The 56,950-nt window shown below is 62.6% G+C and carries 48 protein-coding genes and 2 tRNA genes; 23 read left to right on the forward strand and 27 right to left on the reverse strand.

What is annotated here, in order from left to right; all coding sequences use genetic code 11:
- Positions 1-216: 216 nt before the first annotated feature.
- From NKI73_RS06030 to NKI73_RS06050, 5 genes are all read right to left on the reverse strand, one after another.
- Complete coding sequence (locus NKI73_RS06030; RefSeq protein WP_352627941.1) at positions 217-1,359, reverse strand: slipin family protein; 1,143 nt, start codon at positions 1,357-1,359, stop codon at positions 217-219.
- A gap of 365 nt (positions 1,360-1,724) precedes the next feature.
- Positions 1,725-1,793 (reverse strand) — tRNA-Leu (locus tag NKI73_RS06035).
- Positions 1,794-1,795: 2 nt separating this feature from the next.
- Positions 1,796-1,869: transfer RNA gene (locus NKI73_RS06040), tRNA-OTHER, on the reverse strand.
- A gap of 226 nt (positions 1,870-2,095) precedes the next feature.
- On the reverse strand, positions 2,096-2,644 hold the full coding sequence (locus NKI73_RS06045) for a histidine phosphatase family protein (RefSeq protein WP_352627942.1): 549 nt from the start codon (positions 2,642-2,644) through the stop codon (positions 2,096-2,098).
- 103 nt (positions 2,645-2,747) lie between these two features.
- Positions 2,748-5,768: a caspase family protein gene (locus tag NKI73_RS06050; RefSeq protein ID WP_352627943.1), complete on the reverse strand. Its 3,021-nt coding sequence runs from the start codon at positions 5,766-5,768 to the stop codon at positions 2,748-2,750.
- A 169-nt stretch (positions 5,769-5,937) separates the two neighbouring features.
- Here NKI73_RS06050 and NKI73_RS06055 point away from each other — a divergent pair, with 169 nt between their 5' ends.
- The 3 genes from NKI73_RS06055 (at position 5,938) to NKI73_RS06065 (ending at position 9,683) form a co-directional block, all read left to right on the forward strand.
- The gene (locus tag NKI73_RS06055) at positions 5,938-6,885 is read left to right on the forward strand and encodes an AEC family transporter (protein ID WP_352627944.1); all 948 of its coding nucleotides are present in this window, start codon (positions 5,938-5,940) and stop codon (positions 6,883-6,885) included.
- A 226-nt stretch (positions 6,886-7,111) separates the two neighbouring features.
- Positions 7,112-8,569 (forward strand): NAD-dependent succinate-semialdehyde dehydrogenase, encoded by a 1,458-nt coding sequence (locus NKI73_RS06060; protein ID WP_352627945.1) that lies wholly within the window; start codon positions 7,112-7,114, stop codon positions 8,567-8,569.
- A gap of 91 nt (positions 8,570-8,660) precedes the next feature.
- Positions 8,661-9,683 (forward strand): aldose epimerase family protein, encoded by a 1,023-nt coding sequence (locus NKI73_RS06065; protein WP_352627946.1) that lies wholly within the window; start codon positions 8,661-8,663, stop codon positions 9,681-9,683.
- 141 nt (positions 9,684-9,824) lie between these two features.
- Here NKI73_RS06065 and NKI73_RS06070 read toward each other — a convergent pair whose 3' ends face one another.
- The gene (locus NKI73_RS06070; RefSeq protein ID WP_352628138.1) at positions 9,825-10,745 is read right to left on the reverse strand and encodes a sugar kinase; all 921 of its coding nucleotides are present in this window, start codon (positions 10,743-10,745) and stop codon (positions 9,825-9,827) included.
- 150 nt (positions 10,746-10,895) lie between these two features.
- Here NKI73_RS06070 and NKI73_RS06075 point away from each other — a divergent pair, with 150 nt between their 5' ends.
- Both NKI73_RS06075 and NKI73_RS06080 read left to right on the forward strand, forming a co-directional pair.
- Positions 10,896-11,345: a FixH family protein gene (locus NKI73_RS06075; RefSeq protein WP_352627947.1), complete on the forward strand. Its 450-nt coding sequence runs from the start codon at positions 10,896-10,898 to the stop codon at positions 11,343-11,345.
- 7 nt (positions 11,346-11,352) lie between these two features.
- Positions 11,353-12,552: a cytochrome-c peroxidase gene (locus NKI73_RS06080; RefSeq protein WP_352627948.1), complete on the forward strand. Its 1,200-nt coding sequence runs from the start codon at positions 11,353-11,355 to the stop codon at positions 12,550-12,552.
- A 1-nt stretch (position 12,553) separates the two neighbouring features.
- Here NKI73_RS06080 and NKI73_RS06085 read toward each other — a convergent pair whose 3' ends face one another.
- Positions 12,554-13,006, reverse strand: coding sequence for an Lrp/AsnC family transcriptional regulator (locus tag NKI73_RS06085; protein ID WP_352627949.1), 453 nt, complete (start codon positions 13,004-13,006; stop codon positions 12,554-12,556).
- 163 nt (positions 13,007-13,169) lie between these two features.
- On the opposite strand from NKI73_RS06085, the gene putA reads away from it, so the two are divergent.
- Entirely contained in the window at positions 13,170-16,778 is a 3,609-nt protein-coding gene (gene putA, locus NKI73_RS06090) for a bifunctional proline dehydrogenase/L-glutamate gamma-semialdehyde dehydrogenase PutA (protein WP_352627950.1), read from the forward strand.
- Positions 16,779-16,790: 12 nt separating this feature from the next.
- On the opposite strand, the gene hmuQ is transcribed toward putA, so the two are convergent.
- From hmuQ to NKI73_RS06110, 4 genes are all read right to left on the reverse strand, one after another.
- Entirely contained in the window at positions 16,791-17,105 is a 315-nt protein-coding gene (gene hmuQ / locus NKI73_RS06095; protein WP_027039045.1) for a heme-degrading protein HmuQ, read from the reverse strand.
- Between the two features lie 64 nt (positions 17,106-17,169).
- Positions 17,170-18,180 carry an energy transducer TonB family protein gene (locus tag NKI73_RS06100; protein ID WP_352627951.1) on the reverse strand — a complete coding sequence of 337 codons (1,011 nt, stop codon included), beginning with the start codon at positions 18,178-18,180 and terminating at the stop codon, positions 17,170-17,172.
- Positions 18,181-18,271: 91 nt separating this feature from the next.
- On the reverse strand, positions 18,272-18,715 hold the full coding sequence (locus tag NKI73_RS06105; protein WP_352627952.1) for a hypothetical protein: 444 nt from the start codon (positions 18,713-18,715) through the stop codon (positions 18,272-18,274).
- A gap of 5 nt (positions 18,716-18,720) precedes the next feature.
- Positions 18,721-20,898: a TonB-dependent hemoglobin/transferrin/lactoferrin family receptor gene (locus NKI73_RS06110; protein WP_352627953.1), complete on the reverse strand. Its 2,178-nt coding sequence runs from the start codon at positions 20,896-20,898 to the stop codon at positions 18,721-18,723.
- A gap of 198 nt (positions 20,899-21,096) precedes the next feature.
- Here NKI73_RS06110 and hemP point away from each other — a divergent pair, with 198 nt between their 5' ends.
- From hemP to NKI73_RS06135, 5 genes are read left to right on the forward strand one after another with little or no spacing between them, the layout of a single operon-like run.
- On the forward strand, positions 21,097-21,303 hold the full coding sequence (hemP, locus tag NKI73_RS06115; protein WP_258594231.1) for a hemin uptake protein HemP: 207 nt from the start codon (positions 21,097-21,099) through the stop codon (positions 21,301-21,303).
- 22 nt (positions 21,304-21,325) lie between these two features.
- The gene (locus NKI73_RS06120; RefSeq protein ID WP_352627954.1) at positions 21,326-22,387 is read left to right on the forward strand and encodes a hemin-degrading factor; all 1,062 of its coding nucleotides are present in this window, start codon (positions 21,326-21,328) and stop codon (positions 22,385-22,387) included.
- A gap of 11 nt (positions 22,388-22,398) precedes the next feature.
- Positions 22,399-23,289 carry a heme/hemin ABC transporter substrate-binding protein gene (locus NKI73_RS06125; protein WP_352627955.1) on the forward strand — a complete coding sequence of 297 codons (891 nt, stop codon included), beginning with the start codon at positions 22,399-22,401 and terminating at the stop codon, positions 23,287-23,289.
- 11 nt (positions 23,290-23,300) lie between these two features.
- On the forward strand, positions 23,301-24,398 hold the full coding sequence (locus NKI73_RS06130; protein WP_352627956.1) for a FecCD family ABC transporter permease: 1,098 nt from the start codon (positions 23,301-23,303) through the stop codon (positions 24,396-24,398).
- A 23-nt stretch (positions 24,399-24,421) separates the two neighbouring features.
- Positions 24,422-25,213 carry a heme ABC transporter ATP-binding protein gene (locus tag NKI73_RS06135; protein ID WP_352627957.1) on the forward strand — a complete coding sequence of 264 codons (792 nt, stop codon included), beginning with the start codon at positions 24,422-24,424 and terminating at the stop codon, positions 25,211-25,213.
- A gap of 118 nt (positions 25,214-25,331) precedes the next feature.
- Here the strand turns inward: NKI73_RS06135 and rirA are convergent, their stop codons facing one another.
- The gene (rirA, locus tag NKI73_RS06140) at positions 25,332-25,796 is read right to left on the reverse strand and encodes an iron-responsive transcriptional regulator RirA (protein WP_352627958.1); all 465 of its coding nucleotides are present in this window, start codon (positions 25,794-25,796) and stop codon (positions 25,332-25,334) included.
- A 274-nt stretch (positions 25,797-26,070) separates the two neighbouring features.
- Between rirA and NKI73_RS06145 the strand changes: the two genes are divergently transcribed.
- The 3 genes from NKI73_RS06145 (at position 26,071) to NKI73_RS06155 (ending at position 28,596) form a co-directional block, all read left to right on the forward strand.
- Complete coding sequence (locus NKI73_RS06145; protein WP_352627959.1) at positions 26,071-27,366, forward strand: DUF445 domain-containing protein; 1,296 nt, start codon at positions 26,071-26,073, stop codon at positions 27,364-27,366.
- A gap of 111 nt (positions 27,367-27,477) precedes the next feature.
- The gene (locus tag NKI73_RS06150) at positions 27,478-27,906 is read left to right on the forward strand and encodes a phasin family protein (protein ID WP_352627960.1); all 429 of its coding nucleotides are present in this window, start codon (positions 27,478-27,480) and stop codon (positions 27,904-27,906) included.
- A 192-nt stretch (positions 27,907-28,098) separates the two neighbouring features.
- Positions 28,099-28,596 (forward strand): MaoC family dehydratase, encoded by a 498-nt coding sequence (locus tag NKI73_RS06155; RefSeq protein WP_352627961.1) that lies wholly within the window; start codon positions 28,099-28,101, stop codon positions 28,594-28,596.
- A 35-nt stretch (positions 28,597-28,631) separates the two neighbouring features.
- Here the strand turns inward: NKI73_RS06155 and NKI73_RS06160 are convergent, their stop codons facing one another.
- Positions 28,632-30,092, reverse strand: a complete 1,461-nt coding sequence (locus NKI73_RS06160) for an MFS transporter (RefSeq protein WP_352627962.1) — start codon at positions 30,090-30,092, stop codon at positions 28,632-28,634.
- Positions 30,093-30,223: 131 nt separating this feature from the next.
- On the opposite strand from NKI73_RS06160, the gene NKI73_RS06165 reads away from it, so the two are divergent.
- Positions 30,224-31,117: a LysR family transcriptional regulator gene (locus NKI73_RS06165; RefSeq protein ID WP_352627963.1), complete on the forward strand. Its 894-nt coding sequence runs from the start codon at positions 30,224-30,226 to the stop codon at positions 31,115-31,117.
- Between the two features lie 16 nt (positions 31,118-31,133).
- Here the strand turns inward: NKI73_RS06165 and NKI73_RS06170 are convergent, their stop codons facing one another.
- Complete coding sequence (locus tag NKI73_RS06170) at positions 31,134-32,534, reverse strand: aminotransferase-like domain-containing protein (RefSeq protein WP_352627964.1); 1,401 nt, start codon at positions 32,532-32,534, stop codon at positions 31,134-31,136.
- A gap of 104 nt (positions 32,535-32,638) precedes the next feature.
- Between NKI73_RS06170 and NKI73_RS06175 the strand changes: the two genes are divergently transcribed.
- Positions 32,639-33,529 carry a DMT family transporter gene (locus NKI73_RS06175; protein ID WP_352627965.1) on the forward strand — a complete coding sequence of 297 codons (891 nt, stop codon included), beginning with the start codon at positions 32,639-32,641 and terminating at the stop codon, positions 33,527-33,529.
- Between the two features lie 18 nt (positions 33,530-33,547).
- Here the strand turns inward: NKI73_RS06175 and NKI73_RS06180 are convergent, their stop codons facing one another.
- The 3 genes from NKI73_RS06180 to NKI73_RS06190 form a co-directional block, all read right to left on the reverse strand.
- Entirely contained in the window at positions 33,548-34,588 is a 1,041-nt protein-coding gene (locus NKI73_RS06180; protein WP_352627966.1) for a zinc-dependent alcohol dehydrogenase family protein, read from the reverse strand.
- 119 nt (positions 34,589-34,707) lie between these two features.
- On the reverse strand, positions 34,708-35,358 hold the full coding sequence (gene maiA, locus NKI73_RS06185; RefSeq protein ID WP_352627967.1) for a maleylacetoacetate isomerase: 651 nt from the start codon (positions 35,356-35,358) through the stop codon (positions 34,708-34,710).
- A 4-nt stretch (positions 35,359-35,362) separates the two neighbouring features.
- Complete coding sequence (locus tag NKI73_RS06190) at positions 35,363-36,058, reverse strand: fumarylacetoacetate hydrolase family protein (protein WP_352627968.1); 696 nt, start codon at positions 36,056-36,058, stop codon at positions 35,363-35,365.
- A gap of 173 nt (positions 36,059-36,231) precedes the next feature.
- Between NKI73_RS06190 and NKI73_RS06195 the strand changes: the two genes are divergently transcribed.
- Entirely contained in the window at positions 36,232-36,915 is a 684-nt protein-coding gene (locus tag NKI73_RS06195; protein WP_352627969.1) for a response regulator, read from the forward strand.
- 416 nt (positions 36,916-37,331) lie between these two features.
- On the opposite strand, the gene NKI73_RS06200 is transcribed toward NKI73_RS06195, so the two are convergent.
- The 6 genes from NKI73_RS06200 to NKI73_RS06225 all read right to left on the reverse strand — a co-directional run bounded on the left by NKI73_RS06200 (position 37,332) and on the right by NKI73_RS06225 (position 47,630).
- On the reverse strand, positions 37,332-37,832 hold the full coding sequence (locus NKI73_RS06200) for a transposase (RefSeq protein ID WP_352627970.1): 501 nt from the start codon (positions 37,830-37,832) through the stop codon (positions 37,332-37,334).
- A gap of 18 nt (positions 37,833-37,850) precedes the next feature.
- Positions 37,851-38,012 (reverse strand): hypothetical protein, encoded by a 162-nt coding sequence (locus tag NKI73_RS06205; RefSeq protein WP_352627971.1) that lies wholly within the window; start codon positions 38,010-38,012, stop codon positions 37,851-37,853.
- 223 nt (positions 38,013-38,235) lie between these two features.
- Positions 38,236-38,631 carry a DUF4279 domain-containing protein gene (locus tag NKI73_RS06210; RefSeq protein WP_352627972.1) on the reverse strand — a complete coding sequence of 132 codons (396 nt, stop codon included), beginning with the start codon at positions 38,629-38,631 and terminating at the stop codon, positions 38,236-38,238.
- Positions 38,628-44,885, reverse strand: a complete 6,258-nt coding sequence (locus NKI73_RS06215; RefSeq protein ID WP_352627973.1) for an RHS repeat-associated core domain-containing protein — start codon at positions 44,883-44,885, stop codon at positions 38,628-38,630. The genes NKI73_RS06210 and NKI73_RS06215 overlap by 4 nt, the downstream gene beginning before the upstream one ends.
- Before the next feature lie 205 nt (positions 44,886-45,090).
- The gene (locus NKI73_RS06220; RefSeq protein ID WP_352627974.1) at positions 45,091-46,431 is read right to left on the reverse strand and encodes a hybrid sensor histidine kinase/response regulator; all 1,341 of its coding nucleotides are present in this window, start codon (positions 46,429-46,431) and stop codon (positions 45,091-45,093) included.
- Between the two features lie 14 nt (positions 46,432-46,445).
- On the reverse strand, positions 46,446-47,630 hold the full coding sequence (locus tag NKI73_RS06225; RefSeq protein WP_352627975.1) for an FIST N-terminal domain-containing protein: 1,185 nt from the start codon (positions 47,628-47,630) through the stop codon (positions 46,446-46,448).
- A 260-nt stretch (positions 47,631-47,890) separates the two neighbouring features.
- On the opposite strand from NKI73_RS06225, the gene NKI73_RS06230 reads away from it, so the two are divergent.
- The 4 genes from NKI73_RS06230 to NKI73_RS06245 all read left to right on the forward strand — a co-directional run bounded on the left by NKI73_RS06230 (position 47,891) and on the right by NKI73_RS06245 (position 53,047).
- A complete protein-coding gene (locus NKI73_RS06230; protein WP_352627976.1) occupies positions 47,891-48,391 on the forward strand; it encodes a (2Fe-2S)-binding protein in 501 nt (166 codons plus the stop codon).
- Positions 48,392-48,493: 102 nt separating this feature from the next.
- The gene (locus tag NKI73_RS06235; protein WP_352627977.1) at positions 48,494-50,842 is read left to right on the forward strand and encodes a xanthine dehydrogenase family protein molybdopterin-binding subunit; all 2,349 of its coding nucleotides are present in this window, start codon (positions 48,494-48,496) and stop codon (positions 50,840-50,842) included.
- A 115-nt stretch (positions 50,843-50,957) separates the two neighbouring features.
- On the forward strand, positions 50,958-51,755 hold the full coding sequence (locus NKI73_RS06240) for an FAD binding domain-containing protein (protein ID WP_352627978.1): 798 nt from the start codon (positions 50,958-50,960) through the stop codon (positions 51,753-51,755).
- A 269-nt stretch (positions 51,756-52,024) separates the two neighbouring features.
- A complete protein-coding gene (locus NKI73_RS06245) occupies positions 52,025-53,047 on the forward strand; it encodes an acyltransferase family protein (RefSeq protein WP_352627979.1) in 1,023 nt (340 codons plus the stop codon).
- Between the two features lie 41 nt (positions 53,048-53,088).
- On the opposite strand, the gene NKI73_RS06250 is transcribed toward NKI73_RS06245, so the two are convergent.
- Both NKI73_RS06250 and NKI73_RS06255 read right to left on the reverse strand, forming a co-directional pair.
- Entirely contained in the window at positions 53,089-53,583 is a 495-nt protein-coding gene (locus NKI73_RS06250; protein WP_352627980.1) for a GNAT family N-acetyltransferase, read from the reverse strand.
- Positions 53,580-54,338 carry a copper homeostasis protein CutC gene (locus tag NKI73_RS06255; protein WP_352627981.1) on the reverse strand — a complete coding sequence of 253 codons (759 nt, stop codon included), beginning with the start codon at positions 54,336-54,338 and terminating at the stop codon, positions 53,580-53,582. Before NKI73_RS06255 ends, NKI73_RS06250 begins: the two co-directional genes overlap by 4 nt.
- 271 nt (positions 54,339-54,609) lie before the next feature.
- Here NKI73_RS06255 and NKI73_RS06260 point away from each other — a divergent pair, with 271 nt between their 5' ends.
- Positions 54,610-55,065 carry a carboxymuconolactone decarboxylase family protein gene (locus tag NKI73_RS06260; protein ID WP_352627982.1) on the forward strand — a complete coding sequence of 152 codons (456 nt, stop codon included), beginning with the start codon at positions 54,610-54,612 and terminating at the stop codon, positions 55,063-55,065.
- A 112-nt stretch (positions 55,066-55,177) separates the two neighbouring features.
- On the opposite strand, the gene NKI73_RS06265 is transcribed toward NKI73_RS06260, so the two are convergent.
- On the reverse strand, positions 55,178-55,609 hold the full coding sequence (locus NKI73_RS06265) for a cupin domain-containing protein (protein WP_352627983.1): 432 nt from the start codon (positions 55,607-55,609) through the stop codon (positions 55,178-55,180).
- A gap of 200 nt (positions 55,610-55,809) precedes the next feature.
- Here NKI73_RS06265 and NKI73_RS06270 point away from each other — a divergent pair, with 200 nt between their 5' ends.
- The gene (locus NKI73_RS06270; RefSeq protein ID WP_352627984.1) at positions 55,810-56,058 is read left to right on the forward strand and encodes a hypothetical protein; all 249 of its coding nucleotides are present in this window, start codon (positions 55,810-55,812) and stop codon (positions 56,056-56,058) included.
- 345 nt (positions 56,059-56,403) lie between these two features.
- Here NKI73_RS06270 and NKI73_RS06275 read toward each other — a convergent pair whose 3' ends face one another.
- Positions 56,404-56,652 carry a hypothetical protein gene (locus NKI73_RS06275; RefSeq protein ID WP_352627985.1) on the reverse strand — a complete coding sequence of 83 codons (249 nt, stop codon included), beginning with the start codon at positions 56,650-56,652 and terminating at the stop codon, positions 56,404-56,406.
- Between the last annotated feature and the right edge of the window lie 298 nt (positions 56,653-56,950).

Consider the following 56,950-nt stretch of genomic DNA (forward strand, 5'->3'; position numbering starts at 1 on the left):
GGCGGGCTCATCGGCGCCGCTTTTTGTTGGGGCGCTTTTTAATGTTTTTTTCCCGGCACTAATTGGCGTGCGCCGGGGGGCGCTTTGGGGTGGGGCGCCTCTAAACCTCACCACGGCCGGCGGGCCCCCCGGGCGCCCCTTCCGTTGACGTTACGTCAGCCTTTCTTTCGATGCATGTCGTTTCCCCAAAACCGCAACCATTTTGGGCGACATGCATCAGCTGTCGCGGAGCTTGACCAGGTCGTTGAGCAGTCCGCCCGTTCCGTTGTGGACGGTCAGCCGCTCGACCTTGCCGGCGATGGTTTCCAGAGCCTCAAGCTCCTTCAGCCGCAGCATCACCGGGTTTTCCGCCATCACCCTGGCCGTGTTGAGCAGCGAACGCGTGGCGTTCGTCTCCTCGCGGCGGCGGATGATGTTGGCCTCGGCCTGCTTTTCAGCCGACACCACCTGGTTGAGGATCTCGCGCATCTCGCCCGGCAGGATGACATCCTTGAGCGCGATATCGCTGACCTCCACTCCGATCTCAGCCATATCGGCGCGAACCTTGGCCGCCGCCTCCTCGTCGATCGTCACCTTCTTTTCAAGGATCTGGTCGAGCATGAGCGCGCCAAGCGTCTTGCGGAAGGCATACTGCAGGGCGCGGTAGAGGGCTTCGGAGAAGTCCTTCACCATGCTTACCGCCTTGACCGGATCAACAACCCGGTACTCGGCTGATATGTTGACGCGGATCGTCACGCGATCCTTGGTCAGCACTTCCTGCCCGGCAACGTCGAGCGACTGGCGCTTGAGGTCGACGACCTTGATCTGCACCATGCGTCCGACGTTCCAGAAGCCATGCACGCCCGCCGTCAGCGTCCTAACCAGGACACCGTCGATGAACAGCAGTCCGGCCTGACCGTCGACGACCGGATGGACGGACATCAATTCCGTCTTCCGGGCCTGGCCGAGCCGGCGCATGACCGCCGCATCGATCGCGAGATCGACCGATGTGTCGATCAGCGTCACCTTCCACGGACCGGCATCCGTCCACAGCACCAGCTTGCGATCGGGCGCCAGAACGGCGTGCAAATTGCCGTCACGCTCGATGACGGCGACATCCGTGCGCCCGGTACGAACGACGGTGAAATGACGCGCGGCCACATCCGGGAGCTTGTCGAACAACGCCTTCTCGTATGCCGAAACGAATTCCGGGTTCTTCAGATCGTGCCGGGACACTTCGAGGCTGCCGCGCCGGTTGGCGAGCCAATGTTCGCCCGGCATCAGGACAGCCTTGATCTCACCCTTGTGCAGGGTGAGGGCACGTTCGTTTTCCCTTACGAGGACGCGCTCGCGTCCAAGAACCTTGTCGAGAACAGTCATTGTCTTACTCCTGTCGGGCATGGCCCCATGCGAGGCGTCAAGTCATGCGTCGATCTTCCCTTCGTTTCTCGTTTCACATCGTCTTGCGTCATCGTCCGGGCACGAATGATCCGGGGACTGGTGGCATCAATCCGCGGCGGGCCTTCGGGAGCGGATCGCGGGGCAGCGAAGCGGGCGCCGGAAGCCTTGGCCTCCCTTGCCGGCGACACAGCGCCTTGATCGTCACCGCGGGCCTGGCCGCGAGCCGATGGCGAAGACTCTCGGGATGATCCGTGCCCGAGGGCCTGGGCCATCCGTCCAGTCTTTCGCGTTCCAGTCCCCGGACCGTTTTCAGATAACACCTGGTAGGGTGCTGGCTTATCAGGCCAATGGAGAAGGAATCGAACCTTCGACAGTCAGATTCTCGATCTGATGCTCTACCCAACTGAGCTATCCGTGGTGCAGATGAAGGGAATTGAACCCCCGACCTCCGGACCCAAATCCGGCGCTCTCCCGCTGAGCTACATCCGCGATCCCAATCCCCAAAGCGGCGCCGTATACAGGGCGGCAAAGCCGCCTGCACGGGCGGAGACGAAAGCTCCAACCGTTGTGCTCGCTTCGGTTCTCGTGACCGGGAGCGCGCCTATAGCCCCTGCGACGGGTTGTCGCAAGCGGCATTGTCGCGGCCAATTTGCGGCTTCTTTCAATGGTGGCATTTCGGCAACACCGATCCAATGCTGAAGGGAGCGTCGGAACTTCAGAAGGTGACGCGGCCGAGCACGCGCAGGCCATCGCCTTGCGGTTCGACGACCACGGCCTCGCCTTCGCGGGGCGAAACGCCGGTCAGAGCCACGATGTCCTCCAGATGGGTGACCATGACCAGATTGTCGGAGCCGGAATAGGCACGGATTTCCTTGATGATGACCGCGATCTGCGCCGCCTTCTGGGTCTCATCGCCTTTCAGGAGATCAAGCGGCGCGAAGAGCTCCGGCTCGGCCTCGAAAGCGGTGCGCGCGGTGTCCAGACAACGGCAGTAGCGGCTCGACAGCACGCGCTCGATGGGTGCCGCGCGTGCCGCAAACAAGGCGCCGATCTTGCTCGCCTGCTGCTTGCCGCGCGCCGACAGGTTCATCTGGGTAGCGCAGTTGTCGATGTCGAAATTGGCCGGATCGGTGGTGCCGGTGACCATGGCATGGCGCAGCAGCACGACATGGCCGCCATCGCGCAACAGCGCCCAGCCTGCATCGGTAGCGTGAGCCACGCGGGGAACAACCAGCAGGAATAACGCCAAGGCAAATCGAATCATCCGCTATCCTTCTCCGGTTCCCGGCAAAGGGTTCCGGTGACAGGACATATAGGGACGGCAAAGCCAGCCGAAAGACAAGGCTCGGCCGGCGGGAAGCGTGGCTCTACTTCTTCGCCAGCTGCTTCTTCACCAGATCGATCTTCTGGTCGGTCAACGGGATGGGAAGCGTGTAGCCGGCTTCGGTAAAACCCTGCTTGGCGTTTTCGAAAAATTCGATGGCTTTCAGATATTCCGGCTTACCAGCGCCATAGCTGGCGCGGTTCCAGTGGATGTCGCCGAGATTGTTCTGTTCGAAGGCCCATTGCATGGGCAGGCTTTCCCTAGTGAACACCCTCAGCGCCGCCGTGAAGGCAGCCTCAGCATCAGCGAGATATTTGTCGGTTCGTTCGAGATTGCCGAGGTTGAGCAGGCTCATGCCGATGCCGTTCTGCGCGTTGGCCCAGTCGACCGGTGCGGTATCGATGGTCAGCACTTCAAGTGCCGCCCTGCGGGCCGCGATCGACTCAAGCAAGGTCTTGGGGTCGGCATTGTTCATGCTCAACCAATGCAGCGTCGAGCCGAGGCCGGCCTGGGTCAACGCCCATTGCCGCGGGTTCGTCTCGCGCCTGTATTCGCGCAACGCATCGCGGTAAGCGTCGACCGCGTCGCTGTAATGCTCGGGCTTGTCGGTGACGCCGCCCAGAAGCTGCAGTGTGTTGCCGAGATTGTAGTGGCTCATTGCCCAGTCGAGAGGGAATTTCCGTCTGACATAGACCTGCCGGGCGGCCTGGAACGCCGCAGCTGACTGCTCCAGCTTGGCCGCGTCGCGGGTGCGCTGGCCAAGCGTCTGATAGATCGAACCGAGATTGTTCTGCGCCGACGCCCAGTCCATCGGGAAACGCTGCCGGGTAAACACCGTCAGCGCATCGTCATAGGCGGCCGCGGCCTCCTCGAGCGCGCCCGTGCCCATATCGAAGCGGGCGACACCGCTCAGCGCGTTGCCGAGGTTGAGCCGGCTGGTTGCCCAGGAGACCGGGAAGGTTTCACGGGTTCGGACCTCGAGCGCGGCACGGAACGCGTCGGCCGCCTCGTTGATCCTGGTCTTGTCGTTAAGCTGGATGCCGAGCGACACCAGCGTGTTGCCGAGATTGTTCTCGACCATCGCCCATTCCACCGGCGCTTTTTCGCGCGTGTATTCTTCGAGCGCCAGCCGGTAGGCGGCTTCGGCTTGCGTCAGATGCTCGCTGGCGGGTTCGCGTTCGGAAAGCGCATAGAGGGCCAGGCCGAGGTTGTTCTGCGAGGCGGCCCAGTCGAGCGGCACCTTGTCGCGCGGGCGCTTCTCGAGTGTGGCGCGCATCGCCACCACCGCTTCATTCAGGCGCTTCGGGTCGCTCTCGCGTTCGCCGATCTTCAACAACACATTGGCCAGATTGTTTTGCGCGGCAGCCCAGTTGAGGTCGTCCTTCTCGCGCTCGAACACGACAAGGGAATCGCGAAAGATCCGAGCCGCTTCTTCGAGGTGAGCCGTTTCGGTCTCGCGCTCGCCGATGGTCTGCAGCACCACCGCCATGTTGTTGCGGGTGATCGCCCAGTCGCGGTTTTGTTCGCCATTGGGGATGAAGTTCAGGATGGTGCGATAGGCCTCGATGGAGTGTTGCAGCGCATCCAGGTCACCAGTGGCGTAGCCGAAAGCATTCAGCGCCTCGGCTTCCTGGTTCTTGTAGTTCCAGCGCAGCTTGTCGTCCCATTTTTCGGCTAGCGAAAATGCCTTGGCGTAGTCGCCGGCGGCGGATCTGTAGTCGAAGACCAGCGCCGAGGCATCGGCCCGCCTGGCATAGATCGCGGCATCGGCAATGCGCTTCTGCTTGACGAGATCCTCGGCTTCATCGACCGCATCGTTGGTCTGCTCGACCCGGCCGACCGCATCGTCGAGGAATTTGCGCGCCGTCACGATGGCGCCCTGGCCGATCGCCTTGTCGGCGGAGGCGACCAGGCGTTTGATCTCCGGATCGTCGGTGCGCAGCGCGGCACGCTCGGACATCATCTTCTTCAGGCGCTCGGCCTGGGCATCGAGCACCTTTTGCAGGTCGCCCGGATCTTCGGGGATCTTTTCCGTGCCGAGCGCCTTCAGCACGCCATAGAGCGCGTCGAGCGGCACGCCTTCCTGCAGCGAGGCCAGTTCCACCTGCGCCCGTTTCGGGTCGGGCAGGTCGGAAATCGTCAGCAGCAGCTGGCGCCGTTCGCCGGTGATCAGCCCGTCGTCGCCGGTCGGTTCAGCTGGTGCGACACCAAAATAGAGCAGCCGGCGCAGGCTTTCATTGACCCAGGGGCGCTGCTTTGCCTTGGTGTCGAGATAGACTTCTTCGGTCACCATGCGCATGACCGAGCCAAACTCGGTGCCCTTCATCGCCGCGAGGTGGCGCAGCAGGGCGGACGCGTAAGGGCTGTTTTCGCCAGCGGCGCCATCGAGCGCCGGACGACCCGGTTCGGCGGCAAAGCCGACCACCGTACCCAGGTTCGCGTCGGCCGCCGGCGCATTGCCGAGCGCCTTGGCGCCGCGCACCGGCTCCAGACCACCGGCACCGATCGGCGAGGCGGAGGCGGTCGGCGCGCGCCGCACCATGGCATCCGCGGGGAACGGATTGGTGCGGCAGGCATCGAGCAGCACGATCGTCACCGGCACGGTCGCTTTCAACGCATCCATGATTGCGGATATCGGCACCAGCGCCTGGTCGGCATCTTTCAATGACGACACGTCGGCATCGACCGGAACCAGGTAGTTCTCGCCGCCGGCCTCGATGCCGTGACCGGAATAATAGATGAAGGCGACGTCGGCGCCTTCTGCATCCTCCGTAAAGCGCTCCAGGTCGCGCTTCAGCTTCGCGGCGTCGCGATCGGTGACGCTGCGGGCGTCGAAGCCGAGATCGGTCAGCATCTTGGCCATGTCGCGGGCGTCATTGGCCGGGTTGGGCAGGGCGGCTATGTGCTCGTATGTCGACTGGCCGATGATCAGCGCCACGCCCTTGAGGCCTTTCGTCTCGGCAACTGCAAGCGTCGTCGCGGCAAGGCAAAGCAATGCGGCGACGAAAGCCTTCAGCCACGCCTGCCGCAAAAGATTACGCTTCGAGGTTTCGACAAAGGTCATTTGTCGTTCGTGTCCGCCCTGATGATCCAAGCCCTCTATAATGCTGTCAGTCTACCATGATCAAATTCGGGCATGAAATTCGGGCATGAAATTCGGGCATGAAATTCGGGTGCGATTGCGCCGTGACCGTGGCTCGCCTATCACGGGAAACTCGCCTGTCACGGTAAAAATGTCTCCGCTCACCGAAACCGTCCTTTTCGTCTTCAGCCTTGTGGCGCTCGGCTACCTCGCCGGGTTGACCGGCTATTTGAAACCGGCGAGCGGCGAGGGGATAGCCGATTTCGCAGTCAGCGTGGCGATGCCACTGCTGTTGTTCCAGACCATGGTGAATGCCGATTTCCACGGCGTGGCACCTTGGTCGCTGTGGGGCGCCTATTTCGCGGCAGTGGCAATCACCTGGGCCGCCGGCCATCTGGTCACGACCCGGATCTTCGGCCGGGATGCCCGCGCCGGCGTCGTCGGCGGAGTTTCATCGGCCTTTTCCAATATCGTGCTGCTCGGTGCTCCCTTTATCCTCGGCATATTCGGAGCGGACGGTTTCGAGGTGCTGTCCTTGCTGGTGTCGGTGCATCTGCCGATCATGCTGATGGCCTCGATCGTGTTGTTCGAAGTCTTCGGCCGCGGCAGCGGCGAACCCGTGCATCCCTTGCGCGTTATCCGTAGCTTCCTCAGGCGGCTTTTCATGAATCCGTTGATCATCGGCATTCTGGCAGGGCTTGCATGGCGCATCACCGGCGCGCCGCTGCCTGATGTCGCCATGCGCCTGGTCGATGCGCTGGCCGGTACGGCGGGGCCGGTGGCGTTGTTCGCCATGGGGCTCAGCCTGCGTCGCTTCGGCATTTCGGGCAATGTCAGGCCGGCGCTGGTGCTTTCGGCGTTGAAGCTGTTCCTGATGCCGGCGCTGGTCCTGGTCTTCGTCTGGCTGCTCGGCCTGCCGCCCTTGACGGCCAAGGTGGCGGTGATGGTGGCCGCGATGCCATCCGGCGTCAATTCCTATCTGATCGCGGTGCAGTTCAACACCGGCCAGGCGTTGGCGTCGAACCAGATGACCATTGCCACCGCCTGCGCCGCCGTCACCACCGCTTTCTGGCTGACGGTGGTGCTCCACGTTTTCTGATAGGGTATGTCGATATTCAGATGATACCGGCCCGCGATCGGCATGTCATAGGTCGGCCTGCTCTCGCCTCGGGCTGGTCCAACCCCTATATGCCATCTTGCGATTGCTTGCGGACCTTGCCCTAGGTAAAGAGCAGTGGCTCCGGCGTGCCGGCCGCAGTCCATGGCCCACGCTCACCGAAGACTTCACAGACCGGCCCGTCAGCGCGCCGAACGGAGGATAGACCATGCTTCAGAAAACCAGCCATTTCATGCGGCAGGCCAATCTCATCAATGGCGAGTGGGTGCAGGCCGACAGCGGCCAGACGGTCGACGTCAACAACCCGGCCACCGGCCTCAAGATCGGCACCGTGCCGAAGTCCGGCAAGGCCGAGACCCGTCGCGCCATCGAAGCCGCCGCCGCCGCCTTCAAGTCGTGGCGCAAGACGACCGCGCTCGAGCGCTCGAAGCTGCTGCGCAAGCTGCACGACGCGATGATGGACAATCAGGACGTGCTGGCCGAATTGCTGACCATCGAGCAGGGCAAGTCGCTGTTCGAATCAAAAGGCGAGATCGGCTCGGCGGCGTCCTATATCCTATGGTTCGCCGAGGAGGGCCGCCGCACCTACGGCGACGTCGTGCCTTCGCCATGGGCGGACCGCCGCATCCTGGTGACCAAGGAGCCGGTCGGCGTCATCGCCGCCATCACGCCGTGGAATTTCCCGTCCTCGATGCTGGCCCGCAAGCTTGGCCCGGCGCTCGCCGCCGGCTGCACCGCGGTCGTGAAGCCTGCCTCGCAGACGCCTTATTCAGGTCTCGCCTGGGGAGCGCTCGCCGAGGAAGTTGGTTTCCCCAAGGGTGTCATCAACATCCTGACCGGTTCGGCCAGCGAGATCGGCGACGAGATCTGCGCAAATCCGCTGGTGTCGAAGATCACCTTCACCGGCTCGACGGAGGTCGGCAAGCTTCTCATTCAGAAGTCGTCCGTCACCGTCAAGAAGGTGTCGATGGAGCTCGGCGGCAACGCGCCGTTCATCGTCTTCGACGACGCCGATCTCGAACGCGCCGTCGCCGGTGCGATCACCGCCAAATATCGCAATTCCGGCCAGACTTGCGTTTGCACCAACCGCTTCCTGGTTCAGGCCGGTGTCTATGACAAGTTCGTCGAGAAGCTCGCCGCCGCCAGCAACGGGCTGAAGGTTGGTTCCGGCCTCGAGGACGGCGTGCAGCAGGGACCGCTGATCGACGAGAAGGCGGTCGAGAAGGTCGAGGAGCTGATCGCCGACGCGACTTCCAAGGGCGGCAAGATCGTTGCCGGCGGCAAGCGCCATGCGCTCGGCGGTTCGTTCTTCCAGCCGACTGTCATCGCCAACGCCACACCCAAGATGCGCTTCATGAAGGAAGAGATCTTTGGGCCGGTAGCACCCGTGTTCAAGTTCGAGACCGAACAGGAAGCCATCGCGCTTGCCAACGACACCGAATTCGGCCTCGCCTGCTATTTCTATACCGGCGATCTCGGCCGCGCCTTCCGGGTCATGGAAGGGTTGAAATACGGCATGGTCGGCGTCAATGAAGGCCTCATCACCACGCCGGAGGCACCGTTCGGCGGCGTCAAGGAATCGGGCCTCGGCAAGGAAGGCGGACATCAGGGCATCGAGGATTACCTCGACACCAAATATGTCTGCATCGGCGGCCTCGGTCTCTGATAGGCTACCTCTGAGATGGGGGGCCGATGGCCTGCCCATCTCTCATGGGAAAACCAGCCGAAATCCTCTGGATCAACTGACATTTACGGGCATGGCGATGAAGGACGGCGAGGTTTTCGGTACGACGCAGGCAGGCGAGGCGGTGCGTCGCTTCACGATCAGGGGCGGCGGTATCACCGCCAACATCATCGGTCTAGGCGCTATCATCCAGGATCTGCGCCTGACCGGGCACGATGCACCGCTGGTGCTCGGCTATGACAATCTGGGATCCTATGAGACCGACACGGCCTTCTTTGGCGCGGTCGTCGGCCGCTATGCCAACCGCATCCGCGACGGCCGTTTCACCATTGGCGGCAGCCGCTACCAGACCGAGCAAAATTTCCTCGACAAGCATACGCTGCATGGCGGTTCGCAAGGTTACTCCCATCGGCCGTGGACGGTTTCCTTGCATGGCAGGGATTTCGTCACGCTGACCCTGCACGATCCCGACGGCACGATGGGTTTTCCCGGCGCGCTTGACGTCACCTGCACCTACCGGCTGAAGATCCCCGGCACGCTCAGCGTCGAACTGTCCGCCACCTGCGAGGAACCGACGCTGTGCAATCTCACCCAGCATTCTTATTTCAACCTGGATGATGGCGGCGCCGGCGACATTCTCGACCACAGGATGATGCTGAATGCCGGCGCCTATCTGCCGGTCGATGGCGACATGATCCCGACCGGAGTGGTCAAGCCGGTTGACGGCACGCCGTTCGATTTCCGCCAGGCGCGGCCGCTGCGTATGGAGACCGAGGGTGAACAACTGCCCTACGACCAGAATTTTTGCCTTGCCGCGTCACGTGGACCACTCAAGCAGGCGGCATGGACGCAAGGCGCCAATTCCGGTGTCGAGATGGAAGTCTGGACCACCGAGCCCGGCGTTCAGCTCTATACCGGCCAATATGTGACGCCGCGCACCGGGCTGGAGGGGCGCAACTACAAGGCCTTTTGCGGTTTCTGTCTGGAGCCGCAGGTGTGGCCGGATGCGCCGAATCGGCCATATTTCCCACAGGCGACGCTGTGGCCGGGCGCGATCTACCATCATGTCACAGAATATCGTTTCCGCCTGCCTTAAGGTCTGCCGATATTCAGGTGAGGCCGGCCTGCAAACAGCAGTTTCCTGCGCTTCCGGTGCTTACGCACCCAAAAGTACGCTCCGCTCCGGTTCTCGGAACCTACTGTTTTCGGCTCGGCCTGACCTGAATCTCACCGGACCTTAGCCTTCGAAAGCGTTTCGCAACGTCTCGAAAGGTGCCAGCGCGCCGCGCACCTGCACCACGGCGGCGGCGACACGATGGGCACGGCGCGCGGCTTCCAGCGGGTCGTGGCCGGCGAGTCGGGCCGCAAGGTAGCCGCCGTTGAAGGAATCGCCTGCGCCGGTCGTATCGACGGGGTCGGTGACATGGATCGCCGGGACTTCGCACAGCGTTCCTCCTTGGGCAATCAGCGCCGGTGCTTCGCCATTCTTGACGACGATCTCGCCAACGAGTTGCCCGAGCCGCTCTGCGGTCGCCTGCGGTGTTGCATCGCCGAACAGCATCTGCTCGTCGGGGAAGGTCGGCAATGCGATGTCGGTGACGGCAAGCGCTTCGGCGATCGCGGCCTGCGCCTCCTCACGATTGCGCCAGAGCCGCGGCCGGTAATTGGGATCGAATGCGACACGTGAACCAGCCGAGCGCGCCTTGGCGACGGCCGCTAACAGGGTGGCGCGCGCAGCCTCGTCCAGAATTGCCAAAGTAATTCCGCTGAAGTAGGCAAGAGACTGATTTTCCAGGCTTTTCGATAATGCTGCAGGATCAGAGGCAAGCTGCCGCGCAGCGGCGTCGGAACGCCAGTAGGTGAAGGAACGCTCGGCGCCGGTGAGCGTGATGGCATAGAGACCAGGCCGTGCCCCGGCTATCACCGGGCTGGAGCCGATGCCAATGCCGTTCTCGGCGAAAAAGCCGATCTGGCCTTGCGAAAACGGATCGTCACCGAAGGCGGAGACATAGGTTGCCGGCCTCTCAGTGCTCAACGCGTGCAGCGCCCACAGCGTGTTGAACGTGTCGCCGGCAAAGCCCATGCGCCAGTTCGGTCCCGTCTGGCCCGACAGTTCGAGCATGCATTCGCCGATCGAGGCGACGCCGTTTCCCGCCATCTGCAATCCTCCAGTGATCTCGCTGCTGTAGCTTTTTGCCACCGGCAGCGCCATGCTTGGCAAGCAGGGTTTTTTCCGCCATGGCGTTTTCGCACAGCTGGCGGGATGCGATCCGTCCGGCAGAGCGTTGTCTGCAGAAGAGGAAACGGTTTGGCATCGATATGGCGCTATCTTCTGGCAGGTCTTGGTCTGGCTGCCTTGCTGGTCGGCATTCTCGCGGTCGTCTATCTGACGGCGCCGCGGTCGTCGCAGCCCGCCGGCCCGGATGTCTCCCGGACGAAGAAAACCGCCAACGGGCTGTTCGTGGCAAGTTTTTTGCCGGAGCGAGGCGTTGTGCGGCAAGGCCAACTGCAATCCTGGCTGCTGACGCTGAAGACAAAGGCTGGAGCGCCGGTGGAAGGGGCCGCGATCGCGATCTCCGGCGGCATGCCGCTGCACAGTCACGGCCTGCCGACCAGCCCGCAGGCGACCGACTATCTCGGCGACGGGCGCTATCGCATCGAAGGGGTGAAATTCACTATGAGCGGTTGGTGGCAGCTGCATTTCGCCATTTCGGCCACGGCCGGCTCCGACACCGTGGTCTTCAACGTGGTGCTGTGAGCAAGAAATGAGGCGGCTTTCACGTTTTCTGGCGCTGATGGTTACCGTTATTGTTGCCGGTTGCGGCAAGCCTGACTTTTCCGACGCCGAGAAGAAGACCATCGCCTCGCTGGCGCTGTCGGCACTGCCGCCGCTGAAACCCGACACCACCAATCGTTTTGCCGATGTGCCAGCCGCCGCCGCACTCGGCTCGACGCTGTTCTTCGATCAGGGCATGAGCCGTGACGGCACGGTATCCTGTTCGACCTGCCATAAGATCGACCGTCAATTCCAGGATGACCTGCCGCAAGCCGTCGGCGTCGGCCACACCAACCGGCGCACTATGCCGCTGGCCGGCGTGGCGCGCGATCCTTGGTTCTTCTGGGACGGCCGCCGCGACAGCCTGTGGGCGCAAGCGCTGACGCCGCTCGAAAATCCGCTGGAGCAGGCGGGAAACCGCACTGCCTACGCGCATTACATCAAGGCGCGCTTCGGCGAGCGCTATGAGCGCATTTTTGGTCCGCTGCCCGATCTTTCCGGCATGCCGTTGAATGCCAGCCCACAGGGAAATGATGCCGAGAAGGCTGCCTGGAACGCGATGAGCGGTGCGCAGCGTGACGCCATCAACGGCGTCTATGCCAATATCGGTAAGGCGATCGCCGCCTTCGAACGCTCGATCGAGCCGGTGCCGACGCGCTTCGACCGCTTTGCGCTGGATCTCGTCACCGGCGCCGAGCCGAAAGGGGACGCCGCCTTCTCGAAGGAGGAAATCCTTGGGCTGAAACTGTTTATCGGCAAGGCCAACTGCGTGACCTGCCACAACGGCCCGCGCTTCACCGACAACGGTTTTCACAACACCGGCGTGCCGCCCGTTGCCGATCTGCCGCCGGATCGCGGCCGTATCGATGCCGTGGCCCAAGTCGAGGCCGACCCGTTCAACTGCTTCGGCGCCTATCGCGATGGCGACGCCGGCGCCTGCGGCGAACTGCGCTTCATGGTCAAGGATGCGCCGCAACTCATCCGCGCTTACAAGACGCCGTCGCTGCGCGGGGCCGCGACCCGTCCGCCCTACATGCACGCCGGTCAGTTCTCGTCGCTCGACGAGGTGGTTGCGCATTACGCCAAGGCTGCGCCCAGCGTCGAGGGGACATCCGAAGTTCACCCCCTGGAGTTGTCGGATCGTGAGCGTGCGGCGCTGGTGGCTTTCCTGAAGACGCTTTCGGAGTGAGTTACCGATCCTTGACCGTCTCCATTGCCACGAATGTCGAGGTCTGGGCCACATGGGGCAGGGCCGAGATGCGCTCGCCCAAGACGCGGCGGTAAGCGGCGATATCCCGGGTGCGGACTTTCAGCAGATAGTCGAAGCTCGACGCCATCATGTGACACTGCTCGATCTCCGGCACGGCGTGTACGGACCGGTTGAAGGCGTCGAGCGCGGCGGATCGCGTATCGGACAATTTCACCTGGACGAACGCGACGTGGCCTTCGCCTATCCGCTCGCGGTCGATGATCGCCTGGTAGCCCCTGATGTAGCCGTCCTTCTCCAGCCGCTTCACACGTGCCTGCACCGGCGTCTTCGACAGGCCGACCTTTGCCGCCAGTTCCGACATCGAAAGCCGTCCCTCGCTTGCCAGCGCCGCCAGAATATTCCTGTCGATGCGGTCCAATTGGTCTTCTGTCATCGAAAGTGCAGTCCATATGATAATTCTAGGCCGCTAGGATAGATCGAATGAGCTGCAATGTCGATTTCTTTGGACCGACTGAAATTTCTCACTTGTGCTAGCTTGCGCCTTTCGGTCCGGTGACCGCCGGCCCGCTCCCTGATGCTCGCTCCGCAGGACCGCCATGCCGCTCGATACCATCCGCCAGCAGATTCGCGCCAACTACCTTCCCGATGAAGACGAGGCCGTGAAGCGGCTGGCCGAGGCGACGGGGCTCTCCGCGAAAGACCGCAAGGCGATCTCGGCCCGGGCCGCCGATCTGGTGCGGGCGGTGCGCGGCTCGTCCGACCCGCGGCTGATGGAGGTTTTTCTCTCCGCCTATGGTCTCTCCACCAAGGAAGGCGTGGCACTGATGTGCCTGGCCGAAGCGCTGCTGCGCGTGCCCGACACCGAAACCATGGACGACCTCATCGCCGACAAGATCGCACCGCATGACTGGTCCGCGCATTCGGGCGGTTCGAGTTCGATCTTCGTCAACGCCTCGACCTGGGCGCTGATGCTGACCGGTCGCGTCCTCGACGAGGGCGAAGGCGGCATCGAAGGCACGCTGCGCTCAATGGTGCGGCGGCTCGGCGAGCCGGTCATCCGCAAGGCAGTGGCCGCCGCCATGCGCGAAATGGGCGAGCAGTTCGTGCTCGGTCGCACCATCACTGAAGCCGTCAAGCGCGGCCGGCCGATGACGCAGAAGGGCTATCTCTATTCCTTCGACATGCTGGGCGAGGCGGCTCGCACCGAGGCCGACGCCTTGCGTTATCACAAGGCCTATGCCGACGCGATTTCGTCGCTCGATTCCGGCTCCAACGGCCCTGATATCAGGCAGAACCACGGCATTTCGGTCAAGCTTTCGGCGCTGCATCCGCGCTACGAAGTGGCGCAGAAGGATGAGATGCTGCCGGTCATGGCCGAGCGACTGCTGTCGCTGGCGCTTGCCGCGCGCCATTCGCGCATGGGCTTGAACATAGATGCTGAGGAAGCCGACCGCCTCGATCTGTCGCTCGACGTCATCGAACGGGTGCTGGCCGAGCCGGAACTCGCAGGCTGGAACGGTTTCGGCGTCGTCGTCCAGGCCTATGGTCCGCGCGCCGCCTTTGCCATCGACTGGCTTTACGCGCTGGCCAAGAAATACGACCGCAACATCATGGTGCGGCTGGTCAAGGGCGCCTATTGGGACACCGAGATCAAGCGGGCGCAGACGCTCGGATTGTCAGGCTATCCCGTCTTCACCCGCAAGGCCAACACCGACGTCTCCTACATCGCTTGCGCGAAAAAACTGCTTGGCATGACCGACCGCGTCTATCCGCAATTCGCCACCCACAATGCCCACACCGTTGCCGCCATCCTGTCGATGGCCGACAATCGCGATACCTTCGAGTTCCAGCGCCTGCACGGCATGGGCGAGGCGCTGCACGAGACAGTGCGCCGGGCCGAAGGCACGCGCTGCCGCATCTATGCACCGGTCGGTGCGCATTCCGATCTGCTTGCCTATCTGGTCCGCCGGCTGCTGGAGAACGGCGCGAATTCCTCCTTCGTGCACCAGCTGACCGACGAGGATGTCGAGCCGGAGGACATTGCGCGTGATCCGCTCGAAACGGTCGAAAGCCAAGGTCCGGCCGCCAATCCGGCGATTGCCCGGCCTTCCCAGATTTTTGGGGCCGGCCGCCGCAACTCGAAGGGTTTCGATATCACCGACACGGTGACGCTGGCGACAATCGACAAGGCCAGGGCGGCATTCGCTGGGCCGGACCGCTGGCATGCCAAACCGATCACCCGCGCCGCCGGCTACGGCAAGCAGCGCGCGATCGTCAACCCGGCAAAGCCTTCCGAAGCGGTCGGCACGGTCAGCGAAGCCGCTGCCAAGCAGGTGGCGACCGCCGTGCGCTTTGCAGTGGAAGCGCAACCGGCCTGGGCGAAGCGTCCCGTGGGCGAGCGCGCGGCCATCCTGAACCGCGCTGCCGATCTCTACGAGGCGAACGCCGTCGAATTCTTTGCGCTCGCCACAAGGGAGGCCGGCAAATCGCTGGCCGACGGCGTCGCCGAGGTGCGCGAGGCTGTCGACTTCCTGCGCTACTACGCCACTGAGGCGGCCGATGCGGAGGCGGGCACGCAAGCGCGCGGCGCCATCGTCTGCATTTCGCCGTGGAATTTCCCGCTCGCCATCTTCACCGGCCAGATCGCGGCAGCGCTTGTCACCGGCAATTCGGTCATCGCCAAGCCGGCCGAGCAGACGCCGCTGATCGCCTTCCGCGCTATCGAACTGCTGCGCGAGGCCGGTGTGCCGGAAGACGTCATCCAGTTGCTGCCTGGCGACGGCCCATCGGTCGGCGGGCCACTCACCGCCGATCCGCGCATTGCCGGCGTTTGCTTCACCGGCTCGACCGAGGTCGCCAAGCTGATCGAGAAACAACTGGCCGAGACGGCCGCGCCCGACGCCATGCTGATCGCCGAGACCGGCGGCCTTAACGCCATGATCGTCGATTCCACGGCGCTGCCCGAACAGGCAGTGCGCGACATCCTGGCCTCGGCCTTCCAGAGTGCCGGCCAGCGCTGCTCGGCGCTGCGCGTGCTCTACGTGCAGAAGGACGTCGAGAAGAAGATGCTGGAGATGCTGAAGGGCGCCATGGAAGCACTCAGCATCGGCGATCCCTGGCGGATTTCAACCGATGTCGGCCCGGTCATCGACGACGAAGCGCAAAGCTCGATCCGCGAGTACTGCACGAAAATGGGCCTGCAGGGTCGGCTGATCGCCAAGCTCGATGCACCCAAGGAGGGCCGCTTCGTCGCGCCGCATGTCTTCCGGGTCAAGGGCATCGAGGACATGGAGCGCGAGGTGTTCGGGCCGGTGCTGCATGTCGCGACCTTCGACGCCGACGAGATCGATGCGGTCATCGCCGCCATCAACCGCAAGGGCTATGGCCTGACCTTCGGCCTGCACACTCGCATCGAGGGGCGCGTACAGCATTTCGTCGACGGCATCCATGCCGGCAACATCTACGTCAACCGCAACCAGATCGGCGCCGTGGTCGGTTCGCAGCCGTTTGGCGGGGAGGGGCTGTCCGGCACCGGACCCAAGGCCGGCGGTCCGCACTATCTCAGGCGCTTCCGCAAGGGGCCGGAGGCCGGAACCCATGTGCAGGATGGCCATAAGGTCACGGCGACCGAACTTGCCGACAATCTGCCCGATCCCGCACTTGGCGGCTGGTCGACGCGCCCGGACCGGATCGCCATTCTGAGGAAACATCTGCGCGGCAAGGGTGCCGCGGCCATTGGTGCCGCCGCTGGCATCGACTTCGGCCAGGTCGATCTGCCCGGACCGACCGGCGAGGCCAATACGCTGTCGCTGTCGCCACGCGGGCGGGTGCTGTGCCTAGGCCCCGATGGCGACACGCTGTTGGCGCAGACGATCCAGGCGCTCGCCGCCGGCAACGCGGTGCTGGCGGTTGCGCCCGGCGCGCCGGCAGCCCTTTCCGCATTGACTGGCAAGGGCCTCCCCCTGGCCGCCATAGACGGTCGTCCCGATCCGGTCGAAGCGCGCTCGCTGCGCGTCGATGTCGTGGCTTTTTCCGGCACGCCCGAGGCCGCGCGCATCGTGCGCAAGGTCATTGCCGACCGCTCCGGCCCGATCGTGCCGCTGGTCAGCGAGGTGCTGAACCCGGCGGCCTATGCACATGAACGCGCCGTCTGCGTCGACACCACCGCCGCGGGCGGCAATGCGAGCCTGCTGGCCGGGGCTTGACCCGGCCAGTCGTTACGCACCTTCGACGACGGAAAAACCCTCAAACTGGGGGTGGCCGAGATAATGGACCTTTGTCGTGCCGACATTTCGGTGGGCGGCCCGAAAATTCTCCGATTTGGTCCAGGCGATAAAATCATCATGGCTCGCCCACACCGTGTGCGACGCAAACAGCGTGTAGCCTTCGGTCTCGTTGACGGGGCCACGCAGCAGATGGAATTCCCTAAAACCCTTCATCTCCGCGAGGCTGGAGTCGCGGTTCTTCCATACGGCTTCGAAATCGTTCTCCGAGCCGGTCTGCACCTTGAAGCGGTTCATGGCGATGTACATGGTGGTTCCTTTCAGAATTGATGGACGACGATTGACCGTTGGTTTGGAAACGGCGAACCGGGGCTCAAAACGGACCGATTGCGCCGGTGAAGACGAGACTGTCGCCGACCTTTGGCGGGATGGGTGGAAAGGGTGCTGCCTTGCGCACGATGCCGAGCACGACCTGATCGAAATCTGGCGATCCGGAGCTTTGCAGGATGCGCAGTTCATCGATGCCGCCACGGCTGCCAATGACGAATGTCACAACGGCGTTGTTGCGTGCGGTCAATTGCACCGAAGGTGGAACGCCGCGATTGACGCGGCTGAGCTTTCTGATGACGTCGCTGCGGTAGCTGTCTTCCACGGCGCTGCCTGCCTCTTTCTGCTTCTTGCCCTTGCTGGCGGCCTGCGCCAGCCGGTCCTGACCATCCGCCGTGCCGCGCTTCTCATCCGTCGCCTTTGAAGGGGCAGCAGCCGTAGTTGGCCTGGCGCTGGGAATCGGCGGCTGCTCCGGAACGGCCACGGTCGCATCGGCGCTCTCGGACTGAACGGTCGACCGTGCCGGCGTTTCGGTCTTGGGAGCCACGCTCTGGTCATCGGGGCGTGGGGCGCCGGCGACCAATATGTCTGGCGTAACTGGCGACTGTTTGACAGGTTCCGGCAAAGGCTTGAGCGGCGGCTTTGCCGCTTCCTCGGCTGGTTGAGAAGGCTCCGTTGGCGGCGGCTTGGGCGGCGTTGCCGGCTGTGGTTTGGCCGGTTGCGGGTTCGGTACCAGCGCAACATTTATGGCCGCCGGATCTTTATCCAGCGTGCTGCCGACCACGTTGCTGCCCGACTGATCACTGCCTTCCGGCTGCTCGGCATCCTTGGAATCGAATGTCCCCGAAGGCGAGATCAGAAAGGCCGCCGCCACAGCGGCATGGAGCAGACACGAGACGATGATCGCTGCCGTCCATTTGCTGTTCCAGGCCGATGGCCGCGGCAGCGCAAGCGGCTCGGTTGGCGTTATCGCCAGCTCGGCGCCAGCTTCGGGGAGGGGACTGATATCCTGCATGTCTCGCGTCGAGACCTGCAGCGACCCGAGCAGAATTGTCAAATCAAGATCGCTTGGTCCAGAGGACAGCGCGCGGAAGCCGGCCACAGGCCATGCCACTGTGTTTCGCGTGAATGCGGGATGCAGTCCCACCTCAGACGCCGAAAGCGATACCGGTCTTGGTGTCCGTCTTCAGCTTGCGCATGCAGGCATTCGGTTCGACGCCGGTGCCGGTGCATTCGGTCGCGCTGTTGATCAGCACTCGGCTGACTTTAGCGCATTCGGTGCCGGCCAGATCGAAACGCGTCACCTTGGTCTTGCCCGCCGGCAATTCCTTGAAGTCGAGCACTGTCAGCCGGTCGACCACGCCGGCTTCATTGAACAGTGCGATCTCGAACGCCGCCTTGGAGAGGTCGGCGCCGAGATTGTTGTTGACCACGAAGGTCAGGCGGCAACCCTTGTCGGAGGGTTGCGCAGCGTTGAGTTCGAGGCTGAGCGCGGGGACCGGCGCGGACTGTTGTGCCCACGCCGGAACCATCGCAAGCGACATCGCCAGCGTCGAGGTCAGCAGACGAAGGGATGTCGTCAAGCTCGTCATTGTCATCAGCCTCCAAACCGCATCGTTGCCGCCAGCTTCAGCGTTATGCCCGGCTCGTAGACCACGACTGTCGTGCTGCCGTTGAGCGGGTTGGCGTATTTGACATCGAACAGATTGTCGGCGCGGAAATCAACCTTCAGATTGTCCGTCGCCTGATAGCTGGCGAAGGCATTGACCAGCGTATAGTTCTTGGCCACCGCATTGCCCTTCGGCTTGCCATTGTACTGCACTTCGCCACCGACGGTCAGCTTGTCCTCGAGGAAGCGCAAGCCGAGCTGCGCCGTGACCTGGGAGGAGGGGATGGTGGCGAGATCTGCCCGGTCGCCTTCATATGAGATCGTGTGACCGTTGATGATGGAGGCCGAAAGTCCGGCATAGCCCCATGCCGCGTCGTAAACGCCTTCCATCTCGAAGCCGTTGATCTTGGCCTTGGCGAAATTCTGATACTGGAAGCAGATCGGTATGCCGGGGCCGAACGGGCAGCCACTGGTCGGGTCGAACGGCGACAGCGTCACGCCATCGATATAGTCGTCGACATCGTTGTTGAAATACGCCGCCTTGAGACGAAACGCGTCGCCAGCCTCGAGGATATCGTTCTGCTTGTAGTTGACGCCGAATTCGGTCGTCTTGCCGGTCTCAGGCCGCAGATTGGGATTGGGCAGGAACGGGAAACTGACGCCCGCCGGGTGATTGCCGCTGATCAAGGTCTCGGTGATCGATGGCGAGCGATAGCCCTCGGCGTAGGTGCCGTAAAACTGAAGGCCTGCAAGGCCTGCCGATTCGAACGGTGAGACACCGACAGTGATCCGGGGCGATACCCTGTCGCCAGATATATCGTGAGTGTCATCCTTCAAGCTGTAGCTGTCGTAGCGAAGACCGGCGATGACTTCGAGCCAATCCCAGGTGAGCTTGTCCTGGATGTAAGCGCCTGACACGTTCCGCTTACCGGAGGGCGTGTAGAAACTGTCGCCGCCGGCCGTGCCGCCAGTCTTGACATTATCGCCGGCCCAGTCGCCGCCATAGGTCAGTTCGTGCGCGATACCCGCGGTCTCGAATCTGGATGTGTTCCAGATATCGATGCCGGTCGTGCCGATATCGAACGTCGATGTCGAGCCAGCCGGCAACACCACGGGAAGGCCGGTGCTCGGATCAAACCGTTTGAGAGGAACGAGGCTGGTCAGGTCGAGGTTGGTCTTGTTGTAGGAGGTGTTGATGTGGAGATCGAGCCAGCTCTTGTCCTCATCCGTGATGTTGTAGCGGGCCGTGAAGGTGTTCGACTTCAGGTCGACGTCATTGACGGGCACGCCGCCGCTGATCTCGTTCCAGCCGTCGCTTGAGCCGACCCAGCCGAGCTTCAGTTCGCTGTTGTCGGTCGGCCGGATGGTGGTCTTGAGCAGGCCGCTGAGCACGTCGAAACCGGTGCCCTTGACGGTGTCGCCGCCGCCATCCTTGTAATCGTCGTAGTCGCGGTAGACTATGTTGCCGAGCGCATCCCAGTTCTCGTTGAGGCGGTAGGCGCCGGATGCGCTGGTGGTCCAGCCCTTGCCGTTGCTCTCATAGCGTCCCGTGACGGAACCGGCCCACGTCTCGTCCGGCTTGAGAAAGTCCGTGGCGTCCTTGGTGTCGAAGAAGACGACGCCGCCGATGGCGCCCGAGCCGTAGGTGTTGGCGACTGGACCACGGATCACATCGACGGATTTGACGAGTTCCGGGTCGATATAGAAGGTCGACTGCGTGCCGTGGTCGGAGCGCTGGAAATTCTGCCGTGCGCCGTCGACGATAACGGCGACGCGGCCGAAATCCTGCAAGCCGCGGATGTTGATGCTGGTGCTGACGCGCCTGGCGTCGGCCTGCGCCGCTACACCGGGCACGCCGAGCAGCATCTCGTTCGGCGTCGTCGCCATGCGGCGGTCGAGCTGTTCCTGGCCGACATGGCTGGCCGACGCCAGCGATTCGATCGCCGTCTCGCCGGTGCGGCTGATGACGAGGATCTTGTCGAGCAGCGTCGCTCCCGCCGGTGCCGCCTTTTCCTCGTCAGCCTTCTTCGTCTGATCCGCCGGCTGCGCCGCCTGCTGGGCGTTGGCCAGTTGCGCCGACAAGGCGATCGCCGCCACGCTTGCCAGCAAAGCCGCCGCGCCGTTCATTGCCGACCGGCCGCGCCATTTCCAAGTCACCAACCCCATGCCCCAACTCCAAAGTCCAGGTTTCATGCTGGCTGGCCCGGGGCTGGCTGGCATTTTTGATCTTATCCGGCGTCTTAAATCTTGACTCATTTAATCCGGTATTGCACTGACTAGTAAACATGATTATTCAAGTCAAGATATGAATCGGATTACGCAACGCCTAGCCAGACGCCCGGCACAGGAAAGGGATCGATCCAGATGAACACCCACAATCCCAACGATTTTCGCTATCGCGTCCGCCGTTCCGACGATGCCTCTACCCGTTTCGACCGGGTTCCGCTGGCGGTGCGAACCCTGTCCAGCAACACCCTGTTCCAGGGCGAACACGAGATCGGCATCGAGCATCATGGTGCGCTCTACCGGCTGAAGATCACCCGGCAGGGCAAGCTCATTCTCAACAAGTAAGGCAAGGCAGTAGGGACGAGACATGGACCAGCGCGTAAAACCCGCCCCGCATGAAATCCGGCGGGCACGGACAGACAATCCAAAGGCGCGCGAGCGTGATCTGGCTGCCCAACTCGGCATTTCGGAGGCCGAGCTGGTCGCCGCGCATTGCGGCGACGGCGTCGTCCGCATCGAGCCGCGCGTCAACGATCTGCTGACCGGCCTCGAGGCCGTCGGCGAGGTCATGGCGCTGACCCGCAATGAAAGCGCGGTGCACGAAAAGATCGGCGTCTATGACAAGGTCGTCACCGGCAACCACAATGCCATGGTGCTTGGCGAAAACATCGACCTGCGCATCTTCCCGAAGGTGTGGGTGCATGGCTTTGCCATGGAAAAGCGCGATGGCGACGAGATCCGCCGCAGCCTGCAGTTCTTCGACGCGGCAGGCGAGGCCGTGCACAAGGTGCATCTGCGGCCGGCCTCCAGCCTCTATGCGTATCAAAAATTGGTCGCCGCGCTCGAATCGTCCAATCAGGAGCCGACGGTCGACATTTCAGGGCCACTCCCCGATGACGAGATCCATGGCGACGAAACGACCGCCAATCTCGACGACCTGCGTGACCGCTGGAGCCGGCTGACCGACGTGCACCAGTTCTTCGGCATGCTGAAGACGTTGAAGCTCAGCCGCCGGCAGGCGGTGCGCATGGTCGGCCAGGACTATGCCTGGCTGCTCGACAATGACGCTGTCCGTGCCATGTTCCGTCACGCCGCGGAAGGCGAGATACCGATCATGTGCTTTGTCGGAAACCGCGGCTGCATCCAGATCCATTCCGGATCGATCAAATCCATCAAGCCGATGGGACCATGGATCAACGTGCTGGACGAAACCTTCCATCTGCACCTGCGAACCGACCACATCCACGAGGTCTGGGCCGTGCGCAAGCCGACCAAGGACGGTCATGTCACCTCGATCGAGGTCTATGACGCCGGGGGCAAGATGATCATCCAGTTCTTCGGCAAGCGTCATGAGGGCGAGAGCGAGCGTGACGATTGGCGGTTCCTGGCAGAGAACCTGCCGCGCATCCCAAGCCCGACTGCAGCCTGAGGAGAACGACAATGGGTTGCATTTCCAAGATCATCGCCGGGCCGGCGATCGGTCTGTCCCTTGCTTTCGTCGCACTGCAACCTGTCAATGCCACGGAAGGCACGGCCGTGTTTGCCGATCCCTCGAGGATTGCGGCCATTGGCGGCTCGATCACCGAGATCGTCTACGCGCTCGGCGAGGAGAAGCATCTGGTGGCGCGCGATTCCACCAGCCGGTATCCCAAGGCGGCGCTTGAGCTGCCTGATGTCGGCTACATGCGCGCTCTGTCGCCGGAAGGCGTCCTGTCGGTCAATCCCACCGGCATCCTGGCGCTGCATGGCAGCGGTCCCAAGGAAGCCGTCGATGTCTTGAAGAAGACGAGCGTCCCATTCATCGAAGTGCCTGAGCACTATAGCCACGAAGGCATCCTCGAGAAGGTCCGCATCGTCGGCAAGGCGCTTGGCGTCGATACCAAGGCCGAGGTGCTGGCCAAGGAGCTTGATGCCAAGCTCACGGCAGCCGAACAGCAGACGGCGTCGATCAAGGAGCGCAAACGCATCCTGTTCGTGCTGTCGATACAGGGCGGCAAGATCCTGGCGGCCGGCAGCGAGACCGCCGCCGACGGCATGGTCAGGCTGGCTGGCGGCGTCAACGCGGTCGAGGGCTTTTCCGGCTACAAGCAAATGTCCGACGAGGCTGTTGTCACCGCCAGGCCGGACGTGATCCTGATGATGAGCAATGCCGGACCGCCGGTATCGGACGACGAATTGTTCGGCAATCCGTCGATCGCCTCAACGCCGGCCGGAATAGCGCGCAAGCTGATCCGCATCGATGGCGGGTACCTGCTCGGCTTTGGGCCGCGTACGGCCGACGCCATCCACGACCTCGCTGTCTCGCTTTATGGCGGGCAGGTCACGGACTGAGCAGGCAGATCATGGTCGATCAATCGATCGCCGGTCCGGTGATGGCAAGCGCATCCGAAGGCGACCGGTCGGGCCGCGCCCGCATCGTCATCCTTCTGCTGTGCCTGGGGCTCGTGGCCGCCGTTTTTCTGTCGCTGACATCGGGGGCGTCGGACGCATCGGCCGTCAACGTCATCGGCGACTGGCTGTTCGGCGCCGTGCCCGGCGACGCCGCGCTGAGCGCCCGCGACAGCCTGATCGTCTACGACATCCGCCTGCCGCGTATTATCCTCGGCATGCTGGTTGGCGCGGCGCTCGCGGTCTCCGGCGCGGTCATGCAGGGGCTGTTCCGCAATCCGCTAGCCGACCCCGGCCTGATCGGCGTTTCGGCCGGCTCCAGCCTGGGCGCGGTTGCCGTCATCGTGCTCGGCGCCACAGTGTTGGCTCCGGTGACAGCCTTGCTCGGCACGCTTGCACTTCCGTTGGCGGCCTTCTCCGGCGGGCTCGCCACGACGCTGGTGCTCTATCAGGTTGCGACTCGGCGAGGGCAGACCTCGGTCGCCACCATGCTGCTCGCCGGCATCGCGCTGGCAGCACTCGCCATGGCGCTGACCGGCATCCTCATCTTCATGGCCGACGATCGCCAGTTGCGCGACCTGACCTTCTGGCAGCTCGGATCGCTCGGCGGCGCGACCTGGGCGAAGATTGCTTCCGTCGGGCCGATCATCGTGCTGGCGCTGGCGGCGATGCCATTCCTGGCACGCGGCCTCAACGCGCTGGCGCTGGGCGAGGCGACCGCCGGCCATCTCGGCATTCCGGTGCAGCGGCTGAAATACACGGCCATCGTCGGCGTCTCGGCGGCGGTCGGCGCATCCGTCGCCGTCAGCGGCGGCATTGGCTTTGTCGGCATCGTGGTGCCGCATCTGCTGCGCCTGCTGATTGGTCCGGACAATCGCTATCTGCTGCCGGCGTCGGCGCTGCTCGGCGCCTCGCTGCTGCTTCTGGCCGATGCGGTGGCGCGCACCATCGTGGCGCCGGCCGAATTGCCGATCGGCATCGTTACCGCGATCGCGGGCGCGCCGTTCTTCCTTTGGATCCTGCTGCGCAAGCGCGGCGTAGTCGACCTGTGAGTCGTTTATTTGCGAGAGTTGGGATGATCGAGGCAAGGGACGTTTCGGTTGATATCGCCGGCAGGCCTATCGTCGCCGGTGTCGATTTCCACGCGCGCCCCGGCGAGATCGCTGCCATCGTCGGCCCCAATGGTTCGGGCAAAACGACCTTCCTCAAGGCGCTTTCCGGCGAACTCGCCTATACCGGGCGCATCGCCCTCAACGGCCGGGATCTCTGCGCGATGAAGCCGGTTGAGACCGCCGTCCATCGGGCAGTGTTGCCGCAGGCGACGACGCTGTCGTTCCCGTTCACGGTGCGAGAAGTGGTCAAGCTTGGCCTTGTCGGCGGCCGCTCGGGCGTCTTGCCGGGGGAGGATGCGCGGCTGCCGGAACGGGCGCTGGCGCGCGTCGATCTCGACGGCTTTGCCGGACGCTTCTACCAGGAGCTTTCGGGCGGCGAACAACAGCGCGTCCAGCTTGCGCGCGTGCTGTGCCAGGTCTGGGCGCCGGTGCTCGACGGCAAGCCGCGATACCTCTTCCTCGACGAGCCGGTTTCCAGCCTCGACATCAAGCACCAGCTGATCATCATGAACATTGCCCGCGACTTTGCCAGAAGGGGTGGCGGCGTGGTCGCCATCCTGCACGACCTCAATCTCACGGCCATGTATGCCGACCGGATCTTCGTCATGCACCGCGGCCGGCTGGCCGCCGCCGGGTCGCCTCAGGACGTGCTGAGCGATGACCTGATCGAGAAAGTGTTCGACTGCCGGCTCAGGGTCGGCGTGCTGCCGGCCGGGAACATGCCGTTCGTGCTGCCGCAATCGGCGGTCAGCTGATATTCAGGTGAGGCCGGTCTGCAAATGGCGGCTTCTTGCGCTTCCGGCATCAATTGTGGAAGTCGGCACCCCTCATTGCCCTGCCGGCATTTCTCCCCTTAGAACGGGCGAAAGACGCTCAGGCAGCCGGGGCGCGGCGCTCCATCAGCATATCGATGCCGAGCAGGTTGCGCACATTCGGCCGCGCTGCCACCAGATCGGCGATCGTGTAGCGCTCCAGCACCGCGAAGAACGCGTTTAGCGCCTCGCGCAATGCCGAATTCAGAGCACAGCTGTCGACCAGCGGGCATTCGGCAGCATCGTTCTCGAAGCATTCGGCCATGGCGAAGCTTTCTTCCGTAACGCGCACGACATCGAACAGGCTGATGGCTTCGGCCGCCCGGCCAAGTTTGACGCCGCCATTCCTCCCACGCACGGTCTGGACAAGGCCGTGCTCGACCAGCGGCTGCAGGATCTTGAACAGGAACAGTTCCGACACCGAATAAGCGGCCGCGATCTCGGGGATGCGGCTCAATCGGTCATCATTGGCCGCGCAATACATCAAGATGCGCATGGCATAGTTGGTCTGGCGCGTAAGCCGCATTTTGTCCTCACAAGGCACTGGCGCGATGCAACCACGCCAGATCTGGAAATTTTGCTGATGCGGCTTTGACCCGAATTCCGGATTCGCCACATTAGCCTGGGCGGAATATGGCCCATACCTTGGAACAATTCCAGACTAGCTTCGACCAATAGATGAATTTTCTCCTCAACTTTGTGCGCGCGCCCGAGCAAGATTCGGCGCGAAACCGGCTGTCGCGGGTATTTTGGCCGTCAAACCACTAAATAGCCTGAGATCGACGAGGAGCGGCTCACCCATGTCACAATCGGCTTCGTCCCTTGCGCCTGTCCGTTTCGATACCGACGCGGATGCCAAGCTTTCCGCGTTGCGGCGGACAAAATTCGTTGCAGCGGCCGCATTGGCGCTTTGCGTGCTGGTATTTGCGCTCGCCAAATCATTCGAGCACATCTATCCGTGGCTCGGCTTCGTCGCTGCCTTTGCCGAGGCGGCGACCATCGGCGGGCTGGCCGACTGGTACGCGGTGGTGGCGCTGTTCAGGCGGCCGCTGGGGCTGCCGATCCCACACACCGCCATCATCCCCGAGAACCAGAACCGCATCGCCGACAATCTCGGCCGCTTCATCGAGGTCAACTTCCTGGCGCCCGAGCCGGTGCGCGAAAAGCTTGCCGAGGTCGATTTCTCGGCGCTGGTCGCCGACTGGCTGGCCGATACCGAGCGCGCCGCCGACCTGTCGCGCTTCGTCGTGCGGCTGGTGCCGCAGACGCTGGCCGCCGTCGAGCAATCCGGCCTGCGCGGCTTCGTCACCAGCCGCATGCTCGAGCAGATCGAGAGAGTGCCGTTGGCGCCGCTGGCAGCCGAGCTATTGTCCGCGCTAACCGATGATCGCCGTCATCAGAAACTGTTCGATGAATTCACCAAGGTGATCGGCCGGTTTCTCAACGACGAACAGGCGCTGGCGACGATGCGCGAGAAAATCCGCGAGGAATTGCCGTCGCTGTTCAACCTGTTCAAAGCCGACGCCTATCTGCTGAAGAAGATCGTCGCCTCGGCCGGTTCGCTGCTCGACGAGGTGAGGGCCGATCCCGATCACCCGATGCGTGCCGAATTCGACCATTTCGCTCGAGGCTTCATCGAAAAGCTGAGGACATCGAAGCAATATGCCAAACGCGCCGAGAAGTTGAAGCGCGATTTCCTGGCTCGGCCGGAGGTCAAGGGATTGGCCGGCGACATGTGGGCAAGCCTCAGCCAGTTCATCGAGCAGGACGCCAAGGCGCCGAATTCGGTTATCCGCGCGCATCTTGCCAACATGTTCGTCGAGGTCGGCCGCCATCTTGCCAGCGATGCGCAGATCAGGGCCGACATGAACCAAGGGTTCGTGGTGGCGCTGGCGTCGTTCGTGGAGAGCCAGAAGAGCGGCGTGTCGACCTTCATCGCCGACCAGGTCAAGCGCTGGGACCTGGCGCAGCTGACGCGGCTGATCGAGATGAACATCGGCAGGGACCTGCAATATATCCGCTTCAACGGCATGATCATCGGCGGGCTCGCCGGTGTCGTGCTCTATGTCGCCGAACTGCTATTCCTCGTGAATTGATGCGCGGTGGCGCAGTGCTGATTCCATCGCGTTCGAAATGGACTCACGGCACGCGAATGCTATTCTCTTGCCGAGGGCGCCCGCATTTGCGGCAAAGGGGAGCAAACGAGCATGGCAAAACAACCGGAATCCGATTCCTTCATGGACATGTTCGGCAGGTTCGGCCGCGACCTGAAGGTGCCCAATGTCGATGTCGAGGCGATCCTCGCGCATCATCGCAAGAACCTCGAAGCGCTGGAGAAATCGGCACGAGCCGGCGCTGCCGGCGCGACCTCGCTGTTGTCCAGGCAGCGCGAGATGCTGCAGGACACACTGCGCGAAGTCACCGATATGGCGCAAAACTACAAGGCGCCGGGCAATCCGCAGGAACTGATGGCCAAACAGACGGAGTTTGCCAGAAAATCCTTCGAGGCCGCGTTGAAGAACGCCGGCGAAGTGGCTGAACTGGTCAAGAAATCCGGCACCGAATCGGTCGACATCCTGCGCACGCGCATCAAGGAGGCGATGGAGGAAATCCGCGCCGGCTACGAGAAGAAGTAGCAGATATGGCCGAGGCCGGCTCATTGCTGCCGGCAGCCCTGAAAGCCAAGAAATCCCGATCTGACCTGCCGTTGTGCTGGGAGGCATGGCGCGATTGCCGCCGGATTCGGAGGAACGGATTCGCGCAGGGCGAATTGACAGAGGCCGTCAGTTCGTGGTCCGGAGGCTCTGCAAGCGATCGGGAAAGCAGGAATGACTGAAATACGGCCTAAAACGCCGCCGACCTTCGACCAGTTGAGGACGATGGCCGGGCAGGAGCTTGGTGTGTCGGAATGGACGACGGTCGACCAGAATCGCATCGACCAGTTCGCCGAATGCACCGGCGATCATCAATGGATTCATGTCGATCCTGAAAGGGCGCGGCGGCAAAGCCCGTTCCGCACGACGATCGCGCATGGCTACCTGACGCTGTCGATCATCGGCGCGTTGGCGCTCGGCATGGGCATCGTGCCCGAGAATACGCAGGCCGCCTTCAATTATGGCTTCGACAAGGTGCGGTTCCTGGCGCCGGTCAAGGTCGGCGCGCGCATCAGGCTGCGCACCAGGCTGCTGTCCGTGGAGGACAGAGGGCCAGGCCAGTATCTGATGAAGGCAGCCAACACCGTCGAGATCGAAGGCGAGGAAAAGCCTGCTCTGACGGCTGAAACGCTGGTCATGCTCTATGAGCGCCGCAAGCGGGCAGGGGCCTGAGAGCGATCCGCTAGGAGCCGTCGGTTTGCGCAAAGTCAGAGGTTTCTGACCAGTCTCTGCCGCCTGAACTCGGCGCGGGCCGAGAGCAGTGCGAGGAACAACGCGACCAGCGCCAGCACCGTTGCCGTCTGAAATGTGACCTGCATTCCCTGGGCGGCGGCCTCGGAACTCACAAGACCACTGCCTTCGTGTCCTCTAGCCGATGCGACGGCGAATATGGTGCCCATCAACGATGCGCCGGTGATGAGACCGAGATTGCGCGAAAGGTTGAGCAGGCCGGAAACGACGCCACGTTGGCTGGCTCCAACACCGGTCATGACAGCTGCATTGTTGGATGTCTGGAACAGCGCGTAACCGATGCAGGTGACGGTGATCGGAACGACATAGCCTGCAATGCCGAGTTTGGTCATGGCGAGCGACAGCAGGAACGTGCCCGTTGCAAGGCTGTGCAGTCCGGCGACCATCATCCTGTGAGCGCCGAAGCGGTCGGTCAGGCGTCCGGCCACCAGCGCCGACAGGGTCGAAACGAGCGGACCGGTCGACAGCACGAGGCCGACCATTGCGGCATCCAGCCCGAGCCCGCGCGACAGGTAGAACGGGGCCACCACCAGGGTCGCCATCATTACCGTGGCGACAACGAGGCTCATGGCGAGACTGGCGCTTAGCTGGAGGTCGCGGAAGCTGGCAAAATGGATCAAGGGGTTTTTCACTCTCGCCTGCGCGGCGGCGAAGAGAACAACACCAATGCCGGCAGCTATCAGCAGGCCGATGTTGAGCGCTTCGAAATTGCCTCTGCCAAGCGTCATGGCCAGCGCATAGGCGGCCAATGTCAGGGCCAGCAGGACGGTGCCCGTCACATCGAACGCGCCTCGGTCGACCTGCGCGGTTTTATTGCGCGCCGGCAAGGCACGCCAGGCGAGAGCGAAGGTGAGCATACCTAGCGGGACATTGACGAGGAAGATCGCCCTCCAGCTGAAGCCGGCGATCAAGAGGCCGCCGAGCGAAGGGCCAAGCGTCGTGCCGATCGCGGACATGGCGCCGAGCAGGCCCATGGCACTACCGGTTCGCTCCTTGCTCACCGTTTCCGCGACAAAAGCCAGCGTCAGCGCCATCATCAACGCCGCGCCAAGCCCTTGCACGGCGCGCGCGGCGATCAGTAGCCCGAGTGTCGGCGCCAGGCCGCAGAGCACCGATGCCGATGTGAACAGCGCGATGCCGCCAAGCAGCAACGGCCGGCGCCCGAACATGTCGGCCAGCCGTCCGGCGCTGACGATCAGCGTGGTGATGGCGAGGAGATAGGCCAGAACAACCCATTGCACGGACTGGAACGATGCGCCGAAATTCTGCATCAGCGATGGCAGCCCGACGCTGGCAATGCTGGTTCCCAGCGACGACAGCAGCGTGGCGAGCGACAGGCTTGCCAGCGCCCAGCGGGCGGATTGCATCTGTGGCAGCGCCGATGCGCGCCCGTCCCGATTTTGCCCAGCGATTGCCACGGCGATCTCCTTTCCATCAGCTCCAGTGCCGGAGCCAGCGGAGATTTAGTCTCTTGATCGATATGGCGGAAGGCGCAGCATTTGCATCTTATTCGTGCGTCAAACGCCATATCATATGCTATGATCCGCCAATGGCATCGCCCGATCTCAATTTGCTGTTTGCTCTCGACGTCCTGCTGTCCGAAGGCAGCGTGGCGCGCGCCGCCAGCCGCCTGCGGCTCAGCCCTTCGGCGATGAGCCGCACCTTGGCGCGGCTGCGCGAGGCGACGGGCGACCCGCTGCTGGTTCGCGCCGGTCGCGGCCTTGTGGCGACGCCGCGTGCGGAAGAACTGCGACAGCAGGTTGGCCGTGTTGTTCAGGATGCGGAGGCGCTGCTGCGTCCTGCCAGACTGCTTGATCTCCGGAGCCTGGACAGGGTCTTCACGTTGCGCACCAATGAGAGTTTCATCGAAGAATTCGCGCCTCGTCTCGTCGCTCGTATCCAGGCCGATGCGCCCGGCGTGCGGCTGCGATTTGCACCGAAGTCCGACAAGGACGTCATGTCGCTGCGCGACGCGGCGATCGATCTGGACATAGGCGTCGCTGGCGAGACCGGACCGGAGGTGCGCATTCAGGCATTGCTTCGCGACCGCTTCATCGGCGCCGTGCGAATGGGCCATCCCCTGAGTGAGGGCGCGGTGACGCCCGAGCGGTATGCTGCAGGCCGGCACATCAGCGTTTCACGGCGTGGCCGCGAGAAAGGGCCGATCGACGAGGCTTTGAACTTGTTTGGGCTGCAGCGGACAGTCGTGTGCATGGTTTCCGGTTTCTCGGCGGCACTTGCCATGGCGCGCACGTCAGACCTGATCGCCAGCGTGCCCGAGCGGCATACCGAAGGCGCACGTACAGGCATGTACAGTTTTCCCCTGCCGGTTGCCACCGCTGGGGTCACCATCTCCATGCTGTGGCACCCGCGCCTCGACGCCGATCCGGCGCAACGCTGGCTACGCAACTGCGTGCGAGAGGTCTGTGCGGCGTCGCGCTGACCGACAACCGTGCACGTCAACGCGCCATCGCCGCCTCGAGTACTTTGAAAATCCGCTCGTCCGCGCATTGGGCAACGTTGAAGCGCAGGAAACGGCTGGCCGTTCGGGACAGGCTGAATGCGTTTCCGGGCGCCAGCACGATGTTGTCAGCCAAGGCGCGGCGGGCCACTTCAGCCGCATCCACCTCATCCGGCAACCTGCACCACAAGAACAGGCCGGCCGGCTGGTCGATCCAGGGCGTGATGCCGATCGCCTTCAGGCGGGCGCTGGTCTCGCCCATGGCGCGCGCAAGCCTCGCGCGCAGCAAATCCATGTGCTTGCGATAGCTGCCATCTTTCAGCAGCGTCAGTACCAGTTCGGCCGCCAGCCTGCCGCCGCCGAACGTCGTGGCGATCTTGAGGTCGGTCAGGCCCTCGATCCAGTCGCGGGGTGCCGCGATGAAGCCGCAGCGAACCGACGCTGAAAGTGTCTTGGAGAAGCTGCCGATGTGGACGACGCGGTTCAGGCCATCGAACGCCGCCAGCCTTGGGGCAGGCGCATGTTCGAAATCGGCGAAGATATCGTCCTCGACGATGGTCAGGTCCGATTGGTCGGCGAGCTTGAGCAGCCGGTGCGCGGTGACCGGCGACAGCACCGCGCCGGTCGGGTTGTGGATGGCGGAGTTGGTGATGTAGAGGCGCGGGTGGTGCTCGGCCAGCGCCTGCGCGAACATGTCGATATCCGGCCCCGACGGCGTGTAGGGGACGCTGACGACCTTGGCCCTGTGGGCGCGCAGCAGAGCGTGGAAATTGAAATAGCAGGGGTCGTCGACCAGCACCGTATCGCCGGGTTCGATCAGGAACCGGCACAGGAGGTCGATGGCCTGCGTGCCCGATTCCGTCAGCATGATCTGCTCGGGCGAGGCTTCGATTCCATACCCGGCCATGCGCCGTGCCAGCAATTGCCGCAGCGGCGGCAGCCCGAGCGGCGTGCCGTAGTCGGCCAGCGCGATGTCGTCGGCACGCGCCACCGTTCGCAGCGCCCGGCGCAGTGCTGTCTGAGGCATCCAAGAGGCCGGCAGCCAGCCGCAGCCGGGCTTCAGCATGTCGTCGCCGGCTTCCAGGGATTGGCGCGAGATCCAGAGCGGGTCGACGGCACGGTCAAGCCGGGGACCGATCTCGGCCAGCGACAGCGGCGCCAGCGAGCCGGCGGCATAGAAGCCCGAGCCCGGCCGGGAGCGGATCGCGCCTTCTGCGGCGAGCCGCTCATAGGCTTCGACCACGGTGGATTTGGACACCTGCATGGATTTGGCGAAGGCGCGGATCGACGGCAATCGTGCTCCCGGCGTCAGGCTGCGCGCCGCGATCCGCTGGCGGATCATCGCCATGACGCCTTCGACCAGCGTTCCGCTGCTTTCCCTTGTGGTCTGTCTGTCCATCCGTACTGCTCAATTACCCATGACAGTTTTGTATAACTGTACCGCATTGTCTCTGGCAATGCCACGGGCTCCGCTCGATACAGAGCCGACAAACGGAGCATATGATGGACAAGATCGCGAGCGGCTGGGTGAATGGATTCATCGGTGTGTTGATCTTTAGCGGCTCGCTGCCGGCGACGCGCGTGGCGGTGAGGGATTTCGATCCGACATTCCTGACGTCGGCCCGGGCGGCGATTGCCGGACTGCTCGGCCTGGCGCTGCTGCTCCTGTTCCGGCAGAAACGTCCGCAGCGCGGCGATCTGCTGTCGCTGGTGATCGTAGCACTTGGCGTCGTTGTCGGCTTTCCCTTGTTGACCGCTCTGGCGCTGAAGCACGTCACCACGGCCCATTCCATCATCTTCGTCGGCCTGCTGCCGCTGGCGACAGCAATCTTCGGCGTGCTGCGCGGCGGCGATCGCCCGCGTCCGGCCTTCTGGCTGTTTTCGTGCGTGGGCAGCGCGCTGGTCGCGGGTTTTGCCCTGACGCAGGGCGTGACGGCTTCGCCGGTCGGCGACGGCCTGATGCTCGCCGCTATCGTCGCCTGCGGCCTGGGCTATGCCGAGGGGGCGGCGCTGTCGCGCAGGCTCGGCGGCTGGCAGGTGATCTGCTGGGCGCTGGTGCTGTCGCTGCCGATCATGCTGGTGCTGACTTTTGCGACGCTGCCGCCGTCCTTTGCCGGCGTTGGCTCGAGTGCGTGGATCGGGCTGGCCTATGTCTCGCTGTTCAGCATGCTGATCGGATTCGTCTTCTGGTATCGCGGCCTCGCCCAAGGCGGCATCGCCGCGGTCGGTCAGTTACAGCTGCTGCAGCCATTTTTCGGGCTGGCACTGGCAGCGACGCTGCTGCACGAGCAGGTCAGCCCGCTGATGGTTGTCGTCACGCTTGGCGTGGTGCTTTGCGTCGTAGGCGCCAAGCGATTCGCGAAGCAGGAATTGCCACGACGCGCGATCGCCTGATGACGGTGCCGTCCTCGCCTAGAACTTCGTCACAACCCCTATGCCGATCCCCTCGAAGCCGCCCATCGCCATCAAGGCCGCCGGTGCTTCGTCGAGGCTGATCTTCTTGCCGACCAGAAGTTCCGGCTTGAGCTTGCCGTTGCGGATCATGTCCATCATCGCCTGGTAGCGGTAGGCCTGCATGCCGTGGCTGCCGAGGATTTCGAGTTCGAAGGCGATCACCTTGTCCATCGGCACCTGCGGCCGGGCATGCTCGCCCAGCATCAGGCCGACCTGCACATGGCGGCCGCGTCGGCGCAGATTGGAGATCGAGTTGAAGGAGGTGGTGGGGTGGCCGAGCGCGTCCATCGACATATGCGCACCTCCATTGGTGATCTGCTTGACCGCCTTGACCACATTCGGCGTCGTGGACGCATTGATGGTGGCGACGGCGCCGATCTTTTTGGCGAAATCCAGTTTCTCGTCGGTGAGGTCGATGGCGATGACATTGGCGCCCATGGCACTGGCAATCATGATCGCCGACAGGCCGACGCCGCCGCAGCCATGCACCGCCACCCATTCGCCGGGCTTCACCCGGCCCTGGTCGACAATGGCGCGAAACGAGGTGACGAAGCGGCAGCCAAGGCTGGCGGCGGTGGCGAAATCCATCTCGTCGGGCAAGCGCACGAGATTGGTGTCAGCGTGCTCGATGGCGACATATTCGGCAAACGAGCCCCAGCCAGTGAAGCCAGGCTGTGTTTGGTGTTCGCAGACCTGGTGATTGCCCGAATTGCACTCGAAGCAGCGGCCGCAGCCGACGGCGAACGGCACGGTGACGCGTTCGCCGGCTTTCCAGCGGGTGACCTGCTTGCCGGCCGCGACCACGATGCCGGCCAGTTCGTGGCCCGGCACATGCGGCAGCGTAATGCCGTCGTCATGACCCATCCAGCCATGCCAGTCGCTGCGGCACAGGCCGGTTGCCTTGACCTTGATGACGACGCCGTCGGCGGCCGGCTTCGGATCGGGAACGGTCTGGATCGTCGGCGCTTCGCCGAATTTCTCGAAGACGACGGCTTTCATCGGTCACTCCACCCTGCTGCGTTGCAGGAAAAACGATAGCCGATTCCCTGTCCGGTCAAGCGGAAATCGATTCCGCCAGATATGGCGGGGCGCTGACGCTGCGTCTGGGCAGATGAAACCTATTCGGCATCGATCTGGTTCTGGGGTGCGGCTTTCTGGAAGGCCGGCAGCGCCATGCAGGCGGCGTTGATGCGCGCGATCGTTGGGTAGGGCGTCAGATCGACGCCGAAGCGGGCGTTGCTGGTGACTTGCGCGGCCAGGCAGATGTCAGCCAGGCCCGGCGCGTCGCCATGGCAGAATTCTCCGGTCTCGGGCGAGGAAGCCAGGATTTTCTCAAGTGGCTGAAAGCCTTCGTTCACCCAGTGGCGGAACCAGTTGGTGATGTCCTCGTCGCCGGCGCCGAACAGGGTGCGCAGCGAGGTCAGCACACGCAGATTGTTCACCGGGTGGATGTCGCAGGCGATCATCTGCGCCAGCATTCTCACGCGTGCCCGGCCGGCCGGATCCCCTGGCAACAGCGGTGGTTCCGGGCTGGTCTCGTCGAGGAATTCCATGATCGCCAGCGATTGCGTCAGCAGCGTGCCGTCGCCGAGGACCAGCGCCGGCACCAGTCCTTGCGGATTGACCGCGAGGTACGCGGGTTCGAGATGCTCGCCATGGCGCAAATGATGCGGGATGTAGTCGTAGCTCAACCCCTTCATCTCCAGCGCGATCCGCACCCGGTAGGAGGTGGAGGAGCGATAGTAGTTGTGCAGGACGAGTTCGCTCATACGCTCACTTCGGCTGGCCGATGGTTATTTCGATCGTGCCGATGCCGTCGACACCGCCCGTCATCGTGTCGCCGGCACCAACCGCGCCGACACCGGCCGGCGTGCCGGTGAAGATCAGGTCGCCGGGCGCCAGTTCCACCGCCTCACCGCAGATCGACACGATATCTGCGATCGGCCAGATCAGTTCGGCGAGGTCGGCGTCCTGCCTGACCTGGCCGTTGACGGCGAGCCAGATGCGGCCCTTTTGCGGATGTCCGGATTTCGCCGCAGGGACCAGCGGGCCGCAAGGCGCGGAGCGGTCGAAGGCCTTCGACCAGTCCCAGGGACGGGCGGCCTTCTTGGCTTCGTCCTGCAGATCGCGGCGGGTGAGATCGATGCCGACGCCATAGCCCCAGATATGATCCAGCGCCTGTTCCCGGGCAATGCGGAAGCCCGGCCTGCCGATCGCTGCAACCAGTTCGATTTCGTGGTGCAGATTGGCCGTCAGCGGTGGGTAGGGAATCGTCGCGCCGGAATCGACCACCGCATCGGCCGGCTTGGTGAAGAAGAAGGGCGGATCGCGTTCGTCATTGCCGAGTTCGCGGGCATGCGCGGCGTAGTTGCGGCCGACGCAGAAGATGCGGCGCACCGCAAAACGCTCGGACGAGCCCGCAACGGCCACCGATGCGGTTGCGGGCGAGGGGAGGACGAAGTCTGTCATATGGGTCTCTGCCTGGTTGCCGGAACATTCGACCGATTTGGGCGTTCGGGCAAGGCGATTGGTCGAGAAAGTGCCGGCGGCACTTTCCGCCGGAGATCGCGATATACTATTTGGCAATAATCTGGCCATGGTGATGGGGTTATTCTAATCGCCCACGAACTGAAATGAACCCTATGACCGCAACCCACGATCGCGCCCGGTTCCTGATCATCGACGACCACCCGCTGTTTCGCGAGGCGCTGCACAGCGCGGTGCAGATGGCCTATCCGGAAGTCGATACGGTGGAGGCGCGCTCGATCACCGAGGCGCTCGATCTGCTGGCCGACGCCAAGCCGTTCGACCTTGCGCTGCTCGACCTCAACATGCCCGACGTGCACGGGTTCGACGGCCTGCTGCAGCTTCGGACCCGCTATCCGCGCCTGCCGGTGGTGATCGTTTCAGGCTACGAGGAGCCGAAGATCATTTCCGAGGCACTGTCCTATGGTGCTGCCGGCTTCATTCCGAAATCGGCGCGCAAGAGCGACCTGGCGGCCGCCATACGCTCGGTGATGGAAGGCGCGATCTATGTGCCGGAAACCTATGAAGGCCGCACGCCGGACGCCGAAAGCGTCGACCGCGCCGACATGGTGCAGCGCCTGTCGACGCTGACGCCGCAACAGCTGCGCGTGCTGCAGATGCTGCGCCAGGGCCTGCTCAACAAACAGATCGCCTACGAGCTGCAGGTGGGAGAGACGACCGTGAAGGCGCATGTCTCCGAAATCCTGCGCAAGCTCAATGTGTACAGCCGCACGCAAGCGGTGATCGAGGTGTCGAAGCTGGACAATGCGGAGCTGTTTCGGGATCAGGCTGGGTTTTGAGCTTTTACCCTCCCCCTTTGTGGGGAGGGTCGATCCGCGAAGCGGAGCGGGGTGGGGGAGCTTGGCGCCGCACCCCACCCCGGCGCTCCGTGCCGACCCTCCCCATCGAGGGTAGGGTAACCCATCAGGTGCCGCGCTCGATGATGGCCGGACGAACATAGCAAAAGGTGCACTGTCACCGTAATTCGTAATTCGGCGTTCACCGTCATGGCTCATGACAACGAAAGTCTCATCAGCGGGTGGGCTGCATCGCGGTGCGCGATGGCTTGGAAACCTGCGCTCTCGAAGGTCGACACGTACCCGCTGCCCGTAGCGCTCGGCGACTTGCTGCCATCGAGTGGCATCGCCTCGATCGCCTTCGCGCCATGTCGTCTTGCGTGAGCGATGCTCGCCTCGATCAGTGTTCGGGTTATCAATTACGGTGACAGTGCACTATTTTCTTTTCGCGGCCTGCCTCGCTTTCCCGGCTTCACGGCTTTTCCAAGTTGCCCGGCTATCCGGCTCAGAAATGCCTCGCCGCCCACCGGCCGGCCGATGCTCTCGGCCTTGCGCAGGGCGTCGACGGCCGCGACATCCGTCTCGATCGAATCGAGCAGACCGGCCGACGAGGGCAGCCGGTCTTTCATCGACCCCAGATCCGTGACGCCATCGGCTTCATCAGTCAGATGCGCCCGAGCGCTTGACCAGGGCCAATCCACCGCCTGGCTCACCAGCCCCGCGCGTACCGGGTTCAGCCCGACATAGCGCACTGCCGACAACAGGTGATCTTCGTCCATGGCGACGGCGCCGAAGCGACCCTGCCAGAAATGCCCGGTTTTCTTTTGCCGCGCGTGGATGGTGCCGGCATAGGCACGGTGCACCTTGGCGAGCGCGCGCCGCAGGCCATCCGGGTCGGCTGGCGTCAGGATCAGGTGCACATGGTTCGGCATCAGGCATCACGCCCAGATGCCGACATCGGCGACGCGGCAATGCTCGACCAGGAGGTCCCTATAGAGCGCATAGTCTTCGGGCGTGAAAAACACCTTGGCGCGCCCGTTGCCCCTCTGGGTTACGTGATGGGGCAGACCGGGAACGACAATACGGGCGAGGCGAGCCATGCGGTCAGTCTACGCAAAGTCAGGCCGTGTGAACATAAAAAGTGCACTGTCACCGTAATTCCACACGTGACGATGTCGGCGGACAGGATAAAAGTGCACTGTCACCGTAATTCCCGCGTAATTCCCGGTGAATATGAAAAAAGTGCACTGTCACCGTAATTCCGTAATTCATGAAAAAGTTCACGGAAAAGTTCACGGTCACAGTAACTAAATCGTATAATTCTTATTCTGGAAAATACTCAATATCAAGGGAGGCTCCGATCTTTGCTAGGAAGGATAGCGTCTCTTCAGAAAAAAACATAGGAACATGATCATCGTCGGGAGCAATCGCGACCTTGACAGAGATTTGGTTTGTAGAATCTTGATGGCGTAACCGAGCTAGGTTCTCTATTTTGTCACCAAGTCGCACAGCTAGTTCGCGAATAGCAACGTCAAAATCCACGTACTCTTCGAACCTGCAGCTTATGTTCCATCCGTGATTTTTAGGCAATTGCCGAGGTGGTGTCCTTTGGCTGCCCTTCACCACTTCCCTGTCAGGCTTCATCTCCAAGAAATCTGACATCTGGGTCGGAGACAACGTTTTTGATGTAACAGATAGGAACGATGTAATTCTTGTCATTGCTTTTTCCCAATATATTGAGGCTCCCCACTGCCTTTTCGAGGTAGGCTGTACATATTTTCTTTATTTCCATAAATCTGATCTTTAGAATTTAACTGCAATTCTTGCTGTTTCCAAGACTCAACGTCGTCATATCCGTCTTTTGCGGCCTGCTCTTTTAGCTCTTTTTTGCTTAATTCCTTCAAGTCCCCCAGATTAATACTTGCTGGTGGCGTGTCTTCGTTCTGGTCGGCAGATGGTTTGCTACTATCGTTGTCGGCTTCATCACTGTTAAGCCCAAGCCATCCCGAAATCATATTCATTACACCCTGAACGTCTTTCTCGTACGCTTTCCGCGCAGGAGTGCCTGGTATCGCCTGCGGTGCCCCCAGCGCGAATAATCCGAGGGGATTTGGCGCGCGGAGGGCTGTATTTTGGGCCGTTTTAACGCAGCCTCCGCATGTTTTATCACCGACGCTACCTAATCCCTTGGCGGCCTGCTGTGCGGCGTTTGACATACTGCCGTTTGCTGCCTTGGCGCTGTTCGCCCGCCCAGCGGCGCTGTCATCGGATGACCGTAGGGAATGGCCGTTGTTGTCCGCGTTATTGACCGGGTCGTTCTGCGCATACGCATACCGGTTGGTTCCGACCCCCGGCAATGTCGGATCCCAGTCATCCGGCGAAATAAACCGCCCCAGCACCGGGTCCATATATCTCGCATTGAGATACAGCAGTCCGGTCTCGGGATCGAAGCGTTCGCCGATGTAGCCTTTTTGCGTCTGGAAGCCGGTGTTGAGGCTCTCGCCATAGGTGGCGTAGCTGTTGCCTTCGACCGTGTTGCCCGACATGTCGGTGACCATGCGCACCGAGGCGAGATGTTCGCGGTGCAGGAAGTATTTGGTCGTGCCGCCGACCTTGATGTCGGGATGCGGATAGCGGGTGTAGATCTCCGCGCCCGGTGTCGCCGGGTCGATCTCGACATTGGCGTCGGGATAGAGCGTCGTGGCGAAGCTCGATGACTTTTTCGCGCGCGCTCCGTCGGGTCCATAGGCGAGATTGACGGTGTTGGAGGCGCGCGTGACCGTCTTCAGCCGGTTGGCTTCGTCCCAGATCAGCGTGCGAGTGCCGTCCGATGTCAAATTGCCATTGGCGTCATAGGCCATCGCATTGGCGCCGACCGAGATCGGCGCATGCGGGCGTGGTGCGCTCGCCGAGGGATAGACATAGGTGCCGGCGACACGCGTGCGGGACAGCATGTTGTCGTTGGCGGCGTAGACGAAGGTTTCGTCGAGCGTGTTGTCGCCGAGATTGTCGGCCGTGGTCAGCCGGTCGGCATTGTCATAGACGTAGTGCCAGCTGTTCGGGCCTGTGCCCGAGATTCCAGCGATGTCAGTAATTCGGCCGAGGCTGTCACGGGTAAATTGGCGATCCATTACTGTCCCGGCGCCGAGCGTGGTGGTTATCCGCGTCAGCCAGCGGCGCGTCGGCGAGTAGGTGAAGGACGTCTTCACGCCATTGGCGTAGGTGATCTCCTTGGTTTGGCCGTCAGCCTCGTAGAGCGTCGAGGTGATGAAGCCGGGCGCCGAATAGAGCCTGTTGCCGGCGGTGTATTGCAAGGGGGCAGCTGTGGTGCCGAATTCCAGCGGTCCCGGGTAATACACTTTCTTCACGGTCTGGCCGGAGCGATCGTGGACGTCGTAGGTGACGTGCATCACGTTCGGGCTGGCAAAGGTCGTGACCTGAAGGCCGAGCTTGCCCAAGCTGTCATATTTGTAGCTTTGCGTCGCGATCGGGTTCTGCGAGGTGGTAAGCTGGCCGATGTTTGCATAGGGGGCCTCCGCCTGATCGTAGGTGTTCTGGGTCAGCGTCACCGGGCTGCCGCCCGGTGCCGTTGCCGTCTTCAGCGTCAGCCGGTCCATCTGGTCATAGGCGAGCGTGGTGACCGTGCCCCTGGCATCGGTCTGGCTGATCAGCCGGTTGGCGGCGTCATAGACATAGGTCCAGGTGCCCAGATCGGGATCGGAGGCCGACAGCCGGTTGCCGACCATGTCGTAAGTGTAGGTCCAGGTCGAACCGCCGGGATCGCTGACGCCGATCAAGCGGCCGAGCAGGTCGTAGGTGCGTGTCTCCAGCAGATTGAGGCCACCGAAGTCGCGGACAATGGCGGCGATATTGCCATGTGTCGTCAATCCTGTCCTAGTCGGATGGCCAAGCTCGTCCGTCATCGTCACCGCATTCAGGCGCGGGTTGATGCCAGCTCCCGTGGCTAGCTCGTTCAAGTAAGTGCGCTGGCTGACATCCGGATTGACCGTCTTCACCAGCCGGTCGGCCCAGTCATAGAAGTTGGTGGTCCATTGCGTGGCATCGTCGACAAAGCGCGGGAAGGCGGCGCGCAGCACATTGCCGCGCGGATCGTAGTCGGTGTCGGTAATGCGTCTTGCGCCAGCCGCCGTCTCGCCGGGCGTCATTACCCGGAAGACCCGGCCAAGGCCGTCATACCAGGAGATGGTAAAATCCTCGCCCGCGCCATTGGGCAGCGGCGTGTATTTGATCAGCGCCTGCGCCCCAGGATTGCCCTCGCTGACAAACTGGTTCCTGACATAGGCACCGAGCACATTCTGCGAGACCTGGTAGGGTCGGCAGAACGCATCATAGGTGAAGGTCTTGATGATGCCGTTGGGATCGGTCTTCGTCGCCGGCAGGCCGCACACGGGATTGTAGGTGGCGGTCGAGACAAACCGGGTGTCGGCGGTCTGGCCGCCGGTGGCGAAATAGCGCGGTGCCCGCTCGGTTACGGGATAGAGGTGATAGGTCGCGTCATAATCCCATTCGGTCTTGTGGCCGAGACCGTTGCTGGCCGAGATCCTGTTGCCATAGGCGTCATAGGCAAAATACTGACTCACCACCTTTTTCGGCGACGCATTGATGTCGGTGGTGTCGCGGACCCAGGTCAGGTTACCCTTGACCGGCACCGCCCAGACGTCTGTGTTGCCGTCATAGTAATTGTGCTTGTAGCTGACATAGGGGTCTGTGGCGTTGAGTCCGGCATGCGTGCGCTCGGCGATCAGGGCCGAGACGATGTGGGCGGCCGTGTTGGGCGAGAAGAAGCGTTCCGTCCAGGTCTCGTCGCCGCTGACATCGGTGCGGCCATAGTCCTTGATGCTGGTGACGTTGTTGTAGGCATCGAAGCCACGCTCGACCCTCAGGCTGCGGGCGATGTTCTCGGTAAGGGTCGTGTCGGTCGCCGTGTTCTGCACGGTGTAGGGTTTGGTCGCCGTATTGACCGCATAGGTCTCCGCCACCTGCTTGTGGACGACGCCTGCGCCATCCTTCCACACCGTCAGCGACGGCAGGCCGTAGCTTGCCAGATCCTGCCGATAGGTCGTCTCGATCTTCGACGGGGCGGTCTCGCCATTGGCCAGCGGTTTTGTCTCGACGATCGAGGCGAAGCCCAGGAACTTGCGCGCCGCCGGATCGTACTTGCCGCCGGCATAGGTGTAGGTGCTCACCGCCGTCTGTCCGCGGCCGTCGCCGACCGAGAGCTTCGACACCGCATGCACCACCTGCGGCAGGTAGTTGTTCGTCCAGGTTGAGGACGGCGCATACTCCAAGGCAACCGCGCCGCCCAGTTCCGTGGTGATCTGCTTCAACAGGTTCGGATTGCCCGTCCCGGCGTTCGAGATGAACATGCTGGTGTAGTTGGTGAAGTCAGGCAGGCCATCGCCGTTGAAGTCGCCGATCACAGTGCCGGCAATCATACCCGCCGGCAGTGTAAACTGCACCGGTGTCATCGCCGTCGACGATGGCCGCAGCGAAAATACCCGGATCGTGTTGGTTCTGTAGGGCTGACTGCTCGTGTTGCTGCCACCAATGGTGATGACATCCATCCGTCCATCATTGTCGAAGTCGCGAAGGACTGCTGTTAAGCCCTCTATCGAGGAGACCGAATAGCTTTTGAAGCCGACCCCGGTTGACAACCATAGCCCGACGCTGTCGTCATTGCCGTTATAGCGCAAGACGTCGGTTGCCCCATCGCCATTGAGGTCGGCAAGAATGCACGTGCCCGGATTGGAGTACTGCGTCGTAGAGCAGTTTATTGAGAACGACGTGCCGCCCGTCTGCCAGTTGCCGTTGGAAAACACGCCCTTCTTCACGGAAGTGCCAGTTGAAAACAATGGTTGTTGCTTGCCATTGCCGAGAAAGTCCCCAACGCCCATGATCGTATCGGAGGTAGAGCCGCCTCTCAAATTCAGCGTGTCAACTCCATCGCCGTTGTGATCCGCAACGAGATACGGAGTCGCAACGACAGAGTTCTGAAAATTAGCGACCGAAGGCGAGACGGTATCGCCCGGAGCTACGCTGCTCTGATGCAAGACAGGAAGACCAGAGCATATCGCTTCATAACCAGCCGGTGGGGTCGCCCCACAACCAACTTTGGTTAGAGCAAGCTGCGGATCAGTAAAAATGAGATAGCTAGAAACAGAGCGTGTGTAGGTTACTCTCCCGGTGGCCCCGCTTGTGTATGCTGATGAGTGTATGAAATACCCGGCAAAATCAGATGTATTCTTTAGGATGTTGAAACGACCAGGTTCATGAAATATGTTATCTGCAATCGGCATATTATTTGCATCGTAAGGTTTGTAATCAATCGACGTGCCAACACTAACTGTTTTTTTGTCGATTGGTGTGCCGCTCTGACCAAACTTGATAACTCGTTCATACCTGTTCCTTGTTGTCGTTGTATGTGTCGTGTGGTCTCCGCCGGTCGTCGTCCAAGTCGCTTCAGAATATTCTCCAAACAGTTCATCGCGGCCGTCAAAGTCGAGATCGCCAACTTCTCGCGGGTTGACGTATTTCTGGGCACCGTCGGGAGCGGAACTGGACGCAATTTGCTCGTAGATCGGCGTGTTAACCGTCCCATACACCCCGTCGGTATTCTGATACGTCATCTGCCCAAGCGACTTCGCCGTCCCGCCCGTGATAGTACCGTCAGCGGCAACGGTCGCATCGGTGCCGTAGCGTGTCACGGCGGTCAGCCGCGAGGTGTTGGAAAACGGCGCCTGGTCATAGGTGAGCTTGTAAGCGCTGCGCAGCGCCCCGCTGACCGTCACACCGATCGTCTTGATACGCTGGCTGGTCACAGAGATATCGCGGCCATTGCCCATCAGGATCAGATCCGGCCGGGTCTCCAGATAGAATTTTACCACAGTGCCGTTGTAGCTGACGCTGGCGGGGTAACAGACCGGGCTGGCCGGGCAGGTATAGCCGTAGGTGACCGTGTTGCCGTTGGTGTCGGCGACCGAGGTCAGCAACCAGCGATAGCTCACGGCAAGGTCATAGGCCGGCGTGCCGGCGGTTGGCGTCAGGCCCGAAACCGCCGCCACCGAGCGGAAGGTCGAGACGGTGCCGTCGCGATCGGTCACCTTCCACTCATTGGTGGTGCTGTTGAGCGCAATGCGGCGATAGGATTCATTCTCCGTCGCATGGGTGCCGCCGGTCGAGCAGGAGGGTGAGACCATGCCGGCGACGCAGGCGACCATCGCCTGACCGTCGAGCAGGTAGATGTCATTGGCATCGTAGGCCGGCATGCCATAGCCTGGCGTGGCCCGCTCGATGACATCGAAGCCATCGAGCCCCCAGGCGTAGCCCAGCCAGCCCTGATAGAGGCCGCCAAGCTTGGTCTTGCGCGAGGAATTGTAGGTAAGTGCGATCTGCGGCTCGATGCCATGGAACGCAGGAACATCGATACCGATGGCATAGCCAAGATTGCCGTTGCCGGACGTCTTCGGCAGATCCACCTTCGGCGTGCCGACCGCTTCGGGGTCGCCGCTGTCTGTCGTAGTTGTCGCAGCGGCCGCAGTCGCTGCCTCCTCAGCCGCAGCTTCGGTATCGCTCGTCTTTGCCACCGGGCCGGATTTGGCCTTGCTGTCCTTGCTATCGGTTGCCTTGCTATCGGCTGCCTTGGCATCGGCCGGTTTGGCACCAACCTTGGCCGCAGCGTCCGGGCTGCCGGTCGCCCCACCTGGCGCTGCATCCGAACCCGCTGCAGGCGCCGCAGTGCCTGACACAGATGTGCCACCTGCCGGCTTCCCACTTCCCAGCGCCGCTCCACCATTGCCGTAGCCGGCAGGCGCGCCAGGTTGAGGCGAAGTGCTTTGCGCTTCTTGCGCAAGAACATCCATTCCCGCGCTTCCGCAAATATAATAGATGAAAGACGTATCCGCGCCGAACACGCCAGCGACAAGAAAAGCCGCGCCAAGAAGCAACCGGTTCATGAAATCCCCCGACCCAGTTGCTTACAGATACTCCTCCTTCACTTGGCCGATACGACACCACCTCGTCACATCAGGATTATCCACAGACTTATTTGCGGGAGGGCGCGCTCCTTTCAAAACGATCGGAATAATGCGTGAGAAGGGGTCTTTAGTTTTTATGCATGTCGTTGTCCCAAAACCGCTGCGCGCTTTTGGCCGACATGCATTAGGCCAACAAATGCGCCAGCAACGCTCTGAGTTGCGCAGGCTTCAGCGGCTTGCGCATCAGTTCGATGCCGCCGGCGCGGGCGGCCTTGGCGACCGCCTCGGAACTGTCGGCGGTGACGATCAGCGCCGGCACGGCGCGGCCGAGATAGTCGCGGACCTCGGCGATGGTGGCGGTGCCGAGATCGCCGCCGTCGAGGTGCTGGTCGGCAATGACGATGTCGGGGACCCAGTCGGTGTCACCAAGCATGTCGAGCGCATCGTCGGTCGAGGTCGCTGCCCGCACCAGGCATTGCCAGCGTTGGAGCAGGAAGGTCATGGCCTGCAGCACCTCGACATCGTTCTCGACCAGCAGCACCTTGGTGCCGAACAGGCCGTAGCCGCGCGGCCGTTCCATATCGGCGATGCTGGCGATGGCGTCGGCCGGGGCGCCGATACCGACGGGAACATCGATGTGGAAGATCGTGCCGCGGCCGACCTTCGACGAAAATGTCACGGGATGGCCGAGCGCGCTGGCCATGCGGCGCACGATGGCGAGCCCGAGCCCGAGACCGCCGCCGTCCAGTTCGGCATTGGCCGAGGAGGTGCCGCGGTGGAATTCCTCGAACACCGCCTCGCGCTGGTCGTCGGGAATGCCGCAACCGGTGTCGGCGACGTCGATGCGGATGGTGTCGCCGCGATGCCTGGTGCCGACAAGTACGCCGCCCGAGCGGGTGTAGCCCAGCGCGTTGGAGAGAATGTTCTGCAAGATGCGGCGCAGCAGCGTGCGGTCTGAGCGGACCACGGCATTGACCGGCCGGAATTTCAGCGACAGGCCCTTCAGTTCCGCCACCGGCTGGAAATCCGAGCGCAGCGACGAGAACAGCGCCTCGAGGCTGACGTCGCTTGTGTCGGGCTGCACCACGCCGGCATCGAGCTTGGAGATGTCGAGCAGCGTGCGCAGCAGATCCTCCATCGTCTCCAGCGAGCGCTCGACCTGCCGTACCAGCTTCTTGCCCTCGTCGCTGGTCTGCACTTCGGCGAGCGCCGAAACGGAGAGGTGGGCCGCGTTCAGCGGCTGCAGCACGTCGTGGCTGGCGGCGGCGAGGAAGCGGGTCTTCGACAGGTTCGCCAGTTCGGCGTTTTCCTTGGCGGCGCTGAGGTCGATGTTCGACTGCTCCAGCCGCCGCAGCGTCGAATGCAGCTCCTCCGTGCGCGTGCGCACCCGGTTTTCCAGGGAAATCGCGGTCTGGAACAGCGAGAAGGCGTTGCCTTGTTGGTCCATCGACCGTTCGACGCGGCTGACCAGTGCCGCGTTGATCTTCTTCAGCTTTTCGAGATCGTTTATGTCTCTCAGCGGCATCTTGTTTCGCCGCCTTATTCTGCCGCCTGGCGGTCGCCAAAGGCGATGCCGGTAAAAGTCTGGTTCAAATGCATCGACCGGTACTGTTCGCCATAGGTGCCGAAGCCGATGACATTGTTGACCCGGTAGAGCTCCGAGATATCGCGGAACACTTGCCGGTTGCGCGCGTCCAGGCGGCGCAGCACGCAGTCGAAGCCGAGGATCATGTCGATGCTGCCAAGCCTCTCCTCGACATCGCGCAGTGCGGCGCGCGTCGCTTCGATCATGTCCTTGGGCTGGGCGATCGACAGCACGACGCCGTCGTCTATGGCGCAGAAGAACGACAGCGAGCCGTCGGCATGCATCTTCTGGATCGACCGGCAGTAATATTCACCGCCGACCTTCACCACCACCGGATGCGAGGCAAAGCTCAGCGGCGTCAGCATCTGCGGGACGATGCCGACGGAGGCGGCATATTCCTCTGCCGCATTGGTGGCGTTGAACTCGCGCACGATGCGGTGATCGGGATCGGACGCCGTCACCACCAGCTTTTCGTCGGTGGGAACGAAGTTGTCGGTCTTGAAGACATGGAAGGGAATTTCGGTTGATATCAGCACGATGATGGCGCTGTCGGAGGTGACCCGGCCGTTGGAGATCAGGCGCGTCGTCTCGAACTTCAGATCGTCGCCGGCCGAGCCGCCAAGCAGCGGTATGTCGTCGAGGCCCCAATGGATGGCCGAACTCACAGCTTCCTCGGCATAGGAGAGCCCGTCGATGAAGCAGAGCGCGAATGTGCCTTTTGTCCGGTCGCAACCCAGGCGCGCGCGCAGCGACCGCCGCAAGCCCTCGACCTCACTGGTGATCCTGTCCATGCCAGACGACGACAGATTGTCGACCATCACACTGACGGCGGTGAACACGGCGGACGGAAGCAGCATGGCGAGCACATGACCGTCCTCGAGACCTTGCGGCGTGATCTCGCCGGCAGTCGAGCAGCCGGCGTGGTGGAGCGCCGGCGCGTGGGTCATGAGCGCCCGGGAAAGGGCGCTGGCCTCGACCAGGCTCTGGGAAAAGAACAGCAGGACAAAGCCGGCGTCGATAGCGGCTGCCTCCAGCGCGATCGCCCTGGCAAACGCCTCCATGTCGGGCTCGTCCGTGGTGAGCGCCGACAGGCCGCATGCATAGCGCGTCCGTGAACTGGCCAGCGATGTTCTCCGCATTTCCTCCGACGCATTTTTGTGCGCGCTGTTTTTACATGCTTCTGGCGCGCGGGCGTCGACCAACATTGTTGCCCCCAATCCCTGTTTTGGCAATGGGGCGACCGGGACTGCACGTCTGGGCGCCATGACCGAAAGTACAATGTGCCGCGTTTGCGACGTGCTGTTTTTTGTCCGGTGTGCGGTGTACGAATAACGCATGGCTGACGCGCCAACACCGCGTCGGCAGCGTGATGACCAAGGTTAATACCCAGGGAGGGACCATGTCGGACGTTTCGTTGATGGTGAACGGAAAACGGGTCAGCGGTGCTGCCGAGGACCGAACGCTTCTGGTTCACTTCCTGCGGGAAAATCTTGGCCTTACCGGCACGCATGTCGGTTGCGACACCTCGCAATGCGGCGCCTGCGTCGTCCATGTCGACGGCAAGGCGGTCAAATCCTGCTCGATGCTCGCGGTGCAGGCCTCCGGGTCGACCGTGGTGACGATCGAGGGCCTGGCCAATGGCGCCGACCTGCATCCGGTGCAGGCCGCCTTCAAGGAACATCACGGGCTGCAGTGCGGTTTCTGCACGCCGGGCATGATCATGACGGCGACCGACATGATCAGTCGCCATCCCGAGGGCCTCGACGAGGCGACGGTGCGCGCCGAGCTCGAAGGCAACATCTGCCGCTGTACCGGCTACCACAACATCGTCAAGGCGATCCTCGCCGCATCGAAGACGATGTCGAAGGCGTCGAAGGGCAGAGCGAGACAGGCTGCGTGAGATCAAGTGAGTAGCGAATAGTCAGTATCCCACTGACTGAACGCGGCTCTCCATCTTCGCTACTCACTATTCGCTATTTCAGCATTTCGGGAGGAATTTCTGATGGGCATTGAAGGTGTTGGCGCTCGGGTCGCGCGCAAGGAAGACAAACGATTCATCACCGGCGCCGGTCGTTATGTCGACGACATGGTGGTTCCCGGCATGAAGCACGCGGCCTTCGTGCGCAGCCCGCACGCGCATGCGCAGATCAAGAACATCGACGTCAAGAAGGCCCAAGCCATGCCCGGCGTCATCGGCGTGCTGACCGGCAAGGAACTCAAGGCCGACGGCATCGGCAACCTCATCTGCGGCTGGATGATCCATTCCAAGGATGGCTCGCCGATGAAGATGGGGGCGTGGTCGCCACTCGCTTTCGACCGGGTCCGTTACGTCGGCGATGCCGTCGTCATTGTCGTCGCCGAGACCAAGGGGCAGGCACGTGATGCCGCCGAGGCTGTCGAGATCACCTACAAGGAGCTGAATGCCGTCGTCGATGCCTCCAAGGCGATGGACAAGGGTGCGCCGCAGATCCACCCCGAGGCCGACAACAATCTGATCTTCGACTGGGACATCGGCAATGCCGACGATACGGCAGCGGCCTTCAAGAAGGCAGCCCATGTCGTCAAGATGGACATCATCAACAACCGGCTGGTGCCCAACGCCATGGAGCCGCGGGCGGCGCTTGGCCATTACGACAAGGCGGAGGACCACTACACCTGCTGGACGACCTCGCAGAACCCGCATGTGGCGCGGCTGGTGATGAGTGCCTTCTACAACGTCGCGCCGGAAAACAAGCTGCGCGTGATTGCGCCCGATGTCGGCGGCGGCTTCGGCTCGAAAATCTACATCTATCCCGAAGAGATCGTCTGCCTGTGGGCCTCGAAGAAGACCGGCGTTCCGGTCAAATGGGTGGCCGACCGGACCGAGAGTTTTCTGACCGACGCACATGGCCGCGACCATCACACCCATGCCGAAATGGCCTTCGACAAGGATCACAAGATTCTCGGCCTCAAGGTCGAAACCAAGGCCAATCTCGGCGCTTATATGTCACTGTTTTCGTCGGCGACGCCGACTTACCTCTACGCGACGCTGCTGTCGGGCCAGTACAATATCCCGGCGATCCACGCCAATGTGAAGGCGATCTACACCAACACCGCGCCCGTCGATGCCTATCGCGGGGCAGGGCGGCCGGAAGCGACGTTCGTCATGGAACGCATGATGGAGACCGCCGCGCGCCAGTTCGGCGTCTCGCCGGCCGAGTTGCGCCGCAAGAACTTTGTCACCTCGTTCCCGCACCAGACGCCGGTCATCATGTGCTATGACGCTGGCGACTACGCGGCTTCGCTCGACGCGGCGATGAAGGCGTCGGACTATGCCGGCTTTGCCAAGCGCAAGGCAGCGGCTGCCAAGAAGGGCCTGCTGCGCGGCATCGGCATGAGCTGCTACATCGAGGCCTGCGGCATCGCGCCGTCAGCCGCCGTCGGTTCGCTCGGCGCCGGTGTCGGCCTTTGGGAAAGTGCCGAGGTGCGCGTCAATGCCGTCGGCACGATCGAGGTGCTGACCGGCTCGCATAGCCACGGCCAGGGCCATGAGACGACCTTCGCGCAACTGGTCAACGAGCGCTTCGGCGTGCCGCTCGATTCCGTCTCGATCGTCCATGGCGACACCGACAAGGTGCAGATGGGCATGGGCACCTATGGCTCGCGCTCGGGCGCGGTCGGCATGTCGGCCGTCGTCAAGGCGCTCGACAAGGTCGAGGCCAAGGCCAAGAAGATCGCGGCACACCTGCTTGAGGCCGACGAGGGCGACATCATCATCGAGAACGGCGCGCTGAAGGTCGCCGGCACCGACAAGAACGTTCCGTGGTTCCAGATGGCGCTCGCCGCCTACACCGCCCACAACCTGCCGGGCGGCATGGAGCCAGGGCTGAAGGAGACGGCGTTCTATGATCCGTCGAATTTCACCTTCCCGGCCGGCTGCTACATCTGCGAGGTCGAGGTCGACCCGGAAACCGGCGTGACCGAGATCGTCCAGTTCGTCGCCGCCGACGATTTCGGCAACATCATCAACCCGATGATCGTCGAGGGCCAGGTGCATGGCGGACTGGCGCAAGGCATCGGCCAGGCACTGCTCGAAGGCGCCCACTATGACAACAGCGGCCAGCTTTTGACCGCGAGCTACATGGACTACACCATGCCGCGCGCCGGTGACCTGCCGTCGTTCAAGGTCTCGACCTCGAATACGCCGTGCCCGGGCAATCCGCTCGGCGTCAAGGGCTGCGGCGAGGCTGGTGCCATCGGCTCGCCGCCGGCGGTGATCAACGCCATCACCGACGCCATCGGCAGCAACGATCTCGCCATGCCGGCATCGCCGTCCACCGTGTGGGCAGCTATCCGCGCGACGAAACATTGAAAGCGAATAGCGAATAGGGAGTAGCGAATAGGGCAGAGAAGGCGGTGCGACGGGACAGATCCTATTCGCTATTCGCTACTCCCTATTCGCTCTTTCACCCAAGGGAGAAAGACAAATGTACTCAGTCAACTATCACCGTGCCGCCTCGGTCACCGATGCCGCCAAGCTGGTCAAGACGGGTGACGCCAAGCTGCTTTCGGGCGGCATGACGCTGATCCCGGCGATGAAGACGCGGCTTGCCGCGCCGTCCGACCTTGTCGACCTCTCGCGGATCAAGGAGCTGCAGGGTGTCAAGGTATCTGGCAAGACGGTCACCATCGGCGCCGCCACCACGCATCACGCCGTTGCCAATGACGAGAAGCTGAAGAAGGCCTGCCCTGCGCTTGCCCATCTGGCATCGCTGATCGGCGATCCGGCGGTGCGCCACAAAGGGACGATCGGCGGCTCGATCGCCAACAACGATCCGGCGGCCGACTATCCGGCGGCACTGCTGGCGTTGGGCGCCACCATCGTCACCAACAAGCGCCAGATCGCGGCGGACAAGTTCTTCAAGGGCCTGTTCGAGACATCGTTGAAAGATGGCGAAATCATCACCGCCATTACCTTCACCGCGCCGGCCAAAGCGGCCTATGAAAAGTTCCGCAATCCGGCATCGCGCTACGCCATCGTTGGCGTGTTCGTGGCCAAGGGCAAGGATGGCGTCAGCGTTGCCGTCACCGGCGCCGGCGACGACGGCGTCTTCCGCTCGAAGGAGATCGAGGCCGCACTCGCCAAGAATTTCGCGGCCGCGGCACTCGATGGCGTGAAGGTGCCGGCGAAGGATCTGATGACCGACATCCACGCTTCCGCCGACTATCGCGCCAATCTGATCGCGGTGATGGCCAAGCGCGCGGTTGCTGCCGCCAACGCCTAACACCAGCACTCGGGCGCAACGAAAGGGGCCACTGCGGCCCCTTTTTCGTATGTGGCGACCTGTTGCTTCCAGTCCTTGATGGAATCGCGGGCGCGCGCCAATCCTCCTTGCAGCAATTCCCACCGGTACTTCGCCTGGCACTGATCCAGCAGCAATCTCGCACTTGCACAAATTTATCTTGCACCGCAATATGGACTGGGGCGGGAATGCGAGCCGGGTTCGGATTGTACCGCCGTGCCCTTTCGCATGCCCAATGCGAAAGGATCGGCATGACCGACATCTCCGCGACGCATGTCATTCCGTCCCGGTCCGTCGCCGACAGACGGATCAGAACAAGACTGGCCTATCTCGACGGCTGGCGCGGCCTGTCGATCGCCCTGGTACTGATCGGCCATTTCTTTCCCGTCCCCGGAATCAATCTAGGCGTTCTGGGCGTTGAATTCTTCTTCGTGCTCAGCGGCCGGCTGATGGGCGAGATCCTGTTCATCGAACGCTATCCGCTGAAGAAATTCTTCAAGCGCCGGTTCTCCCGCATCTATCCGGCGCTTCTGATTTTCGTGATCGTCGCGATGATTGCGCTCTCCAGCACCTTCGTCGCCTTCAAATGGAAGGCGGCGCTGACGGCGCTGACATTCACCTACAATTATGCCGGCATTCTGGTGACGCGGGCAGGGGCGCTCGACCACATCTGGTCGCTCTGCATCGAGGAGCACGCCTATATCATCCTGGCGCTGATCAGCGTCATCGTCTCAACGCGCTCTCGCGTCGTCGTGCTGCTCCTGGCGCTGGCCTTGCTTGCCATGGCCAACGGCGCGATTTCGTACTGGGTCTTCGGGATGGACTACGAAACCACCTATTGGCGCACCGATGTGCATATCGCGTCGATCCTGCTGTCGGCTTCGATCTGCCTGCTCAAGGCCGATGACAGGCTGCCGGCGTTCTTGAGTGGCAAGCATGTGGCGCTGGCAGCATCGATCTGCGCCGTTCTGCTGTTCCTCGATCCGGTGCCGACGCCGATCCACTATCTCTTCGCCGTCCCGCTGCTGGCTCTGGCCGTCAATGTGCTCGATTTCAGCCCCCGGTATTTTTCCGGATTGCTGTCCTCCTGGCCGATGGCAACGCTGGGGCTGTGGTCGTATTCGCTCTATCTGTGGCAACAGCCGTTCTACAAATTCGTCTATGAACAAGGCAGCGCGCCGATCCTGATGCTGGCCGGCGTTTTCGTCTGCGCGCTGTGCAGCTACTACCTCATCGAGCGGCCGGCACGCGAATGGCTCAACCGCAATTGGTGAGGCAATAGAGCCGTTCAGGCGTCTTGCGGCGCGCTCGCCCTCTATGTCTTCAACGACCTGACGTAATAGCGCACTGCTTTCTTGCCGCCATGGATCACGGCGTCGCCGGCTTCGGCAAAGCCGAGGGCGGCGTGAAAGGCATCCGAGGCGGGGTTCGGCGGGTCGATGTTGACTTCGCAGGTGACCAGCGTGTGGCCGGCGCGCTCAACATTGCCGAACAGGTCCTGATAGAGCCGGCGGGCATGGCCGCGGCCACGCGCTTGCGCCGCCACCACCCGATCGACATAGACGAAGCGCTCGTAGCGCTCGCGAAACCACAAGAAATTCGGGCTGTCGTAACGAGCGTTCTGGTCGAAGGTCATGATGAAGGCTTCGAGGTCCCCAATGCGGCGCGCGTAAAATGCTTCGCCGAGCAGGAAGGACAGCCGTTCGGGCTCCAGCCACGACAGTTCGGCGGCATGCTTATTGTTGAGCGCCAGGATCGCCGCTTCGTCTTCGGCCGAGACGCGGCTAATTGGGGCAGGGGTCGCGCTCATGCCTTGGCTGCAGCGATGGTCGCCGCCACCAGCGGTGTGTCGGTCAAGGTGTTGCGATACTCGCGGTCGAGATCGGAGCCGCCCATGCCGACATGGGAGTTGCGGTAGTCCATGGCGCTTGGCACGTCCTTGAGGGCGGCGAAGTGCATTTCGGATAGGCCGGTGTTCCTCCGCACTTCGGCGATGTTGCCAAGATCGAGCCCACCGCAGCCGAGGATGACGATGCGCTCGCCGGCCTGCCGCACAAGATCCGCCAGAAGTGACGCGCCTTCGACTGCCGTGTCGCGCTGGCCGCTGGTCAGCACGCGGCCGACCTTGCTGCGGATCAGCGCTTCCAGCGCCTCGGCCGGGTCGCGCGTCATGTCGAAGGCGCGGTGGCAGGTGACGTTCAAGGCGCCCGCAGCCTGCGTCAGTTGGCTCATGCGCGCCTCGTCAATGGTGCCGTCGGCATTCAGGCAGCCAAACACCACGCCGGGCACGCCGAGTTCGCGCAGTGCCGAGACATCGGCGAGCATCGAGGCGTACTCGGTGTCGCTGTAGAGAAAATCGCCGCCGCGCGGCCGCACCATGACGTGAAACGGCACCGTCGCCTGGTCGAGGGCGGCGCGCACGGTGCCGAGGCTCGGCGTGATGCCTCCTTCAATGAGGCTGGCGCACAGTTCGACCCGGTCGGCGCCGGCAGCCTGTGCTGCCAGAAGGCCGTCAATACCTTCGACACAAATTTCGATCAGCGGCAGGCGAGTTTCTCTGGTCAAGGGGCTATCCAATCCATGATGTCGCTGCCAGCCCTAGCATCAGGCCGGTTGGTGTGAAAGCGCGAACAGCGCGCCGCCATTTGGGCCAGCGGACATTTCCTGCTTGATTCTCATAACCGTTGAGTTATGAGTAAAATCCATAGCCATATGGTTATGGGTTTCCTGTTGGCGGCGCGGCGTTGCGGCCGACAATCCTTTCAAATTCACAACCTCGGATGCCTTGCATCCGGGTCGGCAAAGCACGTCCCGACGAACTCAAAGGAGAAAGACCATGCAAGCAAGAATCAAGAACCCGGTGATGCTCATTCCCGGTTCCGTGCAGGCGCTGCTGGCGCTGGACAAGTCGACCGAGGCTGCCGATGTGCCTTACGTGACGCGCAAGCTCATCCATCTGCGCGCCAGCCAGATCAACTACTGCGCCGTCTGCGTCGACATGCATTCCCGCGAGTTGAAGAAGGCCGGCGAAAAGGACGAGCGTATCTTTGCCCTGGCGGCATGGCGGGAGACGCCTTACTTCACCGACGCCGAACGCGCGGCCCTTGCGCTGACTGAAGCCGGCACACGGCTCGCCGACCGGCCGGACGCGGTGCCGGACGATGTCTGGGACGAGGCCGCCCGGCACTATGATGAAAAGGCGCTTGCCGCGCTGGTCATCCAGATTGCGCTCATCAACGCCTTCAACCGGCTGAACGCCACGACACGGCAGATGGTCGGCGCCTGGGGATGAGTGGTTGGGGGTCAAGTGCGTGGGGTCAAGTGCCTGGGCAGGGTGGTTGTGCGTGACGGCGCGATGACGCGCGGGAGCGCCGCCTCCCGGCCGCTGGGCGCAGACCTGACCGCTACTGGCGCAGTTCCGTGTTCTTGGCGCCTTCTTCGACCTGATCGATAACCAGCAGCTTGACCTCGATATCGCCGATATTGGTGGCCTGATGCCACTGGCCGATCATTTCGATGATGAAATCGCCTGATTTGTAGGTGTTGCTGTTGCCGGTCTCGACATTGGTGACCTTCAGCGTGCCGGCCTGGACATAGGCGTAGCGCGGGAAGGGATGTCTGTGGACCGGCAAGGTCGCGCCCGGCGCGATGTCATAGGTCGACACCAGCACCTGCACGTTTTTCCGCGGCAATGTGATCGGCTGACCGGACGCGGTCGTCGTGCGCGATGCCAGTGGCGTCACCACGACGGGCATTCCGCTGCTGTCCAGCGCCCAAGCCGGGTTTACGGAAAAGGCCGCCGCGAGCAGCAGCATCGATACCAGAATTTTTCGCATGATTCTCTCCCCTTGGCGCCAGCATTGCGCGGCGGTCAGATGCACGCAAGGTAGCGCTGAGCCAGCGGATCTCGTGCGGCGGCGCAGTTGGTTAGCAAGGTTCTTCACGCCCCTGATTGTGGCTCCCGGCGGACTTGCCAGGTCAGCCCCACAACAGTCAGCGCTAATATAAGGTCAAGGTGTTGCCACAGGAGGTTTCAATGGTTGCCGCAATCGCAAATCAACATCGGCAAGTGCCGGAAAAACAAACGGCGGTGGGAAAGCCGGAAACGAGCGAAGAATTTTCGCCAGGCCGCAGCGCAGACGCCGTGGGACATCTCGCCAAAATCATGGTTGCCGCAACCGGCGATGTGGATTCTGGTGCGCAAGGCCGCGCGGCATCCAAGATAGCCAGGATGGACATCACAGTTTTGACGCCGCCACCTGAAGAAGACGCATCAGTGGCATAGAATACGCAGTTCGTCGAAGCCGCGACTCGTCATCAGGGGAATGCGACCCGATCAGGGCTATGCGACAGCCTTCAGCGGAGGTTCTGCCAGCGTCCCCAGGCCGGCACATCCCGAGCAGGCGGTCGTCTTTCCGGGGCAACCGATCCGGTGGGTCCTTTGCCGGCAGCAATGCCCGCCTGACGCATACCATTTGGAGCAGTCGAAAGCCCTGCCGCTGCCTAGTCATTGCCAATTCTTGCCCAACCAACGCACTATCCCCACGCCGCAAGTAGCAGGAATCATTGCGCTTTAAGGTGGCGGGGCGGGGTTTGCAAGATCGATTCACCCCTGCAATAAGGGGGCGGGCTATTGTTGCCCGGCGATCGCTAAGGTCGTCTCGACAGGCTTTCTCGCCTCAATCCGTCTGAGGCAATGATTGGGAATATTGGACCACGTCGCCTCGGCGCGTTCTTTCCCGGTGACCGCGACAGGGTCGCCAGGTCGCGCGTTGGCAGCTTGGGTGGCTGTAGACGCGAAAAGAACCGTCTGGGTTGTGAGAGCCGAAAAGACGGCAACCTGGACCAGCACGGCGGCGAGGGCGATTTTCTTCAGCATGCGACAGAACGCTCTTCAACGCTCCCGGTTCCTCTGGCTTCCAGTTTTTAGGCTCGCTAACGGAACAAGAGACCGGCGATCCGATTAACTGGATCATGTCCAACACGATCAAGGAACCGCCACCGAGGCCCGAACCGAAGAAGGTACCTGTCCATCGCGACAAAGAAGCACCGTCAGAACTTGAACATATCGATCCGCCACCGCGAGACGTGCGAGAGGCACCGGTGCCCAATCCAAACGGCGACAAGAAATCCTAACGAGATCGCCGAAGCCGAGGCAAGGGCATATGCCTGCTCGG

The sequence above is a fragment of the Mesorhizobium sp. M0496 genome, from assembly GCF_040321205.1.
In the GTDB taxonomy this organism is placed as follows: Bacteria; Pseudomonadota; Alphaproteobacteria; order Rhizobiales; family Rhizobiaceae; genus Mesorhizobium.

What these genes read in the sequence shown, in the direction of transcription:
- NKI73_RS06030 (WP_352627941.1), bottom strand. Translation starts at nt 1,359, where the DNA reads ATGACTGTTCTCGACAAGGTTCTTGGACGCGAGCGCGTCCTCGTAAGG.
- NKI73_RS06045 (WP_352627942.1), bottom strand. Translation starts at nt 2,644, where the DNA reads ATGATTCGATTTGCCTTGGCGTTATTCCTGCTGGTTGTTCCCCGCGTG.
- NKI73_RS06050 (WP_352627943.1), bottom strand. Translation starts at nt 5,768, where the DNA reads ATGACCTTTGTCGAAACCTCGAAGCGTAATCTTTTGCGGCAGGCGTGG.
- NKI73_RS06055 (WP_352627944.1), top strand. Translation starts at nt 5,938, where the DNA reads ATGTCTCCGCTCACCGAAACCGTCCTTTTCGTCTTCAGCCTTGTGGCG.
- NKI73_RS06060 (WP_352627945.1), top strand. Translation starts at nt 7,112, where the DNA reads ATGCTTCAGAAAACCAGCCATTTCATGCGGCAGGCCAATCTCATCAAT.
- NKI73_RS06065 (WP_352627946.1), top strand. Translation starts at nt 8,661, where the DNA reads ATGGCGATGAAGGACGGCGAGGTTTTCGGTACGACGCAGGCAGGCGAG.
- NKI73_RS06070 (WP_352628138.1), bottom strand. Translation starts at nt 10,745, where the DNA reads ATGGCGGGAAACGGCGTCGCCTCGATCGGCGAATGCATGCTCGAACTG.
- NKI73_RS06080 (WP_352627948.1), top strand. Translation starts at nt 11,353, where the DNA reads ATGAGGCGGCTTTCACGTTTTCTGGCGCTGATGGTTACCGTTATTGTT.
- NKI73_RS06085 (WP_352627949.1), bottom strand. Translation starts at nt 13,006, where the DNA reads ATGACAGAAGACCAATTGGACCGCATCGACAGGAATATTCTGGCGGCG.
- putA (WP_352627950.1), top strand. Translation starts at nt 13,170, where the DNA reads ATGCCGCTCGATACCATCCGCCAGCAGATTCGCGCCAACTACCTTCCC.
- hmuQ (WP_027039045.1), bottom strand. Translation starts at nt 17,105, where the DNA reads ATGTACATCGCCATGAACCGCTTCAAGGTGCAGACCGGCTCGGAGAAC.
- NKI73_RS06105 (WP_352627952.1), bottom strand. Translation starts at nt 18,715, where the DNA reads ATGACGAGCTTGACGACATCCCTTCGTCTGCTGACCTCGACGCTGGCG.
- NKI73_RS06110 (WP_352627953.1), bottom strand. Translation starts at nt 20,898, where the DNA reads ATGGGGTTGGTGACTTGGAAATGGCGCGGCCGGTCGGCAATGAACGGC.
- hemP (WP_258594231.1), top strand. Translation starts at nt 21,097, where the DNA reads ATGAACACCCACAATCCCAACGATTTTCGCTATCGCGTCCGCCGTTCC.
- NKI73_RS06120 (WP_352627954.1), top strand. Translation starts at nt 21,326, where the DNA reads ATGGACCAGCGCGTAAAACCCGCCCCGCATGAAATCCGGCGGGCACGG.
- NKI73_RS06125 (WP_352627955.1), top strand. Translation starts at nt 22,399, where the DNA reads ATGGGTTGCATTTCCAAGATCATCGCCGGGCCGGCGATCGGTCTGTCC.
- NKI73_RS06130 (WP_352627956.1), top strand. Translation starts at nt 23,301, where the DNA reads ATGGTCGATCAATCGATCGCCGGTCCGGTGATGGCAAGCGCATCCGAA.
- NKI73_RS06135 (WP_352627957.1), top strand. Translation starts at nt 24,422, where the DNA reads ATGATCGAGGCAAGGGACGTTTCGGTTGATATCGCCGGCAGGCCTATC.
- rirA (WP_352627958.1), bottom strand. Translation starts at nt 25,796, where the DNA reads ATGCGGCTTACGCGCCAGACCAACTATGCCATGCGCATCTTGATGTAT.
- NKI73_RS06145 (WP_352627959.1), top strand. Translation starts at nt 26,071, where the DNA reads ATGTCACAATCGGCTTCGTCCCTTGCGCCTGTCCGTTTCGATACCGAC.
- NKI73_RS06150 (WP_352627960.1), top strand. Translation starts at nt 27,478, where the DNA reads ATGGCAAAACAACCGGAATCCGATTCCTTCATGGACATGTTCGGCAGG.
- NKI73_RS06155 (WP_352627961.1), top strand. Translation starts at nt 28,099, where the DNA reads ATGACTGAAATACGGCCTAAAACGCCGCCGACCTTCGACCAGTTGAGG.
- NKI73_RS06165 (WP_352627963.1), top strand. Translation starts at nt 30,224, where the DNA reads ATGGCATCGCCCGATCTCAATTTGCTGTTTGCTCTCGACGTCCTGCTG.
- NKI73_RS06170 (WP_352627964.1), bottom strand. Translation starts at nt 32,534, where the DNA reads ATGGACAGACAGACCACAAGGGAAAGCAGCGGAACGCTGGTCGAAGGC.
- NKI73_RS06175 (WP_352627965.1), top strand. Translation starts at nt 32,639, where the DNA reads ATGGACAAGATCGCGAGCGGCTGGGTGAATGGATTCATCGGTGTGTTG.
- NKI73_RS06180 (WP_352627966.1), bottom strand. Translation starts at nt 34,588, where the DNA reads ATGAAAGCCGTCGTCTTCGAGAAATTCGGCGAAGCGCCGACGATCCAG.
- maiA (WP_352627967.1), bottom strand. Translation starts at nt 35,358, where the DNA reads ATGAGCGAACTCGTCCTGCACAACTACTATCGCTCCTCCACCTCCTAC.
- NKI73_RS06190 (WP_352627968.1), bottom strand. Translation starts at nt 36,058, where the DNA reads ATGACAGACTTCGTCCTCCCCTCGCCCGCAACCGCATCGGTGGCCGTT.
- NKI73_RS06195 (WP_352627969.1), top strand. Translation starts at nt 36,232, where the DNA reads ATGACCGCAACCCACGATCGCGCCCGGTTCCTGATCATCGACGACCAC.
- NKI73_RS06205 (WP_352627971.1), bottom strand. Translation starts at nt 38,012, where the DNA reads ATGGCTCGCCTCGCCCGTATTGTCGTTCCCGGTCTGCCCCATCACGTA.
- NKI73_RS06210 (WP_352627972.1), bottom strand. Translation starts at nt 38,631, where the DNA reads ATGACAAGAATTACATCGTTCCTATCTGTTACATCAAAAACGTTGTCT.
- NKI73_RS06215 (WP_352627973.1), bottom strand. Translation starts at nt 44,885, where the DNA reads ATGAACCGGTTGCTTCTTGGCGCGGCTTTTCTTGTCGCTGGCGTGTTC.
- NKI73_RS06220 (WP_352627974.1), bottom strand. Translation starts at nt 46,431, where the DNA reads ATGCCGCTGAGAGACATAAACGATCTCGAAAAGCTGAAGAAGATCAAC.
- NKI73_RS06225 (WP_352627975.1), bottom strand. Translation starts at nt 47,630, where the DNA reads ATGCGGAGAACATCGCTGGCCAGTTCACGGACGCGCTATGCATGCGGC.
- NKI73_RS06230 (WP_352627976.1), top strand. Translation starts at nt 47,891, where the DNA reads ATGTCGGACGTTTCGTTGATGGTGAACGGAAAACGGGTCAGCGGTGCT.
- NKI73_RS06235 (WP_352627977.1), top strand. Translation starts at nt 48,494, where the DNA reads ATGGGCATTGAAGGTGTTGGCGCTCGGGTCGCGCGCAAGGAAGACAAA.
- NKI73_RS06240 (WP_352627978.1), top strand. Translation starts at nt 50,958, where the DNA reads ATGTACTCAGTCAACTATCACCGTGCCGCCTCGGTCACCGATGCCGCC.
- NKI73_RS06245 (WP_352627979.1), top strand. Translation starts at nt 52,025, where the DNA reads ATGACCGACATCTCCGCGACGCATGTCATTCCGTCCCGGTCCGTCGCC.
- NKI73_RS06250 (WP_352627980.1), bottom strand. Translation starts at nt 53,583, where the DNA reads ATGAGCGCGACCCCTGCCCCAATTAGCCGCGTCTCGGCCGAAGACGAA.
- NKI73_RS06260 (WP_352627982.1), top strand. Translation starts at nt 54,610, where the DNA reads ATGCAAGCAAGAATCAAGAACCCGGTGATGCTCATTCCCGGTTCCGTG.
- NKI73_RS06265 (WP_352627983.1), bottom strand. Translation starts at nt 55,609, where the DNA reads ATGCGAAAAATTCTGGTATCGATGCTGCTGCTCGCGGCGGCCTTTTCC.
- NKI73_RS06270 (WP_352627984.1), top strand. Translation starts at nt 55,810, where the DNA reads ATGGTTGCCGCAATCGCAAATCAACATCGGCAAGTGCCGGAAAAACAA.
- NKI73_RS06275 (WP_352627985.1), bottom strand. Translation starts at nt 56,652, where the DNA reads ATGCTGAAGAAAATCGCCCTCGCCGCCGTGCTGGTCCAGGTTGCCGTC.